45 protein-coding genes and 5 tRNA genes are annotated in these 49025 nt (G+C 44.1%); 35 read left to right on the top strand and 15 right to left on the bottom strand.

Annotated elements, in window-relative coordinates; genetic code table 11:
- Window positions 1–552: 552 nt before the first annotated feature.
- From FW774_RS19785 to FW774_RS19755, 7 genes are all read left to right on the top strand, one after another.
- Window positions 553–1986, top strand: coding sequence for an alpha-L-fucosidase (locus tag FW774_RS19785; RefSeq protein ID WP_149350198.1), 1434 nt, complete (start codon window positions 553–555; stop codon window positions 1984–1986).
- 2 nt (window positions 1987–1988) lie between these two features.
- Window positions 1989–2858 carry an alpha/beta hydrolase family protein gene (locus FW774_RS19780; protein ID WP_149350197.1) on the top strand — a complete coding sequence of 290 codons (870 nt, stop codon included), beginning with the start codon at window positions 1989–1991 and terminating at the stop codon, window positions 2856–2858.
- Between the two features lie 121 nt (window positions 2859–2979).
- The gene (locus tag FW774_RS19775) at window positions 2980–4128 is read left to right on the top strand and encodes a glycoside hydrolase family 105 protein (protein ID WP_149350195.1); all 1149 of its coding nucleotides are present in this window, start codon (window positions 2980–2982) and stop codon (window positions 4126–4128) included.
- Between the two features lie 131 nt (window positions 4129–4259).
- Window positions 4260–4595 carry an L-rhamnose mutarotase gene (locus tag FW774_RS19770; protein WP_149350193.1) on the top strand — a complete coding sequence of 112 codons (336 nt, stop codon included), beginning with the start codon at window positions 4260–4262 and terminating at the stop codon, window positions 4593–4595.
- 1 nt (window position 4596) lies between these two features.
- Window positions 4597–5361 carry an SDR family NAD(P)-dependent oxidoreductase gene (locus FW774_RS19765; RefSeq protein ID WP_149350191.1) on the top strand — a complete coding sequence of 255 codons (765 nt, stop codon included), beginning with the start codon at window positions 4597–4599 and terminating at the stop codon, window positions 5359–5361.
- A 270-nt stretch (window positions 5362–5631) separates the two neighbouring features.
- On the top strand, window positions 5632–6483 hold the full coding sequence (locus tag FW774_RS19760) for a fumarylacetoacetate hydrolase family protein (protein WP_149350189.1): 852 nt from the start codon (window positions 5632–5634) through the stop codon (window positions 6481–6483).
- Between the two features lie 34 nt (window positions 6484–6517).
- Window positions 6518–7303, top strand: coding sequence for an SDR family oxidoreductase (locus FW774_RS19755; RefSeq protein WP_149350187.1), 786 nt, complete (start codon window positions 6518–6520; stop codon window positions 7301–7303).
- 57 nt (window positions 7304–7360) lie between these two features.
- Here FW774_RS19755 and FW774_RS19750 read toward each other — a convergent pair whose 3' ends face one another.
- From FW774_RS19750 to FW774_RS19725, 6 genes are all read right to left on the bottom strand, one after another.
- Window positions 7361–8545: an aspartate aminotransferase family protein gene (locus FW774_RS19750; RefSeq protein WP_149350186.1), complete on the bottom strand. Its 1185-nt coding sequence runs from the start codon at window positions 8543–8545 to the stop codon at window positions 7361–7363.
- Window positions 8546–8579: 34 nt separating this feature from the next.
- Entirely contained in the window at window positions 8580–8996 is a 417-nt protein-coding gene (locus FW774_RS19745) for a hypothetical protein (protein ID WP_149350184.1), read from the bottom strand.
- A 12-nt stretch (window positions 8997–9008) separates the two neighbouring features.
- The gene (locus FW774_RS19740; protein WP_149350182.1) at window positions 9009–9629 is read right to left on the bottom strand and encodes a hypothetical protein; all 621 of its coding nucleotides are present in this window, start codon (window positions 9627–9629) and stop codon (window positions 9009–9011) included.
- 31 nt (window positions 9630–9660) lie between these two features.
- Window positions 9661–10209, bottom strand: coding sequence for an RNA polymerase sigma factor (locus FW774_RS19735; protein WP_149350180.1), 549 nt, complete (start codon window positions 10207–10209; stop codon window positions 9661–9663).
- 58 nt (window positions 10210–10267) lie between these two features.
- Window positions 10268–11224, bottom strand: coding sequence for a transketolase family protein (locus tag FW774_RS19730; RefSeq protein WP_149350178.1), 957 nt, complete (start codon window positions 11222–11224; stop codon window positions 10268–10270).
- Window positions 11225–11294: 70 nt separating this feature from the next.
- Window positions 11295–12140 carry a transketolase gene (locus FW774_RS19725; RefSeq protein ID WP_149350176.1) on the bottom strand — a complete coding sequence of 282 codons (846 nt, stop codon included), beginning with the start codon at window positions 12138–12140 and terminating at the stop codon, window positions 11295–11297.
- A 185-nt stretch (window positions 12141–12325) separates the two neighbouring features.
- Here FW774_RS19725 and FW774_RS19720 point away from each other — a divergent pair, with 185 nt between their 5' ends.
- From FW774_RS19720 to rpoC, 21 genes are all read left to right on the top strand, one after another.
- Entirely contained in the window at window positions 12326–13417 is a 1092-nt protein-coding gene (locus FW774_RS19720; protein ID WP_149350174.1) for a hypothetical protein, read from the top strand.
- Window positions 13417–14649 (top strand): gliding motility-associated C-terminal domain-containing protein, encoded by a 1233-nt coding sequence (locus tag FW774_RS19715; protein WP_149350172.1) that lies wholly within the window; start codon window positions 13417–13419, stop codon window positions 14647–14649. Before FW774_RS19720 ends, FW774_RS19715 begins: the two co-directional genes overlap by 1 nt.
- A gap of 1 nt (window position 14650) precedes the next feature.
- On the top strand, window positions 14651–15631 hold the full coding sequence (locus FW774_RS19710; RefSeq protein ID WP_149350170.1) for a type IX secretion system membrane protein PorP/SprF: 981 nt from the start codon (window positions 14651–14653) through the stop codon (window positions 15629–15631).
- Between the two features lie 10 nt (window positions 15632–15641).
- Complete coding sequence (locus FW774_RS19705) at window positions 15642–17633, top strand: OmpA family protein (RefSeq protein WP_149350168.1); 1992 nt, start codon at window positions 15642–15644, stop codon at window positions 17631–17633.
- A 521-nt stretch (window positions 17634–18154) separates the two neighbouring features.
- Window positions 18155–18346 (top strand): 30S ribosomal protein S21, encoded by a 192-nt coding sequence (rpsU, locus tag FW774_RS19700; protein ID WP_149350166.1) that lies wholly within the window; start codon window positions 18155–18157, stop codon window positions 18344–18346.
- A 66-nt stretch (window positions 18347–18412) separates the two neighbouring features.
- Entirely contained in the window at window positions 18413–19291 is an 879-nt protein-coding gene (locus FW774_RS19695; protein ID WP_149350164.1) for a tyrosine-type recombinase/integrase, read from the top strand.
- 15 nt (window positions 19292–19306) lie between these two features.
- Window positions 19307–19651 carry a ribosome hibernation-promoting factor, HPF/YfiA family gene (gene hpf / locus FW774_RS19690; RefSeq protein WP_149350163.1) on the top strand — a complete coding sequence of 115 codons (345 nt, stop codon included), beginning with the start codon at window positions 19307–19309 and terminating at the stop codon, window positions 19649–19651.
- A 176-nt stretch (window positions 19652–19827) separates the two neighbouring features.
- Window positions 19828–19900 (top strand) — tRNA-Thr (locus tag FW774_RS19685).
- A 77-nt stretch (window positions 19901–19977) separates the two neighbouring features.
- Window positions 19978–20058: transfer RNA gene (locus FW774_RS19680), tRNA-Tyr, on the top strand.
- An 86-nt stretch (window positions 20059–20144) separates the two neighbouring features.
- Window positions 20145–20217: transfer RNA gene (locus FW774_RS19675), tRNA-Gly, on the top strand.
- Window positions 20218–20302: 85 nt separating this feature from the next.
- Window positions 20303–20374, top strand: a tRNA-Thr gene (locus FW774_RS19670).
- Window positions 20375–20434: 60 nt separating this feature from the next.
- Window positions 20435–21622: an elongation factor Tu gene (gene tuf / locus FW774_RS19665; RefSeq protein WP_149350161.1), complete on the top strand. Its 1188-nt coding sequence runs from the start codon at window positions 20435–20437 to the stop codon at window positions 21620–21622.
- A 155-nt stretch (window positions 21623–21777) separates the two neighbouring features.
- Window positions 21778–21848: transfer RNA gene (locus tag FW774_RS19660), tRNA-Trp, on the top strand.
- A gap of 15 nt (window positions 21849–21863) precedes the next feature.
- Window positions 21864–22061 carry a preprotein translocase subunit SecE gene (gene secE / locus FW774_RS19655; protein WP_149350159.1) on the top strand — a complete coding sequence of 66 codons (198 nt, stop codon included), beginning with the start codon at window positions 21864–21866 and terminating at the stop codon, window positions 22059–22061.
- A 12-nt stretch (window positions 22062–22073) separates the two neighbouring features.
- The gene (gene nusG / locus FW774_RS19650; RefSeq protein WP_149350157.1) at window positions 22074–22616 is read left to right on the top strand and encodes a transcription termination/antitermination protein NusG; all 543 of its coding nucleotides are present in this window, start codon (window positions 22074–22076) and stop codon (window positions 22614–22616) included.
- A 140-nt stretch (window positions 22617–22756) separates the two neighbouring features.
- On the top strand, window positions 22757–23200 hold the full coding sequence (rplK, locus tag FW774_RS19645) for a 50S ribosomal protein L11 (protein WP_149350155.1): 444 nt from the start codon (window positions 22757–22759) through the stop codon (window positions 23198–23200).
- Window positions 23201–23223: 23 nt separating this feature from the next.
- Window positions 23224–23922 (top strand): 50S ribosomal protein L1, encoded by a 699-nt coding sequence (rplA, locus tag FW774_RS19640; protein WP_149350153.1) that lies wholly within the window; start codon window positions 23224–23226, stop codon window positions 23920–23922.
- A gap of 3 nt (window positions 23923–23925) precedes the next feature.
- Entirely contained in the window at window positions 23926–24444 is a 519-nt protein-coding gene (gene rplJ, locus FW774_RS19635; RefSeq protein ID WP_149350152.1) for a 50S ribosomal protein L10, read from the top strand.
- Window positions 24445–24506: 62 nt separating this feature from the next.
- On the top strand, window positions 24507–24890 hold the full coding sequence (gene rplL, locus FW774_RS19630; protein WP_149350150.1) for a 50S ribosomal protein L7/L12: 384 nt from the start codon (window positions 24507–24509) through the stop codon (window positions 24888–24890).
- A gap of 157 nt (window positions 24891–25047) precedes the next feature.
- On the top strand, window positions 25048–28857 hold the full coding sequence (gene rpoB / locus FW774_RS19625) for a DNA-directed RNA polymerase subunit beta (RefSeq protein WP_149350148.1): 3810 nt from the start codon (window positions 25048–25050) through the stop codon (window positions 28855–28857).
- Window positions 28858–28947: 90 nt separating this feature from the next.
- The gene (gene rpoC, locus FW774_RS19620; protein ID WP_149350146.1) at window positions 28948–33234 is read left to right on the top strand and encodes a DNA-directed RNA polymerase subunit beta'; all 4287 of its coding nucleotides are present in this window, start codon (window positions 28948–28950) and stop codon (window positions 33232–33234) included.
- 109 nt (window positions 33235–33343) lie between these two features.
- Here the strand turns inward: rpoC and FW774_RS19615 are convergent, their stop codons facing one another.
- The 5 genes from FW774_RS19615 to mdh form a co-directional block, all read right to left on the bottom strand.
- Window positions 33344–34561, bottom strand: a complete 1218-nt coding sequence (locus tag FW774_RS19615) for an ATP-binding protein (RefSeq protein ID WP_149350145.1) — start codon at window positions 34559–34561, stop codon at window positions 33344–33346.
- A 317-nt stretch (window positions 34562–34878) separates the two neighbouring features.
- On the bottom strand, window positions 34879–35985 hold the full coding sequence (locus FW774_RS19610; protein WP_149350143.1) for a M42 family metallopeptidase: 1107 nt from the start codon (window positions 35983–35985) through the stop codon (window positions 34879–34881).
- Window positions 35986–36002: 17 nt separating this feature from the next.
- On the bottom strand, window positions 36003–36995 hold the full coding sequence (locus tag FW774_RS19605) for a type I phosphomannose isomerase catalytic subunit (protein WP_149350141.1): 993 nt from the start codon (window positions 36993–36995) through the stop codon (window positions 36003–36005).
- A gap of 201 nt (window positions 36996–37196) precedes the next feature.
- Window positions 37197–37622: a retropepsin-like aspartic protease gene (locus FW774_RS19600; protein ID WP_149350139.1), complete on the bottom strand. Its 426-nt coding sequence runs from the start codon at window positions 37620–37622 to the stop codon at window positions 37197–37199.
- A 20-nt stretch (window positions 37623–37642) separates the two neighbouring features.
- A complete protein-coding gene (gene mdh / locus FW774_RS19595) occupies window positions 37643–38581 on the bottom strand; it encodes a malate dehydrogenase (protein WP_149350137.1) in 939 nt (312 codons plus the stop codon).
- Window positions 38582–38820: 239 nt separating this feature from the next.
- Here mdh and FW774_RS19590 point away from each other — a divergent pair, with 239 nt between their 5' ends.
- Window positions 38821–39726: an AEC family transporter gene (locus tag FW774_RS19590; protein WP_149350136.1), complete on the top strand. Its 906-nt coding sequence runs from the start codon at window positions 38821–38823 to the stop codon at window positions 39724–39726.
- Window positions 39727–39807: 81 nt separating this feature from the next.
- Here the strand turns inward: FW774_RS19590 and FW774_RS19585 are convergent, their stop codons facing one another.
- The 3 genes from FW774_RS19585 to FW774_RS19570 form a co-directional block, all read right to left on the bottom strand.
- Window positions 39808–40026 (bottom strand): hypothetical protein, encoded by a 219-nt coding sequence (locus FW774_RS19585; protein WP_149350134.1) that lies wholly within the window; start codon window positions 40024–40026, stop codon window positions 39808–39810.
- Window positions 40027–40218: 192 nt separating this feature from the next.
- The gene (locus FW774_RS19580) at window positions 40219–40500 is read right to left on the bottom strand and encodes a pyrimidine/purine nucleoside phosphorylase (protein WP_149350132.1); all 282 of its coding nucleotides are present in this window, start codon (window positions 40498–40500) and stop codon (window positions 40219–40221) included.
- A 341-nt stretch (window positions 40501–40841) separates the two neighbouring features.
- Window positions 40842–41222, bottom strand: a complete 381-nt coding sequence (locus tag FW774_RS19570; protein WP_149350128.1) for a hypothetical protein — start codon at window positions 41220–41222, stop codon at window positions 40842–40844.
- A 394-nt stretch (window positions 41223–41616) separates the two neighbouring features.
- On the opposite strand from FW774_RS19570, the gene FW774_RS19565 reads away from it, so the two are divergent.
- The 6 genes from FW774_RS19565 (at window position 41617) to FW774_RS19540 (ending at window position 48349) form a co-directional block, all read left to right on the top strand.
- On the top strand, window positions 41617–44016 hold the full coding sequence (locus tag FW774_RS19565) for a 3-hydroxyacyl-CoA dehydrogenase/enoyl-CoA hydratase family protein (RefSeq protein ID WP_242457892.1): 2400 nt from the start codon (window positions 41617–41619) through the stop codon (window positions 44014–44016).
- 68 nt (window positions 44017–44084) lie between these two features.
- Window positions 44085–44447, top strand: coding sequence for a four helix bundle protein (locus FW774_RS19560; RefSeq protein ID WP_149350124.1), 363 nt, complete (start codon window positions 44085–44087; stop codon window positions 44445–44447).
- A gap of 66 nt (window positions 44448–44513) precedes the next feature.
- Complete coding sequence (locus FW774_RS19555; RefSeq protein ID WP_149350200.1) at window positions 44514–45689, top strand: acetyl-CoA C-acyltransferase; 1176 nt, start codon at window positions 44514–44516, stop codon at window positions 45687–45689.
- A 135-nt stretch (window positions 45690–45824) separates the two neighbouring features.
- Window positions 45825–46784 carry a sulfite exporter TauE/SafE family protein gene (locus FW774_RS19550; RefSeq protein ID WP_149350122.1) on the top strand — a complete coding sequence of 320 codons (960 nt, stop codon included), beginning with the start codon at window positions 45825–45827 and terminating at the stop codon, window positions 46782–46784.
- 71 nt (window positions 46785–46855) lie between these two features.
- Window positions 46856–47392 carry a YceI family protein gene (locus FW774_RS19545; protein ID WP_149350120.1) on the top strand — a complete coding sequence of 179 codons (537 nt, stop codon included), beginning with the start codon at window positions 46856–46858 and terminating at the stop codon, window positions 47390–47392.
- Window positions 47393–47740: 348 nt separating this feature from the next.
- Window positions 47741–48349 (top strand): LysE family transporter, encoded by a 609-nt coding sequence (locus FW774_RS19540; protein WP_149350119.1) that lies wholly within the window; start codon window positions 47741–47743, stop codon window positions 48347–48349.
- Between the two features lie 37 nt (window positions 48350–48386).
- On the opposite strand, the gene FW774_RS19535 is transcribed toward FW774_RS19540, so the two are convergent.
- Window positions 48387–48872, bottom strand: coding sequence for a nucleoside deaminase (locus FW774_RS19535; protein WP_149350117.1), 486 nt, complete (start codon window positions 48870–48872; stop codon window positions 48387–48389).
- Between the last annotated feature and the right edge of the window lie 153 nt (window positions 48873–49025).

The following is a 49025-nucleotide window of genomic DNA, read 5'->3' as shown; positions in this document are numbered from 1 at the left end:
TTTTGTGTTTTAGTCGATTCAAAACTAACTACTGTAATCCTTTTATATCCCTATTTTCTTAACTTAATGACATTGCCTGTAGGGACAAAAGATGTCGTTTTGTGTTAGGAGCTCCTGAAAATAATAAGTTTGATCGAGCGAAGCTCCGGATTCGTTCAGTTACGTATTGATAGGCTACAAGAATGGTTGGTACTTATAGCCTTTTAACTTTTGATTCTGAACCTCGAATTACCCGGGACAAGTATCAGGATTTTCTCTATTCTCTATTCTCATTCTCCATTGTCCATTGCCCACTGTCCATTATCCACTATCCATTGTCCATTGTCCATTGTTCATTATCCATTATCCACTATCCACTATTCACTATTCACTATTCACTGTCCATTGTCCATTGTCCATTATCCACTATCCACTGTCCACTGTCCATTTTTACTTAACGCCATGTTAGTTCAGCTTACTATAAGGCTAACCGGATAAACTGATTTGAATGTTTTTTTTAGTTATTTGCCGTAGAAAAACCAGGTATTAACGAATAAAATTCAAATCAGTTTTATGATACGTAGATTGATAGGTTTGCTGCTGATGTGTACCTTTTTAGTGTCACAGGCACAATCTCAACAAACGCTTTCCAAAGATGAGCGGATGAAATGGTGGCGGGAAGCCCGTTTCGGGATGTTCATCCATTTTGGTGTGTATGCGCAATTAGGCGGCGAATATAAAGGTCATCAGCAGGCCAGGGGCGGAGCGGAATGGATTATGAACCGCATGAAAATTCCCGTTGCGGAATACAGGGCGGTGGCCAGGGAGTTTAATCCCGTAAAATACGATGCCGACGCCTGGGTAAAGATGGCTAAAGATGCCGGTATGAAATACATCGTTATTACGGCCAAGCATCACGACGGGTTCGCGTTGTTCAATTCCAAAGCGTCCGACTGGGATATTACCGATGCGACACCTTATGGGAAAGATTTATTGAAGCCGCTGGCCGAAGCCTGTAAAAAATACGGTATCAAGCTGGGCTTTTATTACTCACAGGCGCAGGATTGGAACAATCCTGGCGGTGCGGCTGCAAGGAAACTGATGCGGGAAGGCTGGCCAAATCCCGACAGTGCTAAAATCGATGCCTATACGGCTGCCCATCACGGACACTGGGATCCCGCACAGGAAACCAAAACCTTCGAGCAATACATTAACGATGTTTCGGTACCGCAGGTTAAAGAATTATTGACCAATTACGGTGAAATTGCCGTATTGTGGTGGGATACACCAACCAACATGACCGACGAAGCCGCGTTGAAGCTGCAAAACGTACTGAAATTGCAACCGCAGATCATCACTAACGACCGTTTGAAACGCCCGAACTTTCCCGGCGATACCGGAACACCCGAGCAAAAAATACCGGGCTTAAATGAACTGGACGGCAGGGATTGGGAAACCTGCATGACCATGAACGGTACCTGGGGTTATCGTAAATCAGATAATAAATGGAAGTCAGCAGAAACGCTTATCCGTAACCTGGTGGATATTGCCTCAAAAGGCGGAAATTACCTGCTGAACGTAGGGCCAAAACCAGACGGAACATTTCCACAGGAAAGCATAGACCGCTTAAAAGCGATTGGCGAGTGGATGAACGTAAACAGCGAAGCCATCTACGCCACTAAGGCAAATCCGTTACCTGCCGTAAGCTGGGGCCGCATTACCCGGAAAGATACCGGTAGCGGAACAACGTTATACCTGTCGGTTTTTGAATGGCCGAAAGATGGAAAGCTGGAGCTTCCCGGGTTGAAAAATGAAATCATATCAGCATCATTATTAGCCAGCGGCAAGCGGCTAAAAACAAGCATGTCTCCGGATGGAGCACAGATACAGGTTCCGGAACAGGCTCCTGATAAAGTTGCTTCGGTCATTAAGCTAACCGTAAAAGGCGAGGTGGAAAGTAAAGGCGTTAAACCGGCAGCCAGGATGAAAACCGGGGAATTAGATTGATCATGTCCCGAAGAAGTTATCCGGTAATCAAAGGATTTTGCCTGTTGTTGATATGCCTGGGATGTATTTATCAGGCAGCGGCGCAGCCGGTTATAACCGGTGAAAAGCAATCGGCATGGCACCAGTTTACCAGAACTGAATTTAAGCTGAACGGAATTCCTGCCTGGATTATAACACCCCGGAAACCCCTGCCCGGCAAACCCTGGGTTTGGCGGGCGCATTTTCCCAATTGGCATACCCAGGTAGACAGTATGCTGCTGGGAAAAGGATTTTATGTTGCTTACATCAATGCCAATAACCTGTACGGATGCCCGAAAGCCTTATCCGTATGGGATGATTTTTACCGGTATCTGACCGGCGAAAAAGGCTTTGCCGCGAAAGTTGCCTTAGAGGGCGTTAGCCGCGGAGGCTTGTATGTGTATGGCTGGGCCAAGCGGCATCCTGAAAAAGTAAGCTGTATTTACGCTGAGGCGCCGGTATGCGATTTTAAGAGCTGGCCTGCCGGGAAAGGAAAAAGCAAAGGTTCGGCAAACGACTGGAAAAAGCTGTTGCAGGCTTACGGTTTTACCGAAGAGCAAGCGTTGAATTACACCAATCAGCCTAAAGATAATCTTGAAGCCCTGGCTGCATATAAAGTTCCGGTGCTTCATGCCATTAGCCTGACAGATAGTATTGTGCCCTACGCCGAAAATACCGCTGTGCTGATTAACAACTATATTCAGAAGGGCGGCCCCGCAACGGTAATACCTATGACTACGGGCAAACGGGAACTGGATGGACATCATTTCCCTATAGAAAACCCGGAAGTAATTGCCGGATTTATTTACCGGAATAGTGTCCCTGTAGTCAGCTTGTCGCGGGAGACGCATTAAAGCCGGCAGGGCAAAATTGTTGAATGACATGCTAATGTAACTGATTGTGAATAATTAAAAATTATCTTTATTGTGCAGGTAAAATAAGGGCTTGACTTTATTATAGGCTGCTTCAAATGGTATGAACATAAAGAAAGGATTATCAGGATATTATAGTATAATAGCACTATTAGTTACCTGGTTGGTAACCAATAGTGTTTATGCTCAGCCTTCCGGCGATTTAAAACACTGGCCTGCGGGATATTCGCCCCTTGAAGTAGGAAAACGCATCGCTGTACATTTTCTGGCAACGCCGCATACCAATTTCGGGAAACCCACTCCGCCAAGAGTGATTACCTATCCGGAAAGCTGTGCCTGGTATGGAGCGTTGAAATTTGCAAGTGCCACCAAAAACGACTCATTAACTGATGCTTTAGCTAAACGTTTTGAGCCGCTTTTCACCAGCGAAGCCCACATGATTCCGGTACCCGATCATGTAGATTACTGTGTTTTTGGCACTGTCCCGTTAGAATTGTACAGGCAAACCAAGGATAAACGCTATCTGGACTTAGGTCAGCACATTGCCGACAAGCAATGGGGCCCGCCGGAAGGGAAGCGGGTTGTTCCGCAATCGTATATTTTTTATAACCGGGGATTAACCTGGCAAACCCGCCTGTGGATTGACGATATGTTTATGATCAATGCCTTACAGGCGCAGGCTTACCGGGCCACGGGCGACAGCAAATACATTAACCGGGCAGCAAAAGAAATGGTGGTTTACCTCGATTCGCTTCAGCGGCCCAATGGTCTTTTTTACCATGCACCGGATGTGCCTTTTTTCTGGGGACGCGGAAACGGGTGGATGGCCGCCGGTATGGCCGAGATTTTAAGCTCGTTACCGGCAAATAACCCGGACAGGCCCCGTATTTTAACAGGCTATAAAACAATGATGGCTTCGTTACTGAAATATCAGTCCGAATCGGGCATGTGGCGGCAGCTTATAGACGACCCGGAATCGTGGGAAGAAAGCTCAGGAACCGGTATGTTCGCTTTTGCGATGGTAACCGGGGTTAAACAGGGCTGGCTGGATAAAAAAACGTATGCGCCTGCCGCCCGTAAGGCATGGCTGGCATTGGTTAAGCATATTGATGCAAATGCCGATATTAGCGATGTTTGTGAAGGGACGAACAAGAAAAATGACCGGCAATATTATCTTGACCGCAAGCGCCTTACCGGCGATTTGCACGGACAAGCGCCGGTACTTTGGACAGCAGCAGCCCTGTTACAATAATTAACCAGTTTTAACTTTTAACTTATTATGGCTTGTGCGTTCAGGCCTTTTGAATTTTGACTTTTAACTTTTGAATTTTTCAGGCTTGTGTGTTTATGGCTTTTGAATTTTAACTTTTGAATTTTGACTTTATGAAAAGACATTGTCTTGCGCTTGATTTAAAGGATGACCCGGCGCTCATTGAAGAATATATCCGCTGGCATGAAAATATATGGCCGGAGATCAGGGACAGCATTCATAACGCCGGAATTCTGAGCATGGAAATATACCGGTATGCCAACCGCCTGTTCATGATTATTGAGGCAGACGATACCTTCAGTTTTGAGCGTAAAGCCGAAATGGATGCTTCCAATCCCAAAGTACAGGAATGGGAAGAGCTGATGTGGAAATACCAGCAGGAAATGCCCGGGGCAAAACCCGGTGAAAAATGGGTGCTGATGGAAAATATATTCTCATTAAAAAAATAAGATGTTCAGTTTAGCAAATAAAACGGCGGTAGTAACAGGCGCCGGAAGCGGTATCGGTAAGGCTGTAGCGTTAACCTTTGCCCGGCAGCAGGCAACGGTATACGTGGTTGATTTAAACCGTGACAATGCGGAAGAAACAGTCAGGGAAATTGAAGCCTTTGGCGGTAAAGCTTTCGCCGAAGCATGTGATGTAACCCGTCAGCAGGCGGTATGCGAAACGTTTCAACGCATAGGCCGGGTCGATGTCCTGGTTAACAGCGCCGGTATATCACACATCGGCAAAGTGGAAACTACATCCGAGCATGATTTTGAAAAAGTATTCCAGGTAAATGTAAAAGGTGTTTACAATTGCCTGTATGCCGCTATCCCGTTAATGAAGGCACAAGGTGGCGGAGCCATCGTGAACCTGGCCTCTATTGCCGCGGTGATAGGTTTGCCGGACAGGTTCGCGTATTCCATGAGCAAAGGTGCTGTTTACGCCATGACCTTATCGGTAGCGAAAGATTATATTAAGGATAATATCCGTTGCAACAGCATATCCCCGGCAAGGGTACATACACCTTTTGTAGACGGTTTCCTGGCAAAAAATTATCCCGGAAAGGAAAAAGAAATGTTTGAGAAGCTGTCGCAAACACAGCCCATTGGCCGGATGGGTACACCCGATGAAATATCGAAACTGATTCTTTACCTCTGTTCAGACGAAGCATCGTTCATTACCGGTAACGATTACGCCATAGACGGAGGCTTTATTAAATTGAATAACTAACAACTATTTCGCTCATCGGGATTTGTAATCCTGATGGCTATAGTACCGGATTTTAAATCCGGTATTAATAAAAAGAGTGTCTAAAAAGTCAAAAAGCTGCGTCATTTCGACGACCTTAGGAGGAGACCACGAAGTAGCTGCGAAGCAAAATCTTCTTCCTAAGCATTTCTGGCGGAGATCCCTCTCCCGAGACTTCGGGATCGGGATGACGAAAGCTTTTTAGACACCCTCCAACTGTAAGATTCTATTAAATTGAAATAATTAAAAAATATGAAACTGATACGACACGGAGCACTGAATAAAGAAAAACCGGGAGTAATACTGGATGATGTTTACTATGATGCCTCGGCTTTTGGTGAGGATTTCAATGAGCAATTCTTTGAAACGGACGGTTTAACACGTCTGGCATCCTTTATCGAAACCAGCAAAGCAAAGCTGGTACCACTTGCAGAAGGCACACGGATTGGTTCGCCGGTGGCACGTCCCTCAAAAATTCTGTGCATTGGACTGAATTATGCCGACCACGCCCATGAAACGGGAGCACCATTGCCGCCGGAACCGGTGCTGTTCATGAAATCTACTACGGCCTTAGTCGGCCCATTTGACAACATCGTGATACCCAAAAAATCGGAGAAAACCGATTGGGAAGTAGAGCTGGCCTTTGTGATTGGCAAAAAAGCGAGTTACGTAAGCGAAGCGGAAGCAATGGATTACGTTGCCGGTTATTGCCTGCATAACGATGTTTCTGAACGGGCGTTCCAGTTAGAGCGTAATGGTACCTGGGATAAGGGTAAAGGCTGTGATACCTTCGCACCGATAGGCCCTTTTCTGGCCACTAAAGATGAGATTTCGAATCCGGATAACTTGCGCCTTTGGTTAAAAGTTAATGGTAAAACCATGCAGGATGGTAATACCTCGACGTTTATTTTTAAAATCCCATTTCTGGTTTCATACCTGAGCCAGTTCATGACGCTGCTTCCCGGCGATATTATTTCAACCGGAACACCGGCAGGCGTTGGTTTGGGAATGAATCCACAGGTTTACCTTAAACCGGGCGATGTAGTTGAGCTGGGCATTGACGGCTTAGGACAATCCCGGCAGGAAGTGGTAGCGTATAGTTAATCGAGGTTTTTCCTTTTGACTGATATTATTGATTATGGACTTAAATCTTAAGGATAAGGTAGTAGTGGTTACCGGCGGTGCCAAAGGAATAGGCGAGGGCATTGTAAAAGCCCTGGCACGTGAGGACGCAATTCCTGTAATTATAGGCCGGAACGAGCAGGATAACCTGAAAACCATTGCTGAAATTGAAGCTACCGGTAAGCGTGCTTTCCAGGTAACCGCCGAACTCACCCAGCCGCAGGAATGTGAACGGGCCGTTAAGGCTGTTGTGGCTATGCTGGGCCGTATTGACGGATTGGTGAATAACGCCGGTGTAAACGATAGTGTGAGTCTGGAGCATGGAACATATCAGCAGTTTATGGATTCGCTGCACAAAAGCCTGACACATTATTACCTGGTAACCCATTACGCGATTAGCGAGCTTAAAAAAACAAAGGGAGCCATTATCAATATCGGTTCTAAAACCGCCGAAACCGGTCAGGGTGGAACGTCCGGCTACGCGGCATCAAACGGGGCACGTAACGCGTTAACCCGCGAATGGGCGGTGGAATTATTAAAATATGGCATCCGGGTAAACGCCATTATTGTTGCCGAATGTTTTACGCCTTTATACGGTCGCTGGATTCAATCGTTGCCCAATCCGGAAGAGCAGCTTAAAAAGATAAACGCGTTAATTCCGTTGGGAAGGCGTATGACCACGTCGGAAGAAATTGGCGATACTGCTGTTTTTTTACTTTCAGAAAGATCCAGCCATACCACCGGTCAGCTTATTCATGTAGATGGCGGGTATGTGCATTTAGACCGTGCGGTTACAGCGTGATGTAATTTTTTGCTTAGCCTGAAGGTCTTTTCATAAAGCGGCAGTGCCCTGGTCAGGCTACAGCATATCCAACGCCCGAATGATCCTGGCACAAGCTTCCCTGATCTCTTCACGGGTAATAGTAAGTGGGGGAGCGATGCGTAATGCCGTATCGCAGTGTAAAAACCAGTCGATGATCAGGCCGTTATCAAGACATAACCTGCTGACGGTTTCAACTTGGTCAAAGGTTTCTAACTGGATAGCCAGTAACAAGCCGCTTCCGCGGATCTCTTTAATGAGCGGATGATCAAGCAGTTCCCGGAACAGCTTTTCTTTGGCTGGGACATCGGCAAAAAGCTTTTCCTCTAAAATAATATTCAGGGCCGCTAAACCGGCGGCACAAGATACCGGGTGACCGCCGAATGTGGTAATGTGGCCCAGTATCGGGTTCTCTTTCAGGCAGTCCATAATGGTTTTATCTGCAATGAACGCACCTATTGGCATGCCGCCGCCCATGCCTTTGGCAAGTAATAAAACATCGGGTACAATGCCTGTTTGCTCAAAACCGAATAAGGTGCCGGTGCGACCAAAACCGGTCTGTATTTCATCCATGATCAATAAAGCGCCTGTTTCTGTGCAGCGCTGGCGCAGGGCCTGCATGTATGCTGCCGATGGTACACGGACGCCGGCTTCGCCTTGTATGGTCTCTAAGATCACACAGGCGGTATCGGTATCAATAAGCGCTAAGTCAGGAATATTATTATAATGGATGAAATAAACATCGGGCAGCAAAGGGCGGTAAGCCTGTTTGTAATGTTCATTGCCCATCACACTGAGCGCACCCTGGGTGCTGCCATGGTATGAGTTGAAACAGGATATGATCTTGCTGCGGCCGGTGTAGCGTTTGGCCAGCTTTAAAGCGCCTTCGGTTGCCTCTGCACCGGAATTAACAAAATAAACAGCGTTTAAGCTTTTGGGAAGCACAGCGGTCAGCTTCTCTGCAAATTTTACCTGCGGACTTTGTATAAACTCGCCGTATACCGTTACATGCATGTATCTGTCTAATTGCTCATGGATAGCACTTAACACCTGCGGATGCCGGTGCCCTACATTGCTTACGGCAAAGCCCGAAACTAAATCCATATAAGATTTACCGGCGGGATCGTACAGATAAATTCCTTCTGCCCGCTCTACTTCAAGCAACCGTGGAGAAGATGATGTTTGTGCGGTATTAAGCAGGAAAAGCTGGCGGTTGGTAAGCATTGTGCAAAAATACAAATTCGCCAGTTGGAGAATATTACTTTTTTCGCCGCTGCTTCAGCTCTTCAATAAGCTGTTCTCTGAATTCACGTTCGGCCCTGAATAAAGTGGCTATTTTTTCGGGCGGCAGTATGCGTTTAAATTCATTACGGTAGTGTTTCCGCAGATCCAGTATCCTGCTTTCAAACGTAAGCTCATCATCCAGGCCGGTATCCGGGCCTTTGGTCTTTTTGATGCTGCTCAGGCGTTTTTCACGTATAAGTGCACCCAGCTCGTTTTGATAATTATTATAAACCGGCCAGAATTGTTTTGCCTGCTCTTCGTTCAGGTCAAGGCGTTTGGTAAGGTATGCAATTTTCAGCATATCAATTTTTTTAGCCTTGCCGGGTTGTGCATACAGGCTTGTAGTTGTTACCAGGCTACATACAAAAAGAATTATTATGCTCAATCTCATCGTCACTGCTCCTTATAATGCTGTTTGTTCTAAATAATCGCTTAATTCCTGATCGCTGATCATTTCACTGCTGTTAAAAATATCGGCTGTCGGATCGATATTATTTACAATGGTTGTGATGTCGCCCGCATCGGTATGAAGCTCAAGGTAATTGATGATCTCCTGTTCGGGGATCTTAGCCATTTGGGCTTCGATGGAATGTTGCTGGTAGTTGAAATAAATACCGGCAACTGTGGCAATAGTGATACAGGCGGCCGCGGCATAGCTCATCCACGATTGATAAAGCCTGCGAACTTTGCCATGCTTACTGACAGGTTGTATTTTATTTTGTACAGATCGTTCGAGTGTATCAAAGTACCCGGCAGGCACGGCAAACCCGTCTGCGGTAATTTCCTGTTTCAGCGTATCGGCATATATGGCGGCTTCTATCCGCGAAGGCAACTCATCAAAATAATTCCCGGGCAATGAGAATCCACCGTCTGTTAAAAATGGCTGAATAGTACACTGGCTGGTAATCTTTTGTTCCAGTTCGGCAAAATATCCTTCAGGAACCGTATATGGATTACTACCCTGCAAAACGGCCAGGTTCGGAGCGGCTTGTTTCCAATCATCATGTAAATTATCCAGATCCATATTTTAACAGATAGTTTTGGATGCCAAAGGTTTAATCTTTACTGAGCAGGTATTGCTCTATTTTTTTTACGGCCAGGTGAAAAGAGGCTTTCAGGGCTCCTACGCTGGTTCCGAGTACGGCAGAAATATCCTCATATTTCATGTCGTCGAAGTATTTCATGTTAAACACCAGCCGTTGTTTGTCGGGCAGTGTCAGTATGGCCTGCTGCAGTTTCATCTGGGCTTTATCACCGTTAAAATAGCTGCCGGCTCTTAATGATCCTGCCAGCTCGGGATTAATATCTTCCAGCGGGATGTTATTCCGCTGCTTTTTACGATTCAGAAAGGTAATGGATTCGTTGGTGGCAATGCGATAGATCCAGGTATATAATTGCGAATCATTACGGAAGCCGGAAAGGTTTTTCCATACCTTGATAAATACTTCCTGCACCAGGTCATCAGCATCGTCATGGTCTATGACCAGGCGGCGGATGTGCCAATAGATTTTTTGCTGGTATTTTTTTAGGAGAAGGTTGAACGCCTCATTCCGTGTGCGTTCATTCTGGAATTTTTCAAGTATGTCAGCGTCCTCTATCTGCATGGTTTGTTAAAACGCCCCGTATAGGTTAAAAGTATACGGGACGTTTTTGTTTTAACGTTTATGCTTTACGCTTCATTACTTTTTGCACGGCTTCAACGATGTTATCGGCTTCCAGCCCATATTTTTTCATCAGCTGGTCTGGCGTACCGCTTTCGCCGAACGAATCATTCACAGCAACATATTCCTGTGGTGTTGGCAGGTGTGTTGCCAGCACCTGGGCAATACTGTCGCCCAGGCCACCCAGGCGGTTATGCTCTTCGGCGGTAACCACACAGCCGGTTTTAGCGGCCGATTTCAGTACGGCCTCCTCATCAAGCGGTTTAATGGTATGTATATTGATGATCTCGGCATTGATACCCATCTCTGCCAGTTTTTCACCGGCTTCTATGGCTTTCCATACCAGGTGACCGGTAGCAAAGATGCTCACATCGGTACCTTCGTTCACCATCCAGGCTTTGCCAATTTCAAATTTCTGATCAGGGTCGGTAAATACCGGGATAACAGGTCGTCCAAAGCGGAGGTATACCGGACCTTCGTAATCGGCTATGGCAATGGTGGCCGCTTTGGTCTGGTTGTAATCGCAGGTGTTGATCACGGTCATACCCGGAAGCATTTTCATTAAGCCGATATCTTCCAGTATCTGGTGTGTAGCGCCGTCCTCACCCAGGGTTAAACCGGCATGCGAAGCGCATATTTTTACGTTTTTACCAGAGTAGGCTATTGACTGGCGTATCTGGTCGTACACACGACCGGTAGAAAAGTTGGCGAACGTTCCGGTATAGGGAATTTTACCGCCAATGGTCATGCCCGCGGCAATGCCCATCATGTTGGCCTCTGCAATTCCTGTTTGTATAAAACGCTCCGGGAACTCTTTAATAAAATCATTCATTTTTAATGAGCCAACCAGATCGGCGCATAGGGCCACCACATTGCTGTTTTTCTTACCGGCTTCCAGTAAGCCGGCGCCGAAGCCTGAACGGGTATCTTTTTTTTCTGTATATGTATATTTTTTCATTAGTTGCAAATTGCGGTATTGCGTATTGCCAATTGGTTCTAAACAACGGCACGACGCAATAAGATATGAATTAATAATCTCCTAAAGTACATTCTAATTGTCCGAGGGCCAGCTCCAGTTGCTCGTCATTTGGAGCAACACCGTGCCATTTGTGCGATCCCATCATGAAATCAACACCATGACCCATATTAGTTTGCATCAGTATTAAGATCGGTTTGCCTTTACCGGTTTTGCTTTTAGCGAGCTCAAGTACCCGGATAATATCGGTCATGTCGTTACCGTTCATTTCCAGTACATCCCAGCCGAAGGCTTCAAATTTAGCTCGCAGGCTTCCCAGCGATAAAACTTTCTCTGTCGGCCCGTCTATTTGCTGTCCGTTCACATCGATAGTTGAGATCAGATTATCCACTTTATTGTGCGGGGCAAACATCGCGGCTTCCCATATTTGTCCTTCCTGTAATTCACCATCGCCATGCAAAGAAAATACCAGTTGAGGATCGTTATTCAGCTTTTTGGTCAGTGCAGCGCCAATGGCAACCGATAATCCCTGGCCTAATGAACCGGAGGCAATGCGTATGCCCGGAAGATGTTCATGGGTGGTGGGGTGTCCCTGCAATCTTGAATCTATCTTGCGGAAGGTAGCAAGCTCGCTCACCGGGAAATAGCCGGCACGGGCTAATGTGCTATACCACACGGGTGATATATGCCCGTTAGAGAGAAAAAATAAGTCTTCGCCAATACCGTCCATGTTAAAGTTTTTGTTGTGTTTTAATACATGGAAGTAGAGAGCTACAAAAAAGTCAGCGCATCCTAATGAGCCGCCCGGGTGCCCTGATTGGCAGCCATGAACCATGCGCACAATGTCTCTGCGTACCTGACTGGCAATGCTTTCTAAATGTTTGATGTCTGTAGTCATTATTGAAGTTTGATAATCCGGCTAAATTAAGGTATTTATAGCTAACAGCCTACTGTTTTTAACCAAAGTGAAGAAAAATGTAACATTTTAGGGGCTAATGCGGTATTAATGCCTGGTATTAATTATTTATACTGATGGGTAATAAAGTTATTAGGTTTCCACACAGAATAACAGTACAATAATTTATGAGAAAAAATATTGGCAAAATAGGAGGTGCTGCGCCTGTAAAGCCGGTTATATTTCAATGCATGCTGCTGGTTTTTATACTTACGGGTATGCGTGTGCATGCTCAGACAGGCGCTGTAGGCATTGGTACAGAAACACCTAACAGCAAAGCAATACTCGATATATATTCTACGGCCAAGGGCCTGTTGATTCCGCGGTTAACAGAGCTTCAGCGTAACAGCCTTCAGGCCGATGGTGTTACTAATACCGGCATAAACGGCTTACTCATCTATAATACAGATAAAAATAAATTCAACTACTGGCTGGATAATAAATGGACGGATCTGTCGACCGATGCATCAAGCCTGGTCGGACCTCCGGGCCCAGCTGGCCCGGCCGGCCCCGCCGGAGCAAAGGGTGATAAGGGCGACAAGGGAGAAAAAGGCGAGAAGGGAGACCCCGGAGAAAATGGCGCCAAATGGTATACCGATAGTAACTCGCCTGTAGAAACGTTAGGCATAACCGGCGATTATTACCTGGATAACCTGACCGCTGATGTATATACTAAAACTACCGGCGGCTGGCAACTGGTTGCCAACCTGAAATCAGGCGGCAGTTCAGACAGTTGGTTGTTAACGGGTAACAGCGCTACCACTCCGGCTGCCAGCGGTACAGGCGGAACTTATATTGGCACGCGGGATGAGAAGGATTTTGTAGTGGGAACCAAGGGCACCGAGCGCATGCGGGTAAAATCTACCGGGAATGTAGGTATAGCCACATCCAATCCGGGCGCTAAGCTGCATGTGAATGGCGATGTCATCCTGGGACAGGGCGGCTCAGTAATAACCAATGTGCTCAAGGCTTCGGTGGTTAAGGATGTTCCGGCTATCCCGGCAGGGGAAGCCTCTATACAGACTTTTGCGGTTTCCGGTGCATCAATCGGTCTTAAACCGGTGGTTACGGTATCGCCGGATGTTGCTTTGCCCGACGGGGTGATCATTTCCTATTGCCGGGTATCGGCAGCAGGTACTGTTGAAGTGAAATTCTTCAATGCCAGCAGCACCGTTAAGGATCCTGCTTCCATGACATACCATATTGTAGTAATTCAGTAATGCGGAATATTACAGTCCTTATATTTCTTTTTTGTTATGCGTGTGCCGTTCGGTCGCAGGCGCAGGTGACGAATAATGGCTGTAAACTGTTCATCGCAACAGACGGCTTGTTATACATTGACGGCTCATACACCCAGCTTGCAGCTGGCGCACATTCTGATTCAATATATCATAAAGGTAAGCTGGTTATTACCGGCGATATGCTCAATAAAGATGCTGGCTCCCGGATCTTTGATAACCGTTCTGACGGTCTGGTTCAATATGCCGGAGATAATCAGGTAATGGCCGGCGAGAATGCCGTATCATTACCGAATGTAGTACTTTTGAATAACGCGGTTAAAACACTTGCTGCAAATGCCACGGTAGCCGGTTACCTGCATTTGAATGATGCTGAGCTGAAAATAACCAAACAGTATACATTAACCTTATCTGATGACGATGCCGGAAGCTTAACACGGGCCTCGGGAATCATCAGTACAGACGAAGGTGGGTATTTGAAGAGAAAGCTTCGGAACGGTAACCCGTACGTTTACCCGTTCGGTTCTATACAAAACGGAATAACCCGCTACAGGCCGCTCAGTATCTCGCTTCGCGAAACCGGTGACAGTTATTATTCGGCGTCTTTTGTAAACGCGGAACCGGAAAGCCGTGAACAGAAAATGGCTGATGTCGGTACCGTATTTGATAAATACTATTACGTGCTTAATTATCATTCGGGTATCGCTTCAGCGGATATCCGTTTTTATCAGGATACCAATGCCGATGGTGATTTTGATATGCTCGTGAGCCGGTTAAATGGTTTGTGGAGCAAGTCGTTTCCCGGTACGGCAGAATCAGGCTCATTTGGCGATAATTTAAACCGCAACCTGTTGCTGAGCACCTTACAGCCGCTTGACCATGTAGCCGTTACGTTTGCCAGCACAAAGAACATAACCAATCCTGGGAATAACAATAATAACGGTGCACTCTCCTTTTTTAACGGCTTTTCGCCTGATGGAGATGGCAAAAATGATACCTGGCTGATTAAAAATATTGACCAGTATCCGGATAACGAGCTGACCATTTTTAATCGCTGGGGCGATGAGGTTTTTAAGTCCAAAGGCTATTCATCGGCGAAAGCCTGGGATGGGGGAAACCTGAACTCGGGTACTTACTTTTACGTGCTTAAGGCTACTATAAACGGCGAACTGAAGACCTATAAGGGCTTTATTACCATGATAAAGAAAAACTGATATGAACCGTTTGCTCGTTATATGTCTTTTTATCGGTACCGGTTTAAAAGCGCTTGCACAGCAGGATCCGCAGTACAGCCAGTATATGTTCAATATGCTGGTTATTAACCCGGCTTATGCGGGATATAAGGAAACCATCAATCTCAGTTTGCTGCATCGCAATCAATGGACGGGTATAGACGGGGCGCCGAACACACAATCGTTCATAGCCGACGGAGCGTTCTTTAATGAAAAACGGGTAGGCTTAGGTTTATCGCTTATTAATGATAAAATAGGCTTTCAGCGTCAGACCTCGGCCTTTGTTGACTATTCCTATCGTTTACCAGTGAGTGATGATAATGCCCGTTTATCGTTTGGGCTGGCAATCGGTGTTACGGAATATGTATTAAATGCCCGGCAGGCTGTAGTTGATGAAGCCGATGATCCCAACTTTACAAACGGGCATCAAACGTATTTTAGCCCGGACGCTAAATTTGGCGTATTTTATAATAACGACCGGTTTTATGTGCAGGGTTCTGTGGTAAACCTGTTATCGCATGCCATTAATTACCGGGATGGCTCTAACAATACCATTGCCCGGCAGGGCAGGCATTATTTTTTAGGCGCCGGATACCTGGCGGATATTGGCGATGATGTTAAATTTAAACCTTCGCTGCTGATACGCGAAGACACAAAAAGTCCCACCAATATCGATGTCAGTACGTTTTTCCTGTTAAAGGAAACGGTGTGGCTGGGAGCCTCATACCGGGCCGGTGTTAATTTGTGGAAAAAAAGCAATTTGAATGTTGCTAATTTTCAGCAAAATTCGTTAGTAGGTGCATTGGAAGTATTTGTGGCCAAAAATCTCAGATTAGGGTATGCATACGATTACTCGTTGTCTGCATTGACCAATTACTCCAACGGTACACACGAAATTTCGGTGGGTTTTACATTAAACGGGAAAAAAGCGGGGACGGCACTTCTTACGCCCCGGTATTTTTAAGGATGTTTGCATGAGATATAAATCTTTACTTGTTATTACGATAGTTTTTGCTGCCTACTTTTTCCCGCAGAATATTTTCTCTGACGATATCGAAAAAGCAAATAAATATTACGAAAAATACGATTTTAAGTTTGCCCTGGATATCTACGAGAAGCTCATGACAAAGCAGCCTTCGCTGGAGATCGCCCAGAAAATTGCCAGCTGCTATAATTATATGAATGACTCGCAGCATGCCGAGGCTGCGTATGCACGGGTGCTGACCTTTAAGGGATTTGATCCGGTAAACTATAAGTATTATGCCGATATGCTGAAGCAAAACGGCAAATATACCGAGGCTAAAAACAATTATCTGTTATACGGTGAGCATGTGCCTCAGCAAGCAAAAGAGGCGCAGGTAATGGCCAATGCCTGTGATATGGCCCGAACCTGGGCCGAAAATCCCGACAGGAACGTACGCATTGAAAATGAGCTGTCTGTAAATTCAGAATACTCCGATTTTTCTCCCGTGGTGTTAAACAATGCGCTTTATTTTATATCAGACAGGCTGTTTTCGATAGGGAAGTACAACCGTAAAGATGTTATTTACGGCTGGACGGGCAATCCTTATCTTAAGATCTACCAGGCAGGTTTAACCGGCATGGAAAACACCGTTGTTCCGTTGCCCAAGCCTGTAAACGAGAAGTATCATAACGGTCCCTGTGCATTTACCGCCAGTGGCGATACCTTATACTATACCCGCACAGATCTGCCTGCCAACCGCAAGCGGGAGAGCCTGGTTGTAGTGAAAAATGCCATATATATGGCTGTTAAACAGAATGGCGCCTGGCAAACACCGCGAATATTATTCGGAAATGGCCGCGATTATTCTGTTCAGCATCCGGCTTTATCGCCGGACGGTACTATATTATATTTTGCATCTGATATGCCTGGCGGCTATGGCGGAATGGATATCTATGCCGCTAAGAAAAATGCGGACGGTACCTGGGGCGCTCCGAAAAACTGCGGGGCAAATATTAATACAACAGGAGATGAAGCGTTCCCGTATGTACGCAAAGACGGGAAATTTTATTTTGCGTCAGAAGGGAACCTGGGCATGGGTGGGCTTGACCTGTTTTCAGCAGATGGCGCTTATACTACATTCTCGGTAGCCGAAAACCTGAAAGCGCCGTATAATTCGCCTAAAGATGATTTTGGGATATGGTTTACCAATGATGATTCCGGTTATTTATCTTCCAACCGTGAAGGCGGCAAAGGCTTAGATGATATTTACCGGTTCCGTGTAGTTAAACCGGCGCCACAAAAACCGGTACTTGCCGTAAACGGCCTGGTGGTAGATAAAGAAACTTTAATGCCGTTGGAAGATATTCACATCGTGCTTGTTAACCAGGCTACGGGTAAGGAAGTAAGCAAGGTATCTGATGCTCTGGGTCACTTTAATTTTGAGCTGGAAGCGGATATGGATTACATGGTAACCGGCGATAAAGAAAAATATTATGCCCGGCAGATAGGCCGTATCAGCACCAAAGGAGTGAAGCAATCTACCATTTACGATGTGAAATTTGAGCTTGAACGCGTTAAAAATACATTCATCGTTCGACTGAACAATATTTATTACGATTTTAATAAATGGGATATCCGCAAAGATGCTGTTCCTGAACTGAATAGGGTAGTTGACTTTATGAACCAGGTTCCGGATGTTAATGTTCAGATACGTTCGCATACCGATTCAAGAGGCCCGGCGACATATAATTTGTGGTTATCGCAAAAGCGGGCTGCTTCCGCGGTAAATTATTTAAATCATGCCGGTATAGCGCAGCAACGCCTGACATCGGTGGGCCTGGGCGAAACCGAGCTGATCAACCGTTGTAAAGATGGCGTGGCCTGTTCTAAGGAAGAGCACCAGCTAAACCGGCGTACCGAGTTTAAAGTGGTAAAAGTTGAGCCGGTATTGTCTATGGATAAAGTGGCTCCCGGTAGTAAAGCAGGTCGGCGTAGTTTTTAAAGGTGATTTCTAAATAGCGTAGTCGTCATCTTTACTGCCTGAAACAATAATAAAGAAAAGTTAAACTTGCGAAATTTTCTCCGTCAGGCGCAAAGCTCGGTAGTCGCCTGTAGCAGGGTTTTATCGGAATTAGCAACGCAGCCAGCGTTCTGAACGCTGGCTGCGTTATTTTTAGTCCGCTACCTTTGACAACTTTCTAAAAGTTGTCAAAGTCTCAGAAAGGTAATAGGAGCATTGTCCTAACCAGGCTAAACCTGACAGGAGCGACAGCCCCGAATGTAATGAGGGCTACAGCGGATGGCAGGACTATCTTTGCCGATGAACTACTGCAAGTGCTTTTCAAAAACATGTATGGCATAATAAATAGCGGAAATAATACAGCTTTGTAAGCTGACGCCTTAACTCTGCCCCGGCAACTAACAACTAACAACTAATCACTATCAACACGTTTGTAAGTTTCATAAATTAATATTACATTTGCAGCCCGTAAAAATTTTAAAAAGAAAGGTGGTATTAAAGATATGATCATTATCAACGTTAAAGAAGGCGAATCGTTAGACAAGGCATTGAAGCGTTTCAAAAAGAAATTTGAAAAAACCGGCGTATTAAGAGAACTGCGCAGTCGTCAGGCCTTTGAAAAGAAATCGGTTGCCCGCAGAAACGTGGTTAAAAAAGCCATCTACAAACAAGGCCTCAATCAGGACGTAATTTAATCGATATAAATTTCTTTATTAAAAACTATTTGTATATTCACTTGCTGGATATATAAGTAGTTTTTGATGTTTATAGAGCGTTTTATTCGTTACCTGGAATTTGAAAAAAGGGTATCTCCTCATACACTTACGGCCTATAAACACGATCTTGACCAGTTCAATACCTACCTTACCAGTATAGAAGTTAGCCTGGATGCTGTTAAGCACCGGCATATACGCTCGTGGCTGGTTACCTTAATAGAAGCCAACGGTGCTAAAACAGCCAACAGGAAGCTATCGGCACTGCGTTCTCTCTTTAAATTCTTGCAAAAGGAAAACCTGATAACAGAAAATCCCACTGCATTAGTCAAAGCTATTAAAACGCCCAAACGCCTGCCCGTGGTGGTTGATGATCATAAGCTCACCGTGCTGCTGGATAATGCCCAAACGTTTGATGATAGCTTTAAGGGTGTACGTGAGCGTTTAATTATCGAATTGCTATTCGCAACGGGCATGCGCCTGTCCGAGCTGACCTCGTTGCAGGAACAAAGTATTGATTTTTACGGTCGTATGGTCAAGGTGTTTGGTAAGCGTAGTAAAGAGCGGATCATCCCCTTGCACATATCTGTCATTGCTTTGTTGAAGCAATACCTGAACGAGAAAAAAAAGCAGAATTTTGATAACAAAACACAGGCTCTGATCGTTACAGATTCAGGAAGCGCTGCTTATCCGAATTTCGTTTATCGTATCGTGAAAAAGTACTTGTCATACATATCAACCGCCGATAAGAAAAGCCCGCACGTTTTACGACACACGTTTGCAACCAGCCTGCTGGATAAAGGTGCAGACATCAATGCTATTAAAGAGTTACTTGGGCATGCAAGTTTGGCGGCAACCCAGGTATATACCCATAACACAGCCGAACGTTTAAAATCAATCTATAAACAAGCCCATCCAAAGGCTTAAAACAAGGAGGCAATTATGAAAATTAGTGTTCAGTCTATCCATTTTGACGCAGACAAAAAGTTATTAGAGTTCATTCAGAAAAAAGCCGACAAGCTGGATCAGTTTTTTGATCGTATTATCAGTGGCGAAGTGTATTTAAAATTGCAGAATACCGAAGAAGAAGAAAATAAGATTGTAGAGATCAAGCTGACGATACCGGGCTCGCAGCTTTTTAGCAAAGAGCAATGTAAAACGTTTGAAGAAGCAACCGATCTTGCTATAGAATCGTTAAAAAAACAGGTAGATAAGCACAAAACAAAAGCCCGGATCAAAGCAAGTAACCATAAAGATATATTGGTTAATGAAGTAAATTCCCTGTAAAAATCAGGATGTCAACATACTAAGTTATGCGTGTAATTCGGCAGGTTTTTGCCTGCCGAATTTTTTTTCAAAAAAATTTTGTACAGGGTTTAATTTTTGTAGATTTGCAGTCCCTTTCGCACAGGTGTAAATGTGCTTCAGGTAAGTTCTTAAATAAGATTGTACAAAACATAAAAGCCTCCTTAGCTCAGCTGGTAGAGCAACTGACTTGTAATCAGTAGGTCGCTGGTTCGATCCCGGCAGGGGGCTCAGTTTATTTTAGATTGTAAAATTACGATTTACGATCAATTCGTAAATCTAAAATCGTACATCTGAAATCAAACGATGGGGAGATACCAGAGCGGTCAAATGGGACGGACTGTAAATCCGTTGCTTCGGCTACGAAGGTTCGAATCCTTCTCTCCCCACAGAAGATTGTAGATGTAAGGATTTACGAATTACGATTGGCCGGATTGCAAATCTGAGATCGTAGATCCGGAATCTTAAATCAAAAGCGGAAGTAGCTCAGTTGGTAGAGCGATAGCCTTCCAAGCTATAAGTCGCGAGTTCGAATCTCGTCTTCCGCTCGGTAAATTTAGTTGGCAGTCGGCAGTATGCCGTTTGCAGTTTTTTATTTTGAAACGGGTAACATTAAACTGCAAGTAGATAAAAGCCGATGTAGCTCAGCGGTAGAGCACTTCCTTGGTAAGGAAGAGGTCATGGGTTCAAGTCCCATCATTGGCTCAGGAAAACGTAATATCAAAAACAAGTAATATAAAATTAACCTACTAATAAGTATACAAAATGGCAAAAGAAAAATTTGACCGCAGTAAGCCGCACTTAAATATCGGTACAATCGGTCACGTTGACCACGGTAAAACAACTTTAACTGCCGCTATTACAAAAGTACTGGCTGATGCAGGATTATCTGAAGCACGTTCTTTCGATTCAATCGACTCAGCTCCTGAAGAAAAAGAAAGAGGTATCACTATCAATACAGCTCACGTTGAATATCAAACCGCTAACCGTCACTATGCACACGTTGACTGTCCGGGACACGCTGACTATGTGAAAAACATGGTTACCGGTGCTGCCCAGATGGACGGTGCTATCCTGGTGGTTGCCGCTACTGATGGCCCGATGCCTCAAACCCGCGAGCACATCCTGTTAGCTCGCCAGGTAGGTGTACCTGCTTTGGTTGTTTTCATGAACAAAGTAGACATGGTAGACGATCCTGAGCTGTTAGAGCTTGTGGAAATGGAAATCCGTGAATTATTATCATTCTATGAATTCCCTGGCGATGATATCCCTGTAATTCAAGGTTCAGCTCTTGGCGGTTTGAACGGTGATCCGAAATGGGTTGCTAAAATTATGGAATTGATGGATGCTGTAGATAGCTACATTCCAATTCCTCCGCGTCTGACTGATCTTCCGTTCCTGATGCCGGTTGAAGACGTATTCTCAATCACTGGTCGTGGTACTGTAGCTACAGGTCGTATTGAGCGTGGCGTGATCAACACAGGTGATCCGGTAGATATCCTGGGTATGGGTGCAGAAAACCTGAAATCAACTGTAACCGGGGTTGAGATGTTCCGTAAAATTCTTGACCGTGGTGAAGCTGGTGATAACGTAGGTTTATTGTTACGTGGTATTGAGAAAACCGATATCCGTCGTGGTATGGTTATCTGTAAACCAGGTTCAGTAACACCTCACACCGAGTTCAAAGCAGAGGTTTACGTATTGTCAAAAGCAGAAGGTGGTCGTCACACTCCGTTCTTTAACAAATACCGTCCTCAGTTCTATTTCCGTACTACAGACGTAACTGGCGAGATCACACTTGCTGACGGTGTAGAAATGGTTATGCCTGGCGATAACGTAACGATCACTGTAAAACTGATCAACGCTATAGCGATGGAAAAAGGTCTGCGTTTCGCTATCCGTGAAGGTGGCAGAACCGTAGGTGCAGGTCAGGTAACTGAAATCCTGAAATAATTTTTGCTTCCCCCAAGGGACAAAAAATATATAACAAAGTACTCAGAAAATACTCTGAGTACTTTGTAAATATATACGGGCATAGTTCAATGGCAGATATCCCGAGCACTCGGGACAAAACATTTGATCAGGGTTCGTTTTAAAAAGATTGATACACGGGCATAGTTCAATGGTAGAATAGAGGTCTCCAAAACCTTTGATCAGGGTTCGAATCCTTGTGCCCGTGCTTAAGCTAAAATAAATGGCTAACGTAGTAGAATTTATAAAAGAATCATATACCGAGATGACTCAAAAGGTCACCTGGCCAACCTGGCGTGAACTTCAAAGCTCTGCCGTAGTAGTTTTAATAGCATCTGCTATCATTGCTTTGATCATACTGGCTATGGACAGATCGGCAGGAGGCTTACTGGAATTGTTTTATAAATCACTGGCTGGCTAAAATACCTGGAACATGAGCGAGCAATTGAAATGGTATGTTGTAAGGGCTGTTAGCGGAAAAGAGAAGAAAGTTAAACAGTATATAGAAGCAGAAGTAAACCGGCTGGGTATTTCGCATCTGGTGCCGCAGGTATTAATACCTATGGAGAAATACTACCAGATGCGTGATGGTAAAAAAATTGCCAAAGAGCGCAACTACTATCCGGGATATGTGCTGATAGAAGCCGCTTTAGACGGTGAGCTTGAGCATATCATCAAAAATATAAATAGTGTAATCGGCTTTTTAGGTGATAAAGGCGGTAACGCTGTTCCCATGCGTGCGGCAGAGGTAAATCGTATACTGGGTAAGGTAGACGAGATGAGCGAGCAGGGCGAAATGATGAACGTACCGTATTACGTTGGTGAAAATGTCAAAGTAATGGATGGTCCGTTTAACGGCTTTACCGGTGTTATTGAAGAAATAAACGAAGAAAAGAAAAAGCTTAAGGTAATGGTTAAGATCTTCGGAAGAAGAACCCCGCTTGAGCTGAATTATATGCAGGTTGAAAAAGAGTAGGATGTGAGATAACAGATTTGAGATATGAGACCTTGGTCTAACATCTCATGTCTAACATCTAAATATCTGAACTATAAAATCTTAAATGTTACATAGCTTCCAACTTACTAACATTGAGTAATAAAACAAAGTAAATTAAAATGGCAAAAGAAGTCAGTGCGTTAGTAAAATTACAAGTCAAAGGTGGCGCCGCAAATCCGTCTCCGCCGGTAGGACCTGCATTAGGTGCTAAGGGTGTGAACATTATGGAATTTTGCAAGCAGTTTAATGCCCGTACCCAAGACAAACCAGGTAAAGTGCTGCCTGTTGTAATTACTGTGTATGCTGATAAGTCTTTCGATTTTATCATTAAAACCCCTCCGGTTGCTATCCAGCTATTGGAAGCAACAGGACAAAAAAGTGGTTCTGCCGAGCCAAACCGTAAAAAAGTTGCCAGTGTAAGCTGGGAACAGGTTGAGGCTATTGCAAAAGATAAAATGCCCGACTTGAACGCATTTACAGTAGAGTCTGCCATGAAAATGGTGGCTGGTACAGCTCGTAGTATGGGAATTACCGTTAGCGGTACAGCTCCCTGGAATAATTAATTAACTCAAAATCAGTTTAAGAAGTGGCTAGATTAACAAAAAATCAGAAAAAGGCACATTCCAAACTTGAAGCAGGAAAAGCATACTCTTTATCAGAAGCTGCGGCTTTGGTTAAAGAAGTAACTACCACCAAGTTCGATGCATCAGTTGATATTGATGTACGCCTGGGAGTAGATCCGCGTAAAGCCAATCAAATGGTACGTGGTATTGCAACGCTGCCTCATGGTACTGGTAAGACTGTGCGGGTTTTAGCGCTTGTAACTCCTGATAAGGAAGAAGAAGCTAAAGCTGCCGGTGCAGATTACGTAGGTTTGGATGAGTATATTGCTAAAATAGAAGGTGGATGGACTGATATTGATATCATTATTACCATGCCAAGTGTGATGGCAAAAGTAGGACGCCTGGGCCGTATATTAGGTCCGCGTAACCTGATGCCAAACCCTAAATCAGGCACTGTAACTACCGAAGTAGGTAAGGCAGTAACTGATGTAAAAGGCGGTAAAATAGATTTCAAGGTCGACAAAACAGGTATCATTCATGCTTCAATCGGGAAAGTATCATTCCCGGCAGATAAAATTTATGAGAATGCGTTAGAAGTTATTCAAACCATCTCTAAATTAAAACCATCGGCTGCAAAAGGAACTTATTTCAAAAGCATTCACATGTCTTCAACAATGAGTCCCGGAATAGAAGTTGAAACTAAAACAGTAGCGGGGATCTAAGTCATGAGAAAAGAAGAAAAATTTGAAATAGTTCAGGAGTTAACTGAACGGATCAAAGAGTACGGTAATTTCTACATTACTGATACTGCCGACTTAACTGTGGCGCAGGTCAACACTATCCGTCGTAAGTTTTTCGAAAACGGTATAGCCATTCAGGTAGCAAAAAATACGCTTATTCGTAAAGCGTTGGAAGCTGCCGGAGTAGATTCGCCCGAGCTTAATGGTGTGTTAAAAGGTTCATCAACCATTTTATTCTCATCCGTAGCCAATGCTCCTGCTAAATTAATTAAGGAGCTTCGTAAAACCGGCGATAAACCTGTTCTGAAAGGTGCTTACATTGACTCTGCATTGTTTATCGGCGATAAACAATTAGATGCTCTGGCAACCCTGAAATCAAAAGAGGAACTTATCGGAGAGATCATCGGCTTATTGCAGTCGCCTGCTAAGAACGTGGTTAGCGCCCTTAAATCAGGCGGAAGCACTATTGCAGGTTTGGTTAAAACATTACAGGAAAGAGGTTAACGGACACCTGGAAAGTCCGAACATTTAAAACAAATTAGTAATTTTTTAAAAATTTAAATAAAATGGCAGATTTAAAAGCGTTTGCTGAGCAGTTAGTAAACTTAACAGTAAAAGAAGTTAACGAGTTAGCTCAAATCTTAAAAGATGAGTATGGTATTGAGCCTGCTGCTGCTGCAGTAGCTGTTGCTGGACCTGCTGCAGGTGGTGCTGCTGAAGCTCCTGCTGCTGAAGAAAAAAGCACTTTTGATGTAATCTTAAAAGAAGCTGGTGGCCAGAAGTTAGCTGTAGTTAAATTAGTAAAAGACTTAACCGGTTTAGGTCTGAAAGAAGCTAAAGATTTAGTTGACGGTGCACCTAAAGAATTAAAAGCAGGTGTTGCTAAAGACGAAGCTGAAGCCCTGAAAAAACAATTAGAAGAAGCAGGAGCTGTTGTTGAAATTAAGTAAGTTCTTAATATTCAATAAATCATAACCCTTAGACTCCGGTTTTCGCCGGAGTCTATTGGCGTTTGTATACATCTATGTTTGTTTGACTTACAATTCCGCCTCCACGAGCGGATAAACAAGTTATCAGTTTATTTATTAAGCTAAAATCATAAATCCATTGGCAAATAAAAATCAGAGTAACGAAAGAATAAATTTTGCAACCAGCAGGAAGGTAATTGATTATCCTGACTTTCTGGATGTACAGTTAGAATCTTTCAGGGAGTTTTTCCAGTTGGAAACAACTTCAGATAACCGCCATCAGGAAGGCTTGTTCAAAGTTTTCTCTGAAAACTTTCCGATTTCCGATTCAAGAAACATCTTCGTTTTAGAGTTTCTGGATTATTTTATTGACCCTCCGCGTTACGATATACAGGAGTGTATTGAAAGAGGGCTGACCTACAGTGTTCCGTTGAAAGCGAAACTGCGCTTATCATGTAATGATGAGGAGCACGAGGATTTTGAAACCATTGTTCAGGATGTTTACCTGGGAACTATCCCGTACATGACACCCAAAGGAACTTTTGTGGTTAACGGGGCTGAGCGTGTTATTGTGTCACAATTACACCGTTCGCCGGGCGTATTTTTCGGCCAGAGCCGTCACACCAACGGAACAAAGCTGTATTCTGCCCGTGTTATCCCGTTCAAAGGTTCCTGGATCGAGTTTGCTACAGACGTGAATAACGTGATGTATGCTTACATCGACCGTAAGAAAAAATTCCCCGTAACTACGCTGTTGCGTGCTATCGGCTATGATTCAGATAAAGATATCCTTGAATTATTTGAGCTTGCCGATGAAGTAAAAGTAAGCAAATCAGGCCTTAAAAAGTATGTAGGCCGTAAGCTTGCCGCCAGGGTATTGAAAAAATGGGTTGAGGATTTTGTAGACGAAGATACCGGCGAGGTAGTTTCTATTGATCGTAACGAGATCATCCTTGAACGGGAAACTATTTTAGAAGATGACCATATTGATATGATTATCGATGCAGGTGTTAAAACCATTATTCTTACTAAAGAAGATGCGGCTAACAATGCAGATTATTCTATCATCTATAATACATTACAAAAAGATACATCCAACTCAGAGAAAGAAGCGGTAGAGCACATCTATCGTCAGTTACGTAACGCCGAACCACCTGATGAAGAAACAGCACGCGGTATCATAGAGCGTTTGTTCTTCTCAGACAAACGTTATGATCTGGGTGATGTAGGCCGTTACCGTATTAACCGGAAGCTGAAGCTGGATACGCCTGATGAGATCAAAGTATTAACAAAAGACGATATCATTGCCATTGTTAAATACCTCATCAAGCTGATCAATGCTAAGGCCGAGGTTGACGATATTGACCACTTGTCAAACCGTCGTGTACGTACCGTTGGCGAGCAATTATATGCTCAGTTCGGCGTAGGTCTGGCCCGTATGGCCCGTACTATCCGTGAGCGTATGAACATTCGTGATAACGAGGTGTTTACACCAACCGACCTGATCAATGCACGTACCTTGTCGTCTGTGATCAACTCGTTCTTCGGAACAAACCAGTTATCACAGTTCATGGATCAAACCAACCCGCTGGCAGAAATTACGCACAAGCGTCGTCTTTCAGCTTTAGGGCCAGGCGGTCTGTCGCGTGAGCGTGCCGGGTTTGAGGTTCGTGACGTTCATTATACGCACTATGGTCGTTTGTGTACCATTGAAACGCCCGAAGGTCCGAACATTGGTCTGATCTCATCGCTTTGCGTACATGCCAAGATCAATAACTTAGGATTTATTGAAACGCCGTACCGCAAGGTAGAAAACGGCCGGGTAATGGTTGAAGAACCGGTAATTTACCTTTCGGCGGAAGATGAAGATGGTAAAACCATTGCACAGGCAAATGCCGAATACGATGATAAAGGTAACTTTATCACCCCACGTGTAAAAGCACGTTATGCGGGTGACTTCCCGGTTATTGAGCCGGAAAGACTGGATTTAATGGACGTTGCGCCAAACCAGATCACCTCTATTGCCGCATCGCTCATTCCGTTCTTAGAGCACGATGACGCTAACCGTGCCCTGATGGGTTCAAACATGCAGCGTCAGGCAGTACCATTGTTACGTCCTGAAGCGCCGATTGTTGGAACCGGTTTGGAAGGCCCTGTTGCCCGCGATTCGCGTACGCTGATCAATGCCGAAGGCAAAGGTGTGGTTGAATACGTTGATGCCAATGAGATCCGTATCCGCTATGAGCGTAATTCTGATGACGTGCTGGTATCATTTGATGACGAGGTAAAATCATACCGCTTAACCAAATTCAAAAAGACCAATCAAAGTACCTGTATTAACCTGAAACCTATTGTTCGTAAAGGACAGCAGGTTGTAAAAGGGCAGGTGTTATGCGAAGGTTATGCAACACAGGATGGCGAGCTGGCATTGGGAAGAAACCTGAAAGTGGCGTTCATGCCATGGCAGGGCTTTAACTTTGAGGATGCTATTGTGATCTCTGAGCGTGTTGTTAGTCAGGATATCTTTACCTCACTGCATATCGAGGAATTTGAGCTTGAGGTACGCGATACCAAACGTGGTGAAGAAGAGCTGACCCCGGATATTCCGAACGTTTCTGAAGAGGCCACAAAAGACCTTGATGAAAACGGTATCATCCGCATTGGTGCTGATGTTAAGGAAGGCGATATCCTGATCGGAAAGATCACTCCGAAAGGAGAGTCTGATCCTTCGCCGGAAGAAAAGCTACTGCGTGCCATATTTGGTGATAAGGCAGGCGATGTAAAAGACGCTTCGTTGAAAACTCCTCCTTCTATCAGTGGAGTTGTTATTGATACCAAGCTGTTCTCCCGTGCCAAGAAAACATCAAAGGCCGAAGAAAAAGCACAACTGGATAAGCTGGATGTTAAGCATGAGAAAGCGCTTAAGCAGTTGAAAGATACCTTACTGGATAAGTTGTTCAATATTGTAAATGGTAAAACCTCTCAGGGTGTATACAATGTTTACAAAGAGCTGCTTGTACCTAAGGGCGTGAAGTTTACGCAGAAGATTCTTTCAGAGCTTGAGTTTGCCAACATCAACCCAACCAAATGGACAACTGATGAGGATAAGAATGAGCTGATCAAGATGACGCTTCATAATTATAACATCAAGCTGAATGAGGAGTTGGGAGCTTACAAACGTGATAAGTTTGCCATCAGCGTAGGTGATGAGCTGCCTTCAGGAATTGTACAAATGGCCAAAGTATATATCGCTAAAAAACGTAAACTACGTGTAGGTGATAAAATGGCCGGACGTCACGGTAATAAAGGTATTGTTGCCCGTATTGTACGTGATGAAGATATGCCGTTCCTGGAAGATGGAACACCGGTTGATATTGTGCTGAATCCGCTGGGTGTACCTTCGCGGATGAACCTTGGACAGATCTATGAAACTGTTCTGGGCTGGGCAGGTAAAGAACTGGGCGTGAAATTTGCAACCCCGATATTTGATGGTGCTTCGCACGATGAAGTAGAAGCGTGGGTAGAAAAAGCCGGTATCCCTGCATCGGGAAGAACTTACCTGTACAATGGTTTGACCGGCGAGCGTTTTGACCAACCGACTACCGTAGGTATTATCTATATGCTGAAATTAGGCCACATGGTTGACGATAAGATGCACGCTCGTTCTATCGGGCCATATTCGCTCATTACCCAGCAGCCGTTGGGCGGTAAAGCGCAGTTTGGTGGTCAGCGTTTTGGTGAGATGGAGGTTTGGGCGCTCGAAGCATTCGGTGCAGCAAATATCCTTCAGGAAATACTTACCGTTAAGTCGGATGACGTTATCGGTAGGGCCAAAACTTACGAAGCCATTGTTAAAGGCGAGAATCTGCCGACACCGTCTGTTCCTGAATCATTCAACGTATTGGTTCATGAATTGAGAGGTTTAGGTTTAGATATTACGTTAGATTAATTGAGGTAGAAGGTATAAAGGTAGAAGGTAGAGGGTTTAAGCGCCCTATGCCTTCCACCTTCCAGCCTTCAGCCTTTAACCTTAAAGAGTATGTCTTACAAAAAGGATAATAAAATAAAAAGTAACTTCACCACGATTACCATCGGATTGTCGTCTCCGGAAGCTATCCTGGAACGTTCAAGCGGCGAAGTGTTAAAACCCGAAACCATTAACTACCGTACCTATAAACCTGAGCGTGATGGTTTATTCTGCGAGCGTATTTTTGGCCCGGTAAAAGATTACGAATGCCACTGCGGTAAATACAAACGTATCCGTTACAAGGGTATCGTGTGCGATCGTTGCGGTGTTGAGGTAACAGAGAAGAAAGTACGCCGTGAGCGTATGGGACACATCAACCTGGTGGTTCCTGTAGCTCATATCTGGTATTTCCGCTCGTTACCTAATAAAATTGGTTATTTGTTAGGTCTGCCCACCAAACGTTTGGATTTAATTATCTATTACGAGCGTTATGTGGTTATCCAGCCCGGTATTAAAGAAGCTGACGGAATCTCAAAAATGGATTTCCTGACCGAGGAAGAATACCTGGATATCTTAGATACCCTGCCGAAAGAAAACCAGTACTTAGACGATAAAGATCCTCAGAAATTTATCGCTAAAATGGGTGCAGAAGCTTTAGAAGAGCTTCTGAAACGCCTGGATCTGGATCAGCTATCTTATGATCTGCGCCACCAGGCAGCTAACGAAACTTCACAGCAACGTAAAAACGAAGCGTTAAAACGCTTGCAGGTTGTTGAGGCTTTCCGTGGTGCGAAAACCCGTATTGAGAATAATCCTGAGTGGATGATCGTAAAGATCGTTCCGGTTATTCCGCCTGAGTTACGCCCGCTGGTTCCTTTGGAAGGCGGACGTTTCGCTACATCAGATTTAAATGACCTGTATCGCCGGGTAATTATCCGGAATAACCGTCTGAAACGTCTGATCGAGATCAAGGCTCCGGAAGTGATCTTACGTAACGAAAAGCGGATGTTACAGGAAGCTGTGGATTCACTTTTCGATAACTCACGTAAAGTAAACGCGGTTAAAACCGAAGGTAACCGTGCCCTGAAATCGCTTTCAGATATCCTTAAAGGTAAACAAGGCCGTTTCCGTCAGAACCTGTTAGGTAAACGTGTTGACTATTCTGCCCGTTCGGTAATTGTGGTTGGCCCTAACCTGAAACTGCACGAGTGCGGTTTACCAAAAGATATGGCTGCCGAGCTGTTCAAACCGTTTATCATCCGCAAAATGATTGAGCGTGGTGTGGTTAAAACAGTAAAATCAGCTAAAAAGATCGTTGATCGTAAAGATCCGCTGGTGTGGGATATCCTTGAAAACGTGCTCAAAGGTCACCCGGTATTGTTAAACCGTGCGCCTACGCTGCACCGTCTGGGTATCCAGGCTTTCCAGCCCAAGCTGGTAGAAGGTAAAGCTATCCAGCTGCACCCGTTAGTTTGTACCGCGTTCAACGCCGACTTTGACGGTGACCAGATGGCCGTGCACGTACCGCTGGGTAACGCGGCAATTCTGGAAGCGCAGATATTAATGCTGGCATCGCACAACATTCTGAACCCTGCCAATGGTACGCCGATCACCGTTCCTTCCCAGGACATGGTGTTAGGTCTGTATTATATTACCAAAGGCCGTAAAACAGATGAAACCCGTGTGGTTAAAGGCGAAGGTCAGACATTTTACTCTGCCGAAGAGGTTATTATTGCTTACAACGAGAAAAAAATAGACCTGCATGCCTTCATTAAGGTAAAAACCAACGTTAAAGAGAAAGATGGCAGTATTGTTCAGAAAATTATTGAAACAACTGTTGGCCGTGTATTATTTAACCAGGTTGTACCTGAAGAAGTTGGTTATATCAACGAACTGCTCACCAAAAAATCATTGCGTGATATTATTGGCGAAGTGGTGAAAACTACCGGTATGGCCCGGGCGGCACAGTTCCTTGATGATATTAAGGAATTAGGTTTCCAGATGGCGTTCCGCGGAGGTTTGTCGTTTAACTTGCAGGATCTGAATATTCCTGAAGCTAAAACCAAGCTGATCGAGCAGGCATCGAAAGAAGTTGAAGAAGTAATGAATAACTATAACATGGGATTCATTACCAACAACGAACGTTATAACCAGATCATCGATATCTGGACCCGTATCAACAACAGGTTGACCGCCAATGTGATGGAGATCTTATCTACCGACAATCAGGGCTTCAATTCTGTGTATATGATGCTTGATTCAGGGGCCCGTGGTTCTAAAGAGCAGATCCGTCAGCTGTGCGGTATGCGGGGACTGATGGCTAAACCTCAAAAATCAGGTTCAGGTGGTGAGATTATCGAAAACCCGATCCTTTCTAACTTTAAAGAAGGTCTTTCGGTTCTGGAATACTTCATTTCTACACACGGTGCACGTAAAGGTTTGGCTGATACCGCGTTAAAAACAGCGGATGCCGGTTACCTGACCCGTCGTTTGCACGATGTGGCTCAGGATATGATTGTGAATGAGGAAGATTGCGGTACGTTACGCGGAATCTATACCACAGCGCTGAAAGATAATGAAGATATTGTTGAGCCATTGTATGAGCGTATACTCGGCAGAACTTCGCTGCATGATGTGTACGATCCGCTGACCAACGAATTACTGGTTGCAGCCAACCAGGATATCGACGAGGAAATTGCTCATAAAATTGAAAATTCACCGCTGGAAGGTATCGAAATTCGTTCGGTATTGACCTGCGAAAGCAAACGTGGTGTTTGTGCGCTTTGCTACGGACGTAACCTGGCAACAGGTAAACGGGTACAAAAAGGTGAGGCCGTGGGTGTAATTGCAGCACAGTCTATCGGTGAGCCGGGTACACAATTAACGTTACGTACCTTCCACGTGGGTGGTACGGCATCAAATATTGCTGCCGAATCTCAGATCGTAGCTAAATTTGATGGTATCATTGAATTTGAGAACGTTCGCTCGGTAGTTCGCGAAACTGAAGAAGGGCCGGTAGATATTGTACTGGGCCGTTCCGGCGAGTTCCGTATTATTGAGCCCGGAAGCAACCGGGTAATTATGGCCAATAACATTCCGTACGGTTCTAACCTGTACGTAAAAGATGGTGATAAAATTACCAAAGGCGACCGTATCTGTAGCTGGGATCCGTACAATGCCGTTATTATTTCTGAATTTGGCGGTAAAGTTGAATTTGAAGCAATCATTGATGGTGTAACCTTCCGTGAAGAGTCAGATGAGCAGACCGGCCACAGGGAAAAAGTAATTATCGAAACCCGTGATAAAACTAAGAACCCGGTTATCAAGATCGTTGATAAAGGCGGTTCGGCTATCCGGAGCTACAACATCCCGGTAGGCGCTCACATTTCGGTAGATAACGGAGATAATATCAAGGTAGGTGAGGTTATTGCCAAAATTCCTCGTTCAACCGGTAAAACCCGCGATATTACCGGTGGTCTGCCACGTGTAACCGAGCTGTTTGAAGCACGTAACCCGTCAAATCCTGCCGTTGTAACAGAAATTGACGGTGTGGTATCATTAGGAGGTGTTAAACGCGGTAACCGTGAGATCTCTATCGAATCACGCGACGGTCAAATCAAAAAATACCTGGTTCCGCTTTCAAAACATATCCTGGTACAGGATAATGACTTTGTGAAAGCCGGTATGCCACTATCAGACGGTTCTATCTCGCCTGCGGATATCCTGGCTATTAAAGGCCCGGCTGCCGTGCAGGAATACCTGGTAAATGGTATCCAGGAAGTTTACCGTTTGCAAGGTGTGAAAATTAACGATAAGCACTTTGAAACCATTGTGCACCAGATGATGCAGAAAGTTCAGATCGAGGATCCGGGCGATACCCGTTTCTTAGAGAAAGACTCTGTAGACCGTTGGGATTTCATGCAGGAAAACGATGAGATCTACGATAAAAAGGTAGTTACCGATCCGGGCGATTCTACCGCCTTAAAAGCCGGACAGATTGTTTCTGTACGTAAATTAAGGGATGAGAACTCTGTCCTGAAACGTAAAGACCTGAAACTGGTAGAAGCACGCGATGCTGTACCGGCTACTTCAAGTCCGCTGTTACAGGGTATTACCCGGGCATCGTTAGGAACCAAGTCGTTTATTTCGGCTGCATCGTTCCAGGAAACAACCAAGGTACTTAACGAAGCGGCTATCAGCGGTAAACGCGACGAGTTGTTAGGATTAAAAGAAAACGTAATTGTTGGACACTTAATTCCTTCAGGTACCGGTTTACGTAGCTATGAGCGTATTATTGTAGGTTCTCAGGAAGAATACGATAAGCTGATGGCCTCGAAAAACGAAGAAGTAGAAGCTTAACAGGCTTTAGCTAAATAGAAAGGCGCTCAAATGAGCGCCTTTTTTGTTTGTATGAAAAGGAATCTGACTTAGGAAACGTATTCTGAAGGCCCTGGTTGCCCGTTTATGATCAAACTTGAAATATATCTTCAGAAAAGAACACATGTGCAGGAACACAAACTATTTCTTTTTCGTTAAAGTGAAAGCTATCTTGTTGACTGAGCGTAACAATATATCCTTTTTTTAAGCTGAAAAAATCCATAGCTGCTGCCAATCCATTGATTTCCCTGTCTTTATTGTCAGTTGTAAGTTCGTAACAAACCTGAATTGCCGCTATACATTTATTTTGATTAAAAACCACAAAGTCACATTCTTTTACTTCGCGAAAATAATACAATGTCTTTCCGGCAGTTCTCAAGTAAATAAAAACCTGGTTTTCCAACAATCGCCCGTAATCGGAGGTAAAACTTAGTGTATTTGCTTTTGCCAGACCGTTATCTATGGCATACACTTTTTTGGGACTTATCTGTCTGCTTTTGGCAGACCAGCTGAACTTTTGTAAAAAAAACAATAAATAAGCATCTTCGAGCCAGCTCAGATAATCGCTTATGCTATTTGCTGAGCCTACTTCAAACGCCTTTTTTAGACTGTTGAAAGAGGTTTCTTTGCCTATATTGGATAATAAGAACAGGGTAATATTAACCAGGGTATTGGCATTTCTTATTCCGTACCGTACAGCAATATCCCGATATACAATATCTTTTAAAAGATTTTGCAGAATTTCGGGGTTTTCTGATACCAGAAATTCGGGGAAACCGCCTTTGGTAAGGTAATTTTGATAAGATATCTCACTTTTTTTCTCTTTATTATAACGAAGATACTCTGTGTAAGAAAATGGAAATAATTCTGTGTTCAGATATCGGCCAGTAAGTCTTGTTCCTAAATCGCGACTAAGCATGGAAGCGTTTGACCCGGTGATAAATACTTTTTTGCCATCATCGTGCAACTGCCGTACATAAAGCTCCCATTGAGGTACGTTTTGTATTTCATCAAAAAAATAAGCTTCCGTGTTTTTGGGGATAATTTCATCCAGTTTGGGAAAATCGCTCACCCGAAAACCGAATATCCTGGGATCTTCAAAGTTTAAAAATGCCGTTTTACGATAGTTTTTCATCAGCCCTCTGAGTAAAGTGCTTTTTCCACAACGCCTTATACCCGAAACAATTTGAACGGCACCGCTCTTTATATCAACAAGATTGGCGCTATCCCTGTTTATTACAATTTCTTTGTTTTGCAACTTGGCTTGTTGCAGTAGGTAAGCAGTCTCTATTTCTGATTTGAGCAACATGATCTCTAAAGTTTATATTACAAATATAAGAGATCTTATTTTAGTAAAGTAAACATTTATATATTGGTAATATAAATTACTTTGCCTTAATATAGCTATTGAAGCACCATTATTTACATTATTTATTTGTATGATTTAGAAAATAGAAAGAGGTTGTCTCAAAAGTCAGTAAAACCATCTATTTACAGTCACGCTGACCCCGAATTCTCGGGGGAAGCGCCTGTAGCCATAATGAACCAATCCTTCGACAGGCTCAGGATGACCATAGGGGACTTTTGAGACAGCCCCTTTTTTGTTTGTATGAAAAGGAATCTGACTTAGGAAATATTCCTGAAATCGTGTCCAGGTTTAATAGCCAGCAATACTTCATAAATTAACCGGATAACATTATCCACATCTTCTTTATGCACCATTTCTACCGTGGTATGCATGTAGCGTAAGGGTAGCGATATTAATGCCGAAACCACGCCATCGTTCGAATAAGCAAAGGCATCGGTATCGGTACCCGTAGAGCGGGACGAAGCCTGACGCTGGAACGGAATACCTTTGCTCTCCGCTGTACTTACCAACAGCTTGTTCAGGTTGGTTTGAACTGCCGGGGCATAAGATACAACCGGCCCTTTTCCTGCAGACAGGTCTCCCTGAACAACTTTATTGATCATGGGCGTTTGGGTGTCATGCGTTACATCGGTAATAATGGCAACGTTTGGTTTGATACGGTGTGCGATCATTTCGGCGCCACGCAGACCGATTTCTTCTTGTACTGCATTAACAATATATAAGCCGAAAGGTAGTTTTTTCTTATTTTCTTTCAGCAGGCGGGCAACCTCGGCAATCATAAATCCGCCAATGCGATTATCCAGCGCCCGCCCAACGTAGTAGCGGTCGTTAAGTACGATAAACTCATCCTCGTATGTAATTACGCTGCCTACATGAATGCCCAGCGCTTCAACTTCTTCTTTAGAGGTGCAACCGCAATCGAGAAAGATGTTCTTTAATGTAGGCGCTTCTTCTTTTTCGCCATGACGGGTATGAATAGCCGGCCATCCGAACACTGCTTTTACGATGCCTTTATCGGTATGGATGTTTACGCGTTTGGAAGGTGCAATCTGGTGGTCGGAGCCGCCGTTACGGATGACATAAATAAAGCCCTCTTTGGAGATGTAATTTACAAACCAGGATATTTCATCGGCATGAGCTTCAATGACCACTTTATATTCAGCTTCGGGATTGATCACGCCTACGGCCGTACCGTAATTGTCAACAAAATGCTCGTCGATGTATGGCCTGATATAATCCAGCCATAATTTTTGTCCTTCCCACTCAAAACCGGTGGGAGAGGGATTGTTGATGTATTGTTCTAAAAACTGAAGTGATTTTTCGGTTACTACCGAAGCAGTTGTATGTTCTTTCTTTTTTGCCATGTTTAAACAGAATAAAATTAATCGGACTCTTTCTCGATAAAGCTTTCCAGTATTTTAAAGCCTCCGGATGTTTGGATGCCGATGTTAGTTATTGATGCGGGAATCAGCACGCAATCGCCCATTGTTACATCAAGATGGGTATCGTTGTAACGAATGCTATATGCACCCGATACACATACGTGGATAACGAATGAATCCAGTGCGGAATAATCATGTTGTGTATCCTGCGTATACTCCAGGATGTTGGTTGTAAAGTATGGACACCGGGCCACGTTAACGGGTTCGTTTTTTGCCGGGGTGTATTGGCTCTTGTAATGCGGATACACATGATAATCAAGTGCTGCGAGGGCTTCCTGCGTATGCAGCTCACGCTTATGACCTTGCGCATCAACCCGGTCAAAATCATATATCCGGTAGGTGATGTCTGAAGTTTGCTGAATTTCGGCGATCAGTAAGCCCTTGCCAATGGTGTGCACCCGGCCGGCCGGTAAAAAGAATACATCGCCGGCATGTACCTGCTCGCGGTTCAGGATATCCATGATGTGACCGCTATTGAGCTTATCGAGATAGATCTGCTCATTCACTTCCTGGTTAAATCCCGAGATGAGAGTAGAGCCGGGGTCGGCCTGGATAACATACCACATTTCGGTTTTCCCTTTGGAGTGATGCCGCTTTTCGGCCAGCTCATCATTCGGATGCACCTGTATAGAGAGATCATCGTTAGCGTCAATAAACTTTACCAGTATGGGGAATTCATTGCCGAAACGCTGGTAATTGTGCTTGCCAACCAGTTCACCTTGGTAAGTACTTAGTATTTCGGCAAGATCTTTACCTGCCAGCGGACCGTTTTTGATTACGGAAACATCGCCTTTCACACCAGATATTTCCCAGGTTTCGCCGCAGTTTGGCAGGGGAGAGAAATCTTTATGGAGATAGGTTTTTATTTTATCGCCTCCCCATATTTTGTCTTTGAAAATGGTTTTGAAAATAAACGGATATAATGCAGACATAATTTTTAATGATATCGGCTAAATTAAGCAATTGCTTTTATTAAGCGTGAACCGGTATCGGATGTTTTGCAAAAATGCCGGGTTATTAGATTACACTGCAAACTTCTTCCGAATAGTAAGGATTTCGCTTCACCTACTCCTTCCTTGTTTTTGCCTCTATTTTAGGGAGCATATTAACCTTATGCCTTCCGCCTGAACCCATTAAATCTCCAAACGAAGCGTTTGCCCGGCGTAGTTAATAACAGCCCGGTGTTTCATCAGGATATCGCCGCCGATGACACCGATAACCGGTTCAAATTCAAGGTTGGTGTACGCATAATTAATAGTCGACAGGTCAATCACTGCGGTTTCAAAATTGGTCAATTCAAGGCTGCCGATCCTGAAGTCTGGTAATGTGATAGTGAAGCTTTCCATTGTGGTAGTACCGAGACCGGTAGAGAGCTTATCCGACAGGACAAGCAAATGTTCTTCCTGGGCCAGTTCGGTGATTTGTTGCTTATCCAGCACGGTACGCGATGCCCCCGTATCCAGTACCGCTTTAAAGGTATGCCCAAAAACAACAACTTCCACCAGCAGGTGGAAGCCGTCGTCTTGAAGACTGATAACTTCTAAAGGAACAGTTATCATGAATATCGATAGATTCTGCGTTAAATAATGTTAGAATCTTTTAGAACCTGGTTCATGGTACGTACTGCGTCGGCGCTTTTGTTAAAGGCAGCTTGCTGGTCGGCAGTCAGTTTAAAGTCAATGATCTTTTCCCATCCGTTTTTGCCCAATATAACCGGTACAACCAGCGAAATATCGCTTTGTCCGTACTCGCCGTCTAAGGCAACGCCGCATGAGATCAGTTTTTTCTCATCGCGTACAATAGCTTCAACCATGGCGGCAGTTCCGGCGCCGGGTGCATACCAGGCAGAAGTACCGATCAGTTTGGTTAAGGTAGCGCCGCCCACCATGGTTGCAGCAACAATTTTTTCCTGTTGCTCTTTGCTCAGGAAGTTGGTAACCGGAACACTGTTCCAGGTAGCATGGTCAATCAACGGGATCATGGTGGTATCGCCGTGACCGCCGATAACCACGGCGTTCAGATCGGCCGGCGAGCAGCCCAGTTCCTGGCTCAGGTAATACCTGAAACGTGCTGAATCTAAAGCGCCGCCCATTCCTAAGATACGGTTTTTAGGTAAGCCTGAAGTTTTCAGCGTCAGGTAATTCATAGTATCCATTGGGTTAGAAACCACAATGATGATGGTATTGGGCGAATATTTTAAAATATTCTCGGTAACCTGCTTCACAATACCCGCGTTGGTGCCGATCAGTTCTTCACGGGTCATGCCGGGTTTACGGGGCAGACCTGATGTGATGACAACTACCTCAGAATCGGCGGTAGCCGCATAATCATTGGTAACGCCTTTAATTTTGGTATCAAATCCAAGCAAGGCGGCGGTTTGCATCATATCAATAGCTTTACCTTCGGCAAAACCTTCTTTGATGTCTAACAAAATAAGCTCTTCGGCTAATTCCTTGCGGGCAATGTTATCGGCACAGGTTGCACCTACGGCACCGGCACCAACTACGGTTATTTTCATGTTGAATTATAATGATTTAGAATGTTAACAAAGTGCCCGAAGTTACACATTTGACATTGTTTGTAAAACCCTTTTAGGCTATTTGTAACCTTTTTCTGACAATTGGGAGGTAGTGAATAAAGGATTTAACAATCAGTACAAGAAACGATAAAGGAGTATTGTTCTAAAACGCGAATTGGAAGCCCTTATAAAAGCGATCTGAAGTTTCCGTTGAAAATTTCTAATTTGCCGGCCAATTCATGGTCAATTTTCTTCTCATTATTGTCTCGCTGGGTGCGGGGATATTGTTTAATCTTTTGAAGGTTTTACCTAAAGATTCTTTTCGCAGCATCAATGCCTGGGTGCTTTATATTGCATTACCGGCGCTCTCCCTGAAATATATTCCCCAAATTGAATGGAACAGCAGGATGATTTTTCCGGCAGCTTCGCCTGTCATTGTATGGGTAGGAGCCTGGTTGCTGGTCACGCTGATGGCAAAGTTATATCCCATCTCAAGAGAAACCAGTGGCGCCCTGAAGCTGTCTGCCGGATTGTCAAATACCTCGTTCCTTGGTTTTCCGCTTATCGCGGCGTATTATGGCGAGCAAACATTAAGCATCGCGATAATATGCGACCAGGTTACTTTTGTTTTACTATCTACCGTAGGCATTATTACGGCTTTACGCTCATCTCAGCAAGATGGATTATCGGTTAAGACGATTGTTGTCAGAGCATTAAAATTTCCGCCGTTTATCGCGTTTATACTGGCACTTATCCTGCCCCGGTTTATGGATATCTCGCCTGTAAACCCGTTGCTGGACAAGCTGGTGGTAACCATGGCGCCATTGGCGTTATTCTCCATCGGATTGCAGCTCAGGTTATCAACATCCGGTATTGAAATAAGATACCTCTCATGGGGACTTTTCTATAAACTGCTCATTGCTCCGGCGCTGGTATTGTGTTTAGCCTTCCTTTTAAATGTAAAAGGCATTATACCCCGGCTTGGTGTATTTGAAGCGGCCATGCCATCCCTGGTAACAGGAAGCATCCTGGCCGATCAGTACAAACTAAATCCGCAACTGGCAAATTTGATGGTGGGCCTGGGCATAGGGCTGGCTTTTATAACTACGGCTTTCTGGTATGGCGTGATGCAGCTTATCTGGTAATAAGCACTATTGATCGTGAGCCATCAACTATGAACTAATGGCTAGCCTTAAACCTTATGTCTTTCACCTTACAACCTTTCCTCAATCTAACTTTTTAGAATAAGCCAGTATATGCTGAATAACGTTTTCTGACGGCGATTTCTCCAGACTATTTAACTGATCGGTAAGATGCCGCATAAATTTCTGTTCATCATCCGTTAAGCTTTCTGGTACAACGGCAGATGAGCCGGCATGAATAAAACCCCTGTTTTCGGTTAAATTGCCAGTTTTAGACTGTTTTGATGTAGATATTTTAATCATAAGCGAAGCTATTTATTGATTTATTAGTTTAAACTAAACGTCTTCGCTGGTGATATATTTTATACTATGGCAAAAAAAATTATAAATCATGAAACCGGAGATCCCATCTAATCATCAATCATCAGAATAAGCAGGTAAAATTTATCCGGAAGGGCAGAAATATCTAACAACTAACCGCAAACAACTAATCAACTACTTGTATTGGCACAGGTAAGCAACAGGAGCATCGGTCTTTACTTTGAATGAAGTTCCTTTTTCAACTTCGAAAGCCTGTCCGGCAGCGTAGGTTTGCCAGTTGATTGCTTCGGGCAGTAAAGCTGATAAGCTGCCTTCAATAATGTGCATGGTTTCATGTGTGGATGTACCGAACTCATACTCGCCCGGTGCAATAACACCCACGGTTGATTTATTGCCGGCAAGCTCATAGCCTAAGGATTTAACAGAGCCTCCAAAATATTCGTTTACGTTGATCATATTCAATTGTTACTTTATTATACTTGTTAAATATTAGCCCGGGGATTTAGGCGGTATTTAATCCGTACTTAATATAAAGGAATTCCCCTTTCTTTTAACAGTTACTTTACATTCAAGAATATCAAAAAAATCGTTTTTAGAATAACCCAATATTCTTAGGTTGTTTTTTACAATAAATTCTGGCATTGGGTCAATATGCGATTGAAATATTATCGGTCTTAAACAATCGCATCTTGAATAAACGATATGCCCGCCTGTTTGCCGTACAAGTTTACATTGAGCAAGCTCTAAAAATGATTCGAATTTTGAAACAGAGATATTAGATAGTTTCCTTGTAGACATTAGGCTAAGGCTATCTCAATATTGGTGCTATCTGTTACAACTCCTGGCATGCTTGTCAAATCCCTAAATGTGTCATTATCCTCAAGTAATTGATCATATTCAGGAGGGTGAACCCTTTTCTTTTTTTCGTTCACTGTCCAGCCAAGCCTCTTTAGCTCCTCATAGGTTGTACCTTTATTCTCCATGTATTTAACAAACTCGGTCAATGTAATTTTAAAGGAATCTTTCGCTTCTTGTTCAGATGTGCCGTATCCTGTTAAATCTAAAAAAGGAGAATATATATAAAATATCCCATCTTCTTTCCATGTAAGTATAGGCATATTGATATGATGAGTTACGCCTTTATGATTTATAAATGCATTAGCCCGTTTATTTGCCATTTTTATTGAATGTTGTATTAAATGCTTAGCGCTTGAGTGATACAATAATAATATATTACTTCTGATATTTTATAATACCATTCTAATAATTTTTTGTTTTAAAGCAGAATTTTGGGCCATTTCTTGTTGCTGCATGGATATATGCGTTACCATAAAATGGCAGGTTAATATTGATTCAAAATCCTTTTTATTCCTGTGAATAATATTTAGGATAACTGTTTATTTTCCCCTGCGCTATTGTATGAACGTTTTTTTGAGTTAAAAGCCAAAAAATTGGTAAAATAGTTGTATCGCCCGCGGGTATTCCATAAGTTTAAAATCAAAATCAGATAACGAACGTTTAGTTAAAAAAATCTCATATCTCACGTCTTATATCTAAAATCCAATCATCTCCATGCATATAAAAAAAGTAGCGGTTCTGGGTTCGGGCATTATGGGCTCGCGTATTGCCTGCCATTTTGCCAATATCGGTGTCGAAGTTCTTTTGCTGGATATGCTTCCTAAAGAGCTTACAGCCGAAGAGCAGGGCAAAGGATTGACGATGAATGATAAAGCAGTACGTAACCGTATTGTGAATACGTCGTTAGATACAGCCGCCAAATCCAGCCCCTCGCCAGTGTTTACCAAACAGGTTTTACAACGTATCCGCACCGGTAATTTTACCGATGATATGCCGCAGATAGCCACGTGCGACTGGGTAATTGAGGTGGTTGTAGAAAACCTGGACATCAAAAAGAATATCTATGAGCAGGTTGAAAAATACCGCAGGCCGGGAACGCTTATTACCTCCAACACATCAGGCATACCCATTCATTTGTTAAATGAGGGCAGGAGTGATGATTTTAAGGCGCATTTCTGCGGAACACATTTCTTTAATCCGCCGCGTTACCTGCGCTTGCTGGAAATCATACCCACGCCGCAAACAAAGCCGGAGGTAACCGGTTTCCTGATGCGTTATGGTGATAAATACCTGGGCAAAACCACGGTGTTATGCAAAGATACACCTGCCTTTATCGCTAATCGCGTAGGTGTATATTCCATTATGGCCTTGCTGCACCTGGTAGAAAAGCTGGACTTAACAGTAGAAGAAGTCGATAAATTTACCGGTACTGCGTTAGGTCGGCCGAAGTCGGCTACATTCCGTACCAGCGATGTGGTAGGGTTGGATACCATGATTCATGTGGCAGATGGCTTATATGAAAATTGTCCGGAAGATAAAGCCCGAGAATTGTTCCGATTGCCCGGTTTTGTGCAGAAAATGGCAGAGAATAAATGGCTGGGCGATAAAACCGGGCAGGGTTTTTACAAAAAGATTAAAAAGGCGGACGGCAGCAGCGAGATTTTGGCGCTTGACCTGAAAACGCTGGAATACAAGCCGCAGCAAAAAGTAAAATCGGCAACGCTGGATGCCATAAAACCGGTTGAAAATCTCCGGGAACGGATAAAGATATATGCCAAAGGTACAGATAAGGCCGGCGAGTTATTCCGGCAATCGTTTTATGGGTTGTTTGAATATGTATCAGACCGTATCCCCGAAATTTCGGACGAGCTGTACCGTATAGATGACGCCATGCGTGCCGGATTTGGCTGGGAGCTTGGTCCGTTTGAAGTGTGGGATGCCCTGGGTGTCAGCGAAACAGTGGAGTATATGAAGCAATACCAGCATGAGCCTGCCGCCTGGGTACAGGAAATGCTGGCTGCCGGCAATACCGGTTTTTATAAGCTGGAAAATGGCATCCGGAAATATTACGATATTCCATCTAAAACCTACAAGTCCATTCCCGGAACGGATGCCTTTATTATCCTGGATAATATCCGTGCCACTAAAACTGTGTGGCAGAATGATGGCTTAAGCATTATTGACCTGGGCGATGGTATTCTCAATGCCGAGTTTCATACCAAAATGAATACCATTGGCGCAGAAGTGCTCGAAGGCATCCATAAAGCTATCGATTTAGCTGAAAAGGATTATCGTGGACTGGTAATTGGTAACGACGGCGCTAACTTTTCTGCCGGAGCCAATGTCGGTATGGTGTTTATGATGGCTGTTGAACAGGATTTCGAAGCGCTGAACCGGGCGATAAAACTTTTCCAGGATACGTCCATGCGTATTCGTTATTCGGCTATCCCGGTAGTGCTTGCGCCACATAATCTTACCTTGGGAGGTGGTTGCGAGTTTTGCCTGCATGCCGATTACGTTCAGCTGAACGCCGAAACCTACATGGGTTTGGTGGAATTTGGCGTAGGCGTTATTCCGGGTGGGGGAGGTTCAAAAGAGTTTGCCTTGCGAGCATCCGATGAATATAAAGAAGACCAGATTGACCAGAATATATTTAAGGATAGGTTTTTAACCATTGCCATGGCAAAAGTCTCCACTTCAGGGCCCGAAGCATTGGAGCTTGGTTACCTGCAAAAGGGTAAATATGGTCTCACCATGAACCGCAGTCGTTTAATTGCCGATGCCAAAGCGAAAGCCATTGAACTGGCCGAAGCCGGTTATACGCAGCCTGTCCCGCGAAGCGATATTCGCGTGTTGGGCAAACAGGGACTTGGTATCGTATATTCCGGGGCAAACTCCATGTATGCCGGTCATTACATATCAGAACACGATAAAAAAATATCCGAAAAGCTGGGCTGGGTAATGTGCGGCGGCGATTTGTCGCAACCCACACTGGTAACCGAGCAATACCTGCTCGACCTTGAACGCGAAGCCTTTTTATCGCTTTGTGGGGAAAAGAAAACCCTGGAACGCCTGAAAGCTATTATTACGGGTGGGAAACCGTTGAGGAATTGAATGTTGGTATTGGGTAGTGAGTATTGGGTATTGAGATGGGCGCAGAACCCGAATAAGACCATTTAACTATGCATAATATTAAAGAATTAAAGGTTTGGAGCAAAGCTATTGATTTGGCAATCAGGATATATGAAATATCTGCACAGTTTCCCTCTGATGAGCGATTTGGCTTGACTTCTCAAGTCAGGAGATGTGCCGTTTCAATTTCTTCAAATATTTCGGAAGGAGCTGGAAGAAATACAAAAGGAGAATTTATACAGTTTCTGGGTATTGCCAACGGCTCTTCCTATGAATTGCAGACCCAAATAGTCATTGCAGAAAAATTAGGTTTTATTGACAGTAACTTAAGCAGTGAAATTTTAAAAATTATCGATGAACTCCAAAAGATGAATTATAAACTTCAAAAAAGCTTAATGAATAGTAATCATTAAGAGAATATATAAGATATGTCTCACTACCCAATACTCACTACCCAATACTCACTACCCAATACTAAAATGGAAGCATACATCATAGCAGGACTTCGAAGCGCTGTAGGAAAGGCGCCTCGGGGCGTTTTCAGGTTTACACGGGCCGACGATTTGGCGACAACGGTCATCAGGCAATTAATGGCTTCGGTGCCTGATCTGGATAAAAGCCAGGTCGACGACGTGATTGTCGGAAATGCAACGCCGGAAGCGGAGCAGGGACTGAACATTGGCCGCATGATTTCGCTGATGTCCTTAGATACCGACAAAGTTCCGGGGATGACGGTAAACCGTTATTGTTCGTCGGGATTGGAAACCATTGCCATTGCAACGGCTAAGATACGATCTGGAATGGCCGATTGCATTATTGCCGGAGGTGTCGAGGTGATGTCGGGAATGCCTTTCGGTGGATGGAAACTGGTGCCGAATCCCGAAGTAGCTAAAACACATCCCGACTGGTACTGGGGGATGGGATTAACTGCCGAGGCGGTAGCTAAAGAGTTTAATGTCAGCCGGGAAGACCAGGACAAATTTGCTTTACATTCTCACCAGAAGGCTGTAGAAGCCATTAAGAACGGTCGTTTGCAGGTTGGCATTGCTCCTGTAACGGTTCACGAAACCTACCTGGACGATAAGCTGCAAAAGCAAACCCGTGAATATGTAGTGGATATTGACGAAGGGCCCAGGGCCGATACCTCGCTGGAAAAGCTGGCGAAGCTGAAACCTGTTTTTGCTGCCGGAGGTTGCATTACGGCAGGCAATTCATCGCAAACGTCTGATGGCGCCGCGTTTGTGCTGGTGGTGTCAGAAAAGATGCTGAAACAATTAAATGTTAAACCAATAGCACGTTTGGTGAGTTATTCGGTCGCCGGTGTGCCGCCGCGAATTATGGGTATCGGCCCTGTTGAAGCTATCCCGAAAGTGCTAAAACAAGCCGGGATGAAACTGGACGATATCCAGCTTATCGAGCTTAACGAGGCTTTTGCTTCCCAATCCCTGGCAGTTATTCGCACATTGGGGCTAAATCCTGAAATTGTAAATGTGAATGGGGGAGCCATCGCCTTAGGACATCCGTTAGGTTGTACCGGTTCAAAGCTAACCGTTCAGTTGCTCCACGAACTGAAACACCGTAACCAAAAATATGGCATGGTAACCATGTGCGTAGGCAACGGGCAGGGCGCAGCAGGAGTATTTGAGATGCTGTAACTTCAGTTACGCTCATTTTCTGAGAGCATATTTACACTACCGGGAAAATAGTACTTCATGTTAAAAGCAAAATAAAAATCACCAAACATTAAACTACTAAATCTATAGATTGTATATTTGCTGCGATTTAGTTTTATGAGCGAAACAGAAACAGTAATAGCCGGAGTTGTAGTTAAGGATACTGAGCCCGGATTTCCTGAAGTGCAAAAACAACCAGCTAAGCCCAGAACGAGGAAGTTTATAATCTGGAGTATATGTATTGCTGCATTAATCCTGCTTATTACAGTATTCTGGCATGCCGAACCGCAATTCAGAGCTTATGTAGAAGGTATTCCTGCCACGTTTTATTATTTTCTGGCGGCAGGTTTTGTTTTTGCCATGATTGATGGGGCCATCGGCATGTCGTATGGTGTAACATCAACATCGTTTTCATTATCAATGGGTATTCCACCCGCATCTGCCAGTACGGCGGTACATTTATCCGAGGTGCTTAGCAACGGTATTGCCGGGTGGATGCATTATCGCATGAGGAATGTTAATAAGCGTTTGTTCCGTTTGCTGGTTGTAGCGGGTATTGTTGGGGCCGTATCAGGGGCTTACCTGTTATCATCGCTTGAGCATTACAGCAGGTATACCAAGCCGGTTGTATCGTTATATACGTTAATACTGGGTCTGGTTATCTTGCGTAAAGCTTTTAACCTGCAAAGTAATAAAAGAGCCGGTAAAAAGATCAGGCGGATACGTACACTCGGCTTTCTGGGTGGTTTTATCGATGCCGTTGGTGGCGGCGGATGGGGTTCTATTGTGCTGTCGTCGCTGATGGCCGGCGGCCGGAATCCGCGGACATCGCTTGGTACTGTAAAAGCGACCCGTTTTTTCATAGCCATACTCAGCTCGTTAACCTTTATCACCATGCTGAAAACCATCCATTGGGATGCCGTTGCCGGATTGGTGATCGGCAGCGCTATTGCTTCACCCATTGCTGCCCGTGTATCCAGTAAGATCTCGGCAAAATCCATTATGGTAGCCGTTGGTATTATTGTAGTGGGTGTAAGCTGCCGAAGCATTTATCATTTTATTGTCGACATATTCTAATATTTACATGTTTAAACAACTATTTTAATTGTAAACTGTTATAATAGCTGTAAGTTTTAAAATTTAGTATTATGGCAACAACAAAATGGACTGTAGACCCTACCCACTCGGAGGTACAATTTAAAGTTAAACATTTGGTTATTTCTACCGTTACCGGTAGCTTTAAAACATTTAGCGGTACGTTAGAGACAGAGAATGATGATTTTTCAAATGCTGCTGTCAGCTTTTCGCTGGATGTGGACAGCATTGATACCAATCAGTCAGACCGGGATAACCACCTGAAATCTCCCGATTTTTTTGATGCGGAAAAATATCCGAAAATTACCTTCCAATCAACCTCGTTTACCCATCAGGGAGGCGATGATTACCAACTGCAAGGGAATTTAACCATCCGGGATATTACCAAACCGGTTACGTTGAACGTGGAATATGGCGGTAGCGCCACAGATTTTTATGGTAATACCAAAGCCGGGTTTGAAGTAATGGGGAAAATAAGCCGGAAAGAGTTTGGTTTGCAATGGAATGCTGTTACTGAGGCCGGCGCCGTTGTGGTGGGCGATGAAATTAAGCTGATCATCAACGTACAGTTTGTTAAACAGGCTTCTTAGTTGATTAATACGTATTACTTGTGATTTAAAGGCTCCGGATAGGAGCCTTTTTGTTGCTATCATATAGTGGATGCTTGTTCTGATTTGTAATCATGATGCAGGTGTTTGTAATACCAATTCAATGTATCAGCCGGAGGCTTAAAAGTAATTGAACGAAGCTGGAGCTTCGCTCAATCAAATTTGTAATCAGGATGCAGGTGTTTGTAATACCAATTCAATGTATCAGCCGGAGGCTTAAAAGTAATTGAACGAAGCTGGAGCTTCGTTCAATCAAAACACTTGTTATTTGAGGTTCCGGTATCGGAACCTTTTTTATTGCCTGTGCAATTTTAAGTTTTATTTTTGCACATGATTTTTTTGAACTTCCTGGTAGGATTGGTAGTTAATTTTATCGGCTATATCCCGCTGGGAAATATTAATTTAACGGTTGTGCAGCTTACGGTAAACCGTGGTGTGAAGCATGCCATGTATTTCATTGTAAGCTTTGCTATCGTAGAGTTTTTCTTTACGTACGCCATTATGTACTTTGCCGACTGGTTTGCCGATCAAAAAAATCTGATGCTCTGGCTGGACTGGTTACTGGTAGTGATATTGGTTGTGATGGCAGTAATCACCTGGCGAAACACGGCGAAGGCCAAACAGGCCGATTACTCACGTACAGACAGTATTAAATATGGTATTATCCTGGGATTTATCAATCCTATGCAGGTGCCTTTCTGGATGGTTTGGGGTACTTACCTGCTTTCGCACGATTGGATCATCAGCGGGAAAGGAGCTCTTGCCGTTTTAAGCGCCGGATCAAGCCTTGGTGCTTTTTTAAGTCTGTTCTGCTTTGCACGATTTAGTAATTACCTGAACGAAAAATTTGCCTTTAGCAGCAAGGTGATCAATCACACTATTTCCGTTGTGCTGGCTCTGATTGCCATTGTCCTCTTTATCCGGAATATATGGCGTTAATTGAATTGCCAAATAAGCCAGCTTTTCTCTTTAAATCTCAATAGTCGATCTTAAGATCAGATTCCTGCCATAGCTTGAATGACCGTTGTGCTTCCTGGTGTAAGAGTTGCTGAACCGGTAATGTTCGTTTGGTCAGGGGCCTGGCAATTTCATCGTATATGAATTGGTCGCTGAAGCCATTTTCGGCAGCATCTTTCCGGGTACAGGCCCAGTAAATTTTATCTAAGTGTGCCCAGTAAATGGCTCCCAGGCACATGGGGCAGGGCTCACAACTGGTGTAGATCACACAGCCGCTCAGGTTATAGGTTTTTAGTTTTTTGCAGGCCAGGCGAATGGCCGTAACTTCGGCATGAGCGGTTGGATCGGTAGTAGTGGTTACGGTATTGGCACTTTTGGCTACTACTTTTCCGTCTTTTACAATAACGGCACCAAAGGGGCCGCCTTTTCCGGCCAGTACATTCTGGTCGGCCAGGCGTATAGCCATCCGCATAAATTTTTCGTGCTGCCTGTTGGTTGTTATCATGATCTAAAATAAAAAATGTCCGGCCAATTTAGCCAGACATTGTATAAAACTTTTTATGATGATTATTTATTTTTTAACGTGTTGTGCGATTAAAAAAAAGATAGAAATGAAAGAAAAGGTTGCGCATTTTACTGAGAAACAGTATATTAAAGA

The sequence above is a fragment of the Pedobacter sp. BS3 genome, assembly GCF_008274585.1.
In the GTDB taxonomy this organism is placed as follows: Bacteria; Bacteroidota; Bacteroidia; order Sphingobacteriales; family Sphingobacteriaceae; genus Hufsiella_A.
The sequence above is the reverse complement of the archived record's forward strand: the minus strand, read 5'-3'. Positions and strand labels throughout refer to the sequence as shown.

What these genes read in the sequence shown, in the direction of transcription:
- FW774_RS19730 (WP_149350178.1), bottom strand. Translation starts at nt 11,224, where the DNA reads ATGAAAAAATATACATATACAGAAAAAAAAGATACCCGTTCAGGCTTC.
- nusG (WP_149350157.1), top strand. Translation starts at nt 22,074, where the DNA reads ATGAGCGAGCAATTGAAATGGTATGTTGTAAGGGCTGTTAGCGGAAAA.
- FW774_RS19555 (WP_149350200.1), top strand. Translation starts at nt 44,514, where the DNA reads ATGGAAGCATACATCATAGCAGGACTTCGAAGCGCTGTAGGAAAGGCG.
- FW774_RS19550 (WP_149350122.1), top strand. Translation starts at nt 45,825, where the DNA reads ATGAGCGAAACAGAAACAGTAATAGCCGGAGTTGTAGTTAAGGATACT.
- FW774_RS19580 (WP_149350132.1), bottom strand. Translation starts at nt 40,500, where the DNA reads ATGATCAACGTAAACGAATATTTTGGAGGCTCTGTTAAATCCTTAGGC.
- tuf (WP_149350161.1), top strand. Translation starts at nt 20,435, where the DNA reads ATGGCAAAAGAAAAATTTGACCGCAGTAAGCCGCACTTAAATATCGGT.
- FW774_RS19615 (WP_149350145.1), bottom strand. Translation starts at nt 34,561, where the DNA reads ATGTTGCTCAAATCAGAAATAGAGACTGCTTACCTACTGCAACAAGCC.
- mdh (WP_149350137.1), bottom strand. Translation starts at nt 38,581, where the DNA reads ATGAAAATAACCGTAGTTGGTGCCGGTGCCGTAGGTGCAACCTGTGCC.
- FW774_RS19560 (WP_149350124.1), top strand. Translation starts at nt 44,085, where the DNA reads ATGCATAATATTAAAGAATTAAAGGTTTGGAGCAAAGCTATTGATTTG.
- FW774_RS19705 (WP_149350168.1), top strand. Translation starts at nt 15,642, where the DNA reads ATGAGATATAAATCTTTACTTGTTATTACGATAGTTTTTGCTGCCTAC.
- FW774_RS19695 (WP_149350164.1), top strand. Translation starts at nt 18,413, where the DNA reads ATGTTTATAGAGCGTTTTATTCGTTACCTGGAATTTGAAAAAAGGGTA.
- FW774_RS19725 (WP_149350176.1), bottom strand. Translation starts at nt 12,140, where the DNA reads ATGACTACAGACATCAAACATTTAGAAAGCATTGCCAGTCAGGTACGC.
- FW774_RS19745 (WP_149350184.1), bottom strand. Translation starts at nt 8,996, where the DNA reads ATGAGATTGAGCATAATAATTCTTTTTGTATGTAGCCTGGTAACAACT.
- FW774_RS19600 (WP_149350139.1), bottom strand. Translation starts at nt 37,622, where the DNA reads ATGATAACTGTTCCTTTAGAAGTTATCAGTCTTCAAGACGACGGCTTC.
- FW774_RS19715 (WP_149350172.1), top strand. Translation starts at nt 13,417, where the DNA reads ATGCGGAATATTACAGTCCTTATATTTCTTTTTTGTTATGCGTGTGCC.
- rpoC (WP_149350146.1), top strand. Translation starts at nt 28,948, where the DNA reads ATGTCTTACAAAAAGGATAATAAAATAAAAAGTAACTTCACCACGATT.
- FW774_RS19765 (WP_149350191.1), top strand. Translation starts at nt 4,597, where the DNA reads ATGTTCAGTTTAGCAAATAAAACGGCGGTAGTAACAGGCGCCGGAAGC.
- rpsU (WP_149350166.1), top strand. Translation starts at nt 18,155, where the DNA reads ATGATCATTATCAACGTTAAAGAAGGCGAATCGTTAGACAAGGCATTG.
- FW774_RS19770 (WP_149350193.1), top strand. Translation starts at nt 4,260, where the DNA reads ATGAAAAGACATTGTCTTGCGCTTGATTTAAAGGATGACCCGGCGCTC.
- FW774_RS19755 (WP_149350187.1), top strand. Translation starts at nt 6,518, where the DNA reads ATGGACTTAAATCTTAAGGATAAGGTAGTAGTGGTTACCGGCGGTGCC.
- FW774_RS19740 (WP_149350182.1), bottom strand. Translation starts at nt 9,629, where the DNA reads ATGGATCTGGATAATTTACATGATGATTGGAAACAAGCCGCTCCGAAC.
- hpf (WP_149350163.1), top strand. Translation starts at nt 19,307, where the DNA reads ATGAAAATTAGTGTTCAGTCTATCCATTTTGACGCAGACAAAAAGTTA.
- FW774_RS19610 (WP_149350143.1), bottom strand. Translation starts at nt 35,985, where the DNA reads ATGGCAAAAAAGAAAGAACATACAACTGCTTCGGTAGTAACCGAAAAA.
- secE (WP_149350159.1), top strand. Translation starts at nt 21,864, where the DNA reads ATGGCTAACGTAGTAGAATTTATAAAAGAATCATATACCGAGATGACT.
- FW774_RS19785 (WP_149350198.1), top strand. Translation starts at nt 553, where the DNA reads ATGATACGTAGATTGATAGGTTTGCTGCTGATGTGTACCTTTTTAGTG.
- FW774_RS19605 (WP_149350141.1), bottom strand. Translation starts at nt 36,995, where the DNA reads ATGTCTGCATTATATCCGTTTATTTTCAAAACCATTTTCAAAGACAAA.
- FW774_RS19710 (WP_149350170.1), top strand. Translation starts at nt 14,651, where the DNA reads ATGAACCGTTTGCTCGTTATATGTCTTTTTATCGGTACCGGTTTAAAA.
- FW774_RS19570 (WP_149350128.1), bottom strand. Translation starts at nt 41,222, where the DNA reads ATGGCAAATAAACGGGCTAATGCATTTATAAATCATAAAGGCGTAACT.
- FW774_RS19535 (WP_149350117.1), bottom strand. Translation starts at nt 48,872, where the DNA reads ATGATAACAACCAACAGGCAGCACGAAAAATTTATGCGGATGGCTATA.
- FW774_RS19735 (WP_149350180.1), bottom strand. Translation starts at nt 10,209, where the DNA reads ATGCAGATAGAGGACGCTGACATACTTGAAAAATTCCAGAATGAACGC.
- FW774_RS19545 (WP_149350120.1), top strand. Translation starts at nt 46,856, where the DNA reads ATGGCAACAACAAAATGGACTGTAGACCCTACCCACTCGGAGGTACAA.
- FW774_RS19760 (WP_149350189.1), top strand. Translation starts at nt 5,632, where the DNA reads ATGAAACTGATACGACACGGAGCACTGAATAAAGAAAAACCGGGAGTA.
- rplL (WP_149350150.1), top strand. Translation starts at nt 24,507, where the DNA reads ATGGCAGATTTAAAAGCGTTTGCTGAGCAGTTAGTAAACTTAACAGTA.
- FW774_RS19775 (WP_149350195.1), top strand. Translation starts at nt 2,980, where the DNA reads ATGAACATAAAGAAAGGATTATCAGGATATTATAGTATAATAGCACTA.
- rplJ (WP_149350152.1), top strand. Translation starts at nt 23,926, where the DNA reads ATGAGAAAAGAAGAAAAATTTGAAATAGTTCAGGAGTTAACTGAACGG.
- rplK (WP_149350155.1), top strand. Translation starts at nt 22,757, where the DNA reads ATGGCAAAAGAAGTCAGTGCGTTAGTAAAATTACAAGTCAAAGGTGGC.
- FW774_RS19780 (WP_149350197.1), top strand. Translation starts at nt 1,989, where the DNA reads ATGTCCCGAAGAAGTTATCCGGTAATCAAAGGATTTTGCCTGTTGTTG.
- FW774_RS19540 (WP_149350119.1), top strand. Translation starts at nt 47,741, where the DNA reads ATGATTTTTTTGAACTTCCTGGTAGGATTGGTAGTTAATTTTATCGGC.
- FW774_RS19565 (WP_242457892.1), top strand. Translation starts at nt 41,617, where the DNA reads ATGCATATAAAAAAAGTAGCGGTTCTGGGTTCGGGCATTATGGGCTCG.
- FW774_RS19590 (WP_149350136.1), top strand. Translation starts at nt 38,821, where the DNA reads ATGGTCAATTTTCTTCTCATTATTGTCTCGCTGGGTGCGGGGATATTG.
- FW774_RS19585 (WP_149350134.1), bottom strand. Translation starts at nt 40,026, where the DNA reads ATGATTAAAATATCTACATCAAAACAGTCTAAAACTGGCAATTTAACC.
- FW774_RS19750 (WP_149350186.1), bottom strand. Translation starts at nt 8,545, where the DNA reads ATGCTTACCAACCGCCAGCTTTTCCTGCTTAATACCGCACAAACATCA.
- FW774_RS19720 (WP_149350174.1), top strand. Translation starts at nt 12,326, where the DNA reads ATGAGAAAAAATATTGGCAAAATAGGAGGTGCTGCGCCTGTAAAGCCG.